This window comes from Flagellimonas sp. B-3, from assembly GCF_056857835.1.
On sequence record NZ_JBSXNW010000015.1, the window covers coordinates 57,672 to 115,342 of the forward strand.

Below are 57,671 nucleotides of genomic sequence, written 5' to 3' on the forward strand. Positions count from 1 at the left end.
TGCGGATTCAAAGCTTGCGTTGTCCAGTTCCCTATCGGTCACCTCAACAAAGTCGAGATTTCTGGCCCAAGCGGCATATTCGCTTACCCGACCTTCGTCCACATAAACCAATTTGGCTGTAGCAACGGCTTGTTTGGCTTCTTGGGTATTGGGATATTTTTGAACCACCTCTTTTAGCTTGTCCAACGCCTGATCGTTACGACTGGAGTTGTAATAAACCAATCCAGAACGCAGCAGTCCACGTGGTGCGAACCTACTTCCCGAGTATTCATCCACTATTCTATCGTAGGTTTGAAGTCCTAAACTTTCTTGGTTATTGTTGATATAGGAATTCCCCAATTCAAACAAGGCATCATCGCGCAATGATGAGCTTGGATACATGGTCAAAAATTCATTCAGACCATCAATTTTTGCTGCATTATTGCCCAAAAACCCATCACAAAGTGTTTTTTGGAACGCGGCATAATCCCGCTCGGGACCGTTCATTTTTGATGAAGTATCGTAAGCCTTCTTCGCCAATTGGTATTTGCTGGTCACAAAATAGCTGTCCCCCAAGCGCAGATATCCATCGTTCTTTCTTTGGTCGTCAATAGCATTGGAGTTGACCACATTTTTAAAATAGGATATGGCATTATTGTAATCTTTTAGTTTGAAGTATGAGTAACCCAGATTATAATCCAGTTGCTCATATTCTGGAAGCGATTTTGCCACTGGTGAGTTCTGAAATCTCACAAAATCCACCAAGGCTTCCTCAAAACGGTTCAATCTGTAGGCAGATTCGGCTTTCCAATACAGCGCACGAGCTTCAAAACTAGAGTTTTCTGCACTTTTTAAGGATTTATCCAATCTTTCCCAAGCTTCTTCGTAATCGCCATCAATAAAAAGTTCAATCCCACGGTAATAGGCTACTTTTTGGTAGGTTTCTTTGCTGGCATAGTTCTGGTTCTCCTCCAAAAGCTGCATGGCACCTTCAAAATTTCGGGAGGTAATGTAGGAGTCCACCAAAAGTTCCTGAATTTCCATTTGATGCTCATCCTTTGGATATTTTTCCAGATAGGTGGTCAACACCTGTGGAACGGGCTCGTAAGCATTACCGATTTCGTAGCTCAAACGAGCATAGTTCAACCAAGCATCTTTTTGGATTTCTGGGCTGAACTCCATTTGAGAAGCATTTCGGAACGCATTCAAGGCTTCTGATTTTTTATCCAATTTTAAATAGCACTCGGCCAAGTGATAGTATGCATTTTGGGAGACTGCATTGCTTCCGCCCACAATTTTATTGAATTGCTGGACGGCTTTTTGATAATCGCCCAGCTTGTAATGGCTGTATCCCAACAAATAGTAATCGGTGTTGTTCCATTTGCCACGTTTGCCCTTGTATTCTTCCAAATAGGGAATGGCCTCCGCATATTGCTCCAAATTGAAGTAGCTCTCGCCAATAATCTTGTTGAGTTCCGAAACTTCTTGACGATTGGATTTTGGTAATTGCTTTTTGGCCATGGCGATGGCTTCTTCAAACTTTCCCAATTTAAAATTAAGGTCGGCTTGATAATAAGACAACTTCTCATCGAGCAATTCGGGGTCCTGAATTTGGTCGAATCGAGCGCTTGCGGAACTGTAATCGTCCTGCTCATAGGCAATATACCCCAAATAATACTTGGCCTGTGAGCCATATTTTTGGGAGGTGGTGACCTTGTTCAAATAGCGTTCAGCCTCCTTTGGCCGTTTAGATGCGTACAAAGCATATCCGTTGTTAAAATTAAAACGGTCACGCTCTGAATATGGCATGGAGTTTTCGTCAACCTTTTTGTACCATTTTAGGGCATAGGGGTATTTTCCGGTCTCAAAATAGTAATCAGCCACGTCAAGAAATGCAGAGTTTCGCTTTGTGGATGTAGGGTAACGTTCCACAAAATCTTCCATCATTTTATCCGCTCCCCGCTGGTTCAGTCGAATCGCAGCATTAGCGGCATAATATGCGCTATTGGCTTCGGTTTCACCATCTTTGGTATTGGCCTTTACGGACTCAAAAATGTTTTGCGCGGCTTGGTACTGCTCATTATTATAGAGCGCCAAAGCATCTTGATAGGCTTTGTTTTCGTGGGTATAGATCTTGGTTTCCTGTGCAGAAAGCACAAAAAAGCTTCCCATTAAAATGGGAAAAAGAAAGAGGTTTTTTCGATTCATAGTGTTCTACGCTGTTCTCGATTGACTTTACTCATAACGTCAAAATTAAAGCCAAAGTATATTTAAAATGTCATTTGCCGAAATTTACGGATATCTGCTTGTACAACATCCATTTATTGTTACTTTTACCACCAAGTTGCCAGACAACCTCACTGGCCGATCGTTTCAAAACACATATTTAAATACAATCCGCCTTTTGTTCAAGGAGATGGAACCTGTTTTTGAAACAACAAATTCAAACCTCAACATTTAGAATTAAAGCATTAACCCCTTCAGCTTTGAAAAAAGGGCAATCCTAAGATTGTTCCAAGTGTTCAATGTAAATTTTTTATTATGACCTACTTAATTATTATTGTGCTGGTCTTTTTGTTGCTCTTCATATTTATATACAACAATCTGGTCAGCAAAAAGAACAAGACCGAAGAGGCCTACAGCAGCATTGATGTAATGCTCAAGAAAAGAACGGACCTGATTCCGCAGCTCGTGAATACCGTAAAAGGCTACATGAAACACGAAAAGCAGCTTTTGACGGACATTACGAAGTTAAGGCAGCAAATAGTCGATCAAAAGGTAGACGATCGCGAGAGAATACAACTCGAAGACCGGTTGGGCGATAAATTGGGAAAACTCCAAATATCCGTTGAGGCCTATCCAGATCTTAAGGCCAGTGAAAACTTCCTTTTGTTACAGAGCAGTTTAAATGAAGTGGAGGAACAACTTTCCGCGGCAAGACGGTCTTACAATGCAGCGATATATGCTTTCAACACCGCTTTGGAGATGTTTCCATCCAACATTGTTGCCAAATTTATGGGATACACCCAAAAAACCATGTTCACCATAGAGCCTTCGGATGCCGAAGTTCCTAAGGTTTCAATCTAAAACTAGCGTGTTATGGTAGACTTTAGTAGCATTAAAAAACAATTGCTCCCCTTACTGGAAAAAGCTGAACCGCTCAGAAAAAAATATCGCAGATACAAGACGGTAAGTTCCCTATTTATGCTTTTATTTTTAAGTAGCATCATAGTACTTCCGCTTTTATCGTACTTGTTCAGTTACAATTTTATCGAATGGTTCGGGGGTATGCACCAAAATGAAATATGGCTCACATCCCTGCAAATGCCAATGCTTTTGTTCATTGGTGTTTTCTACGCAGGTTATGCCATGGCCAGCTCCCAAAAAAGAAAATACCTGGCTATTGAGAAAGAAATTCTGGGGGCTCTTTTGGAAAAAATTGTTCCCACTTTCCATTTTGATGCAAACAAACAGATCAATGCCCGGGAAATCGCAAACAGCGAATTGCTGGCAAAGCACAACCCTTTTGTAAAGGACAAGTCAAGGGAACAGATCTACAATATGAACCAAGGAGTGCTTTCCGGAAAAGTGGGCAGTACTTTTGTTTCCATGGGAAACATCAAGATTATTGGGCTACAAGTCAGCCCATACCTTATGTACATTCCCTTCTTTGCGCACATATACATGACCTACACCTACCTAAAACCTTGGTTTAAAAAAGAGAAAAGTATCGACGAAATGGGCGGCAACTTTACGGGAATGTTCGCCATTATGGATTTCAACAAAAAGTTCAATGGCACCACCATTGTACTGCCCGACCAGTTCGAAAAAAGGGTGGGGTATCTGGCCAAGACCCTACAATCCATGAACCTGAACCGGGATCAATTGGTAAACATGGAAGATACCGAGTTTGAGAATGAATTTGTGGTGTACAGTACCGACCAAACAGAAGCACGTTACATCCTATCGCCCTCATTGATGCAGCGCATCACAGCTTTCAAGAAAAAAGTGGGGAATCCAGTGCTTATGTCGTTCAAAAACGACAAGCTTTACATGGCGGTACAATTACCCGATGGTTTCTTGAGCTTGCGACAAAACCAAAATTTGGTCACCTCCAACGTGCTTGAGCTTTTTTATGAAGATATTACAACGGCCATCGGCATCGTGGAAGACCTTAACCTGAATACCAAAATCTGGAAAAATTAGTGGGATACACCCAAAAAGCCATGTTCACTCTTGATGCTTCGGATGCCGAATCTCCAAAGGTATCAATCTAAAAATAACCTATCACAGTGGACTTTAACAGAATAAAAAAACAACTGCTCCCTTTGCTGGAAAAGGCCGAACCACTTAGGAAAAAGTATTATTGGTATAAAATAATAAGTTCCATCTCTTTGCCTCTTATATTCGTAGGAACAATAACCTATCCACTTTTTGGGAATCTGTTAAACGATAAATTGGCCGAATGGACTGCTAGCATGCCCAAAAGCTCTCTATGGATCATGTCCATTAAAATATTAATATTTTTCATCTGTCTTGCTTGTTACGCCGTTTTTGCAAAATCCTACTTCCAAAGAAAAAAATACCTGACCGCGGAGAAACAAATCCTGTCGAGCCTTTTGAAAAAAATTGCCCCCACGTTTCGATATAATCCAAAAAAACAGATTGGTGATCGGGAAATAGTAAACAGTGAATTGCTGGCAAAGCACAACCCTTTTGCAAAAAACCAAACACGTAAACAAACCTTAAATATGAGCCAAGGAGTGCTTTCTGGCAAAGTAGGCAGTACTTCTATTTCCATGGGGAACGTGAAAATTGCCGGGACACAAATGAATCCTTACCTTATGTACATTCCCCTCTTTTTACAGTTTTATATGGTGTATACCAATTTAAGACCCTGGTTCAAAAAAGAGAATAGTGTCGAAGAAATGGGAAGCAGTTTTGTGGGAATGTTCGCCATTATGGATTTCAACAAAAAGTTCAATGGCACTACCATTGTACTGCCCGACCAGTTCGAAAAAAGAGTGGGGTATCTGGCCAAGACCCTACAATCCATGAACCTGAACCGGGATCAATTGGTGAACATGGAGGATACCGAGTTTGAGAATGAATTTGTGGTGTACAGTACCGACCAAACGGAAGCACGTTACATCCTATCGCCCTCCTTAATGCAGCGCATCATAGCTTTCAAGAAAAAAGTGGGGAGTTCAGTGCTCATGTCGTTCAAAAACGACAAGCTTTACATGGCGGTACAATTGCCCCATGGTTTCTTGAGCTTACGGCAGAACCAAAATCTGGTCACCTCCAACGTACTTGAGCTTTTTTATGAAGATATTACAATGGCCATAGGTATTGTGGAAGACCTTAACCTGAATACTAAGATTTGGACGAAGTGATGCCTTTTATTTTTCCAAAAAATAAGCTTTAACCATAAATTTTGATGTTGATCGCTTAATTTCAAATACTTTTGTGTAGCTTTTGAATTGAAATTATGCCCGAGACCATTGTTAAATTACAGGACGTAGCCGTATTCCAAAACGAGAACTTGGTTCTCAACAATATTGACCTTGAGGTTAAAAAAGGGGAATTTGTTTATGTGATAGGGAAAACCGGTAGCGGTAAAAGTAGTTTTATGAAAACGCTTTATGCGGATCTCCCGTTGAAACAAGGTTCTGGGGAAGTTGTAGATTTTGACCTAAAAACACTCAAAGAAAAAGACATTCCCTTTTTACGCAGAAAACTGGGTATTGTTTTTCAGGATTTCAAGTTACTACCAGACCGAAACGTTAACAACAATCTCCGCTTTGTACTGAAGGCGACCGGATGGACGGATGCTTCCAAAATGGACGAAAAAATTGAGGAAGTACTGAACAAGGTAGGCATGAAAACCAAAGGTTTCAAATTCCCGCACGAACTTTCTGGCGGGGAACAACAACGTATTGCCATTGCCCGTGCCCTTTTGAACGACCCAGAACTTATTTTGGCCGATGAGCCCACCGGGAATTTAGATCCACAGACCAGTGTAGAGGTAATGAAAGTATTACAGGATATCAACCAAAACGGGCGCACCATCATCATGGCCACGCACGATTATGCCCTGATCCTAAAATACCCACACAAAACCCTGAAATGTGATGGCAGTAAAGTTTTTGAAGTCATTCAAAAAGCGATATAATCATCAAAAAACACATGTAGCTCATTGATTTTCAATTCAATTACCTGATCACCAAAAGTTTTTGTTACTTTGTTCAAACTAATATTGCTTCCTATATATGGAAATTCTTGGTATAGATATAGGCGGATCGGGCATAAAAGGTGCCTTGGTAAACGCCGAAACCGGTGAAATGTTGACCGAACGTTTTCGAATTCCAACCCCAAAATCAAAAAAACCAAAAGACATGGCCAAAGTGGTGGCCAAAATTGTGGACCACTTTAATTATAAAGGCCCTGTGGGCTGTGGTTTTCCATCCATCGTAAAAAACGGGATATGTAAATCTCCTGGAAACTTGGACCCAAGTTGGGTCGGCGTAAATATTGATGAACTTTTTACCGAATACACCGGTAATGAATTTACTGTTTTGAATGATGCAGATGCTGCCGGATATGCCTCTATGAACTATGGGGTCGGCAAAGGAAAAGATGGGTTGGTGGTTATGATCACCATCGGAACCGGACTGGGTAGTGGCGCTTTTTACAACGGCATACTTATCCCCAATTTTGAATTGGGCCAAATTCCTTACAAGAAATTTAAGAAGATTGAAAAATGGGCGGCTGCGTCTGCCAAAGAAAAAGAAGATCTCAGTTTTAAAAAATGGGGCAAACGCTTCAATAAGTTTTTAAAATTGGTGGAACTTATTGTTTGTCCAGATCTTATAATCGTTGGGGGCGGAACCTCCAAAAAATGGGAGGAATTCAGTCATCACATCAAAATTGAGACCAATGTGGTAAAGGCCGAACTTATGAACCACGCCGGAATTATTGGAGCTGCCGTATCTTGTTTACGTGAGCAGCACCACGGGCATTTGCATTAATTTTTAGGATTCGGGGCTTACGATGTCAAGATTTTCACAGTTATTCGATGCAGAGCTAATGGTTTGACACGAATTGCACGAATTTCTCCAATAATCTATTTTGTCAGGAAGATTCAATTGTTATTCTTAGATTTCTCACGTTCGTTCGAAATGACGTCGCATTTGTCATTTCGAAATGAGGAACGCAGTGACGATTGAGAAATCTATTTGTGTTTGGGATTTCTCATATTCATTCGAAATGACACAAACCACAAAAAGACAACCAAGAACTATCAAAAAAAAAGAAAAGCGAATGAAGTATGCTACTCCATCCGCTTTATTCAAATGTCAAATTGAATTATATCTAAACTACTTTGTTTCTTTTTCTGTCCACCTCTTTTAGGTATATTTTTCTAATCCTCAAGTGGTTTGGCGTTACCTCAACGTATTCATCCTTTTGGATGTATTCCAAAGCTTCTTCCAAGGAAAATTTGATAGCTGGCACAATCTTGGCCTTATCATCGGCCCCGGAAGAACGGACATTGGATAGTTTTTTGGTCTTTGTAACGTTCACTGTCATATCATCTTGACGAGAGTTCTCACCGATTACCTGACCCTCATAAATATCCTCTCCTGGATCTACAAAGAATTTACCTCTATCCTGAAGTTTATCAATGGAATATGGAATGGCTGTTCCGTTTTCCATAGACACCAAAGAACCATTCAATCGTTGTGGGATATCCCCTTTTAAGGGTTGGTACTCCAAAAACCGGTGCGCCATAATGGCCTCTCCCGCTGTTGCCGTCAGCAATTGGTTTCTAAGACCGATGATTCCTCTGGATGGAATAATGAATTCACAGACCATTCGGGAACCTCTGGCTTCCATACTGGTCATTTCTCCTTTTCTGATGGATACCATCTCAACAGCTTTTCCCGATACTTCTTCCGGCAAATCAATGGTCAAGTTTTCCACAGGCTCACATTTTACACCATCAATCTCCTTGATAATTACTTGTGGCTGTCCAATCTGAAGCTCGTAACCTTCCCTACGCATGGTCTCGATCAATACGGAAAGGTGCAATACCCCACGTCCGAACACCAAGAATTTATCGGCACTATCGGTTTCTTGAACGCGAAGTGCCAAGTTTTTCTCCAATTCTTTTTCCAAACGCTCCTTGATGTGACGGGAAGTAACAAACTTTCCATCCTTACCAAAAAACGGACTATCGTTAATGGTGAAAAGCATACTCATGGTAGGCTCATCAATGGCGATAGTCTTCAATTTCTCGGGATTTTCAATATCGGCAACGGTATCACCGATTTCAAATCCTTCCATACCAACAATCGCACAAATATCTCCTGCAGCTACTTCCTCAACTTTTAAGCGACCAAGACCTTCGAACGTATAAAGTTCTTTGATTCTGGTCTTCACAATGGAACCGTCTCTTTTTACCAAAGAAACCTGTTGTCCTTCGCGAAGGCTTCCTCTTTGCAATCTACCGATAGCTATTCGCCCCGTGAACGAAGAAAAGTCCAACGAGGTGATCAACATTTGGGTTGTACCTTCTTGTGGTTTAAATTCAGGAACATGCTCGATGACCATATCCAACAATGGCTCAATGCTTTCGGTAGGCTCTTTCCAATCCTCGCCCATCCAGTTGTTCTTGGCGGAACCATAAACAGTTGGGAAGTCCAATTGCCATTCTTCTGCACCCAATTCAAACATCAAATCGAACACTTTTTCGTGCACTTCCTCCGGGGTACAGTTTTCTTTATCTACTTTGTTGATTACCACGCAGGGCTTCAGACCAAGGTCAATCGCTTTTTGAAGCACAAAACGGGTCTGTGGCATTGGGCCTTCGAAGGCATCTACCAGCAACAAAACCCCATCGGCCATGTTCAAAACACGCTCGACCTCTCCACCAAAATCGGCGTGACCAGGGGTATCTATAATATTGATTTTAGTGTCTTTGTAAACAACGGAAACGTTCTTGGAAACGATGGTAATGCCGCGTTCCCGTTCCAGGTCGTTGTTGTCCAATATCAGGTCGCCTTTGTTCTCGTTATCTCGGAACAACTGGCAATGGTACATAATTTTATCGACCAAGGTAGTCTTACCGTGGTCTACGTGCGCAATGATAGCAATGTTTTTGATTTTGGACATAACCTAAATTTTAAGCCCGCAAAGATACTGCTATTTTTTGTTGTGCAACACACCTTAATGTTATTTTTATCTTATTGATTTAGTGGGAGTTCCGAAATTCTATCCCCTGCTCACAACCCAGCCGAGCTTTAAGGCAAGAAAAATACCGAAGTTGCTTTCAAATTCATCAAAGAAATAACCGGGGCCAACCTCGAATCGAAATTGCAGTCCTTTCTGACCTGTACGCTGTAAGCCATAAACAGCACCTATAGCTCCAAAGTAATCGGAAACATGGTCCAAATCCCCGATTATTGCCTTACCTCCTTGTATGGCGATGGTGGGAGCAATATAGTTTCCCGTATTACCGGCAATGTTTTTTCCTTTTGCCAGTCGTCTAGCAAAATTATAGTAATGCCGGTATTGTAGCCTCCCGATGGGGTATATTCCAAATCCACTTTCCAAAAAGTCTGATTCCCGGTACGCAAAACCCATGGTGGCCTCTGCCACAATAGTCGAATTTTGAGAAAGTCCTTGTTCGTAAATAATGCCTGGCAGCAGTACATTTAGGGTAAGTTGATGATTCTCAACATTCTTTCCAGATTGAGCGATTGCAGTGACTCCGATAGATAACAATAAAATTAAAGAAGAAATAGTTTTCATAAATGGTTAGTTTAAATTGTTTCTGGTTGAATCAAATACCATACCGAAACAACTCTACAAACCAACACACCAGCGTTTTTCGCTGATAATCCAACCAATACTCAGGTTCACCACGGGTTGAATGGTTCCTTTAAAGGGGCCTACGTAATAACCTGCACCCGCATCTATAGAGAAACTAAACCCCGAATCATAACTACGCTGAACCCCATAAACCAGTCCGCCGTAGCCGTGAATACCATCCACTATTTGCCCCTCCATCAAACGGTCTCCTGGAGAAAAGATGGCCGCAGTTGGTGCAATATAATTTCCCGAATTTCCATAAATGGATCTTCTGCGCCTTTCTCTACTATTTAAGTTGTGGTAATATCTGTTCTGAATGGTTATGGCGGGGAAAAAATCGAAATCTTCCAACGGTTGTGAGCTGGCAGGTTCCAAAGCCGCTTGGTACGCCACCCGAATATCCAAAGTACTGTTTACGCCCAGGGCCATTTCGTACTCGACACCAGGATTGATGGCATTGAGCTTAAACTGACGGATTTCGCAGTTTGTACCGTATTGGGCATGCATAAAAAATCCAGATGACAGGAATGCCAAAAGTAGTAAGCGACGCATTGTAGGTTAATTTGGTAATAGTATAACCCCAACTTCATCAAAATAGTATGTTTATATGGCTTAATTTAATCAAAGTATGAATCTTTTTTCTTTCTTTTGGTAGCTACCCAGCCAAAAGTAAAGTTGATTAGGGGCCCATAGCCATCGGGCACACCATCTCCTTTGTAAAATCCTGCGCCAAGTTCCAGATTAAAATTAAAGCCTTTTTTATAGGTTCGCTGAATACCGTAAACCATTCCGTAAAAACCGAGATTAAAATCGTCCGGGCCTTCTACATCCGTGGAAATTCGTAGTTGCGAAAAGAAAATGGCCTGAGCCGCGGCAATATAGTTTCCCGAATTGCCAGCGGTGTTTTTGTTGAGCCGCTCCCTCCTATCAAAATTATGGTAATACCTATAGCGGTTGTTGGATGCCAGCCCAAAAACATAACCCTCTTCGTACGTGGCGGTTGCCAAACCCAAGTTGGTGGAAATACTCTGGTTTTTAAAAAGACCTAATTCATAGGTAAATCCCGGGCTCAACAAATTCAATTTAAATTGATGGCGTTCCAAGTGTGCCAAATCAAAAGTATTGCCCCTTTCCTGCCATTGGGCATGGGAAAAAGAAGAAATAAAACATAGGATAATAAAAACGAATTTAAACTTCATGGTTGATGGTTTATGTAGATAAATCTAAAAAGGATACCATCGTTTAATATTATATTTGTGCAAACTTTAAGAAATGGACATCACCAAAATTCCACAGATAAAACACACGGACAGCGATAATTTTTTCTTGCTGGCAGGCCCCTGCGCCATTGAGGGAGAAGATATGGCCATGCAAATTGCTGAAAAAGTGGTCGGTATTACGGACAAACTGAACATTCCGTATGTTTTTAAAGGGAGTTTTAAAAAGGCGAACCGAAGCCGGATTGATTCTTTTACTGGAATTGGCGATGAAAAGGCTCTTAAGATCTTGAGAAAGGTTTCTGAAACCTTCGAAGTTCCTACGATTACAGACATCCATGAAATTTCTGATGCCACAATGGCCGCAGAATATGTGGATGTACTCCAAATCCCTGCCTTTTTGGTGAGACAAACGGATTTAGTGGTAGCTGCTGCCGAAACAGGCAAAGTGGTCAACTTGAAAAAGGGTCAGTTTATGAGCCCTGAAAGCATGCAACACGCCGTAAAAAAAGTAACGGATTCCGGCAATGAACAGGTTTGGATCACCGATCGCGGAACCATGTTCGGATACCAAGACATGATCGTGGATTTTCGTGGTGTGCCCACCATGAAACAATACGCCCCGGTGGTACTGGACGTTACACATTCCTTACAACAACCCAACCAATCTTCGGGAGTTACAGGCGGTAGACCTGCGTTGATCGGAACTATGGCACGAGCAGGAATTGCCGCTGGTGTTGACGGTATTTTTATGGAGACGCATTTTGACCCTTCAAATGCCAAAAGTGATGGCGCCAATATGTTGGATTTAAGTTTGTTGGAGAAACTTCTCACGGATTTGACCGCCATCCGAAAGACCATCAATTCACTATAACCACGCTTTAAATTGTTAAAATTTTGATTTCATAACTTTGAAAATCAACAATTTAAATCACTTACAAAAACTTTATTTATAATTAGTCTAAATATTTTTTGCTTGATTTAGCAGTGGAACATACATTTGCAGCTCAAACTTATTTAGACCAATTACAAATAAAATGAAACATATATTACTCATTCTTAGTTTCGCTGCTTTTTTCACTTCTCAAGCACAAACTGGAAACTTAAAAGGAAAAGTAACCGATCAAAGAAACAACCCACTTGGCAATGTCAATATTGCAGTGTCCAACACCAGCTTAGGTACAAATACGGACTATTCCGGGGAATACGAAATTTCAAACCTTGCCCCTGGCTCCTACACCTTAACGTTTTCGATGGTAGGTTTTGGCACACAGAACAAAACCGTAACTGTTTACGCTAATCAAACTACCAACATACAGACCATTAATTTGGTGGAAAGGCAAGAACAGCTCAATGAGGTTATAGTCGAGGGGAATCAAACCAACAAATTCTCTCGCAAAGCAAGTGTCTATGTGTCAAAAATGCCCCTCAAAGACATCGAAAACCCTCAGGTTTACAATTCCATCTCAACGGAACTGTTGCAAGACCAGGTCGTTACGAATTTTGATGACGCCCTTAAAAATGCACCTGGAATAGATAAGCTTTGGGAATCTACGGGAAGAGGAAGCGACGGCGCTGGTTATTTTTCATTGCGTGGTTTTGCGGTGCAGCCCACAATGATCAACGGCTTGCCCGGTTTAACCAACGGCAGCCCAGATCCAGCAAATATTGAATCCATCGAAGTAATTAAAGGTCCATCCGGTACTTTGTACGGAAGCAGCCTGATTTCTTACGGTGGTTTGATCAACATCAACACCAAAAAACCATATTACGGTTTTGGAGGAAATATCTCTTACACTTCAGGTAGCTACGGATTGAACCGAGTGAGTGCAGATGTAAACACCACTTTGGGCGACCAAAACAATATTGCACTACGCGTTAATACTGCTTACCATACCCAAAACAGCTATCAGGATGCCGGATTTAGAAAGTCTTTCTTTTTTGCACCATCATTGGCATTTCAAGCAAGTGACAGACTTTCGTTCAACATAAACACTGAATTTTATAATGGTAGGAGCACCAATCAAACCATGTTGTTCCTAGATCGTGGCGCACCACTTCGTGTAACCAACTTGGATGAATTGGGTTATGACTTTAAACGTTCCTATACCAGTAACGATTTGTATATCGATACACCTACCTACAGTTTACAAGGCCAGATGAACTATATTTTGAGTGATTCTTGGACCTCCCAAACCGTAATCTCTAGATCCAATGCAAAGTCAGACGGATACTACTCTTACTTGTACGAGGTAACCACAACGGCAGAAGGTCTTTCAGAAAACCCTATTTCCGATGGTATTATTTTGGCACGCTACACAAGCAACCAAAATTCCGAGACGTTGGGAACCGACATCCAACAAAACTTTATCGGAGATTTTACTATCGGAACCATGCGCAACCGTTTGGTCGTAGGATTGGATTACCTTAAAACCAGAACCATCAACAACAGTACGGGCTATGGGAACCAAGGTTTTGTCTACGTAGGAAGAAATGTAGATGAATTCCAAGCGGTGGTTCCAGCTCTTCACAATGCTTTTGGCACTCCCATGGGAACAGGTTTGTACGATTCCGGTGTGTTGACACAGGCAGGTGCCGACGCAGGGATAGCAACTTTGGCCAATCCGGGAGCACAATTTAGCGAGGCTGAACAGGAAATTTTCAGTGCCTATGCCTCCAACGTGATCAATCTATTGCCAGAATTGTCCGCAATGGCCAGTTTGCGTGTGGACCGTTTTTCCAATGACGGGTACAATCAGACCGCCTTTTCACCAAAGTTCGGATTGGTTTATCAGCCTATTTTAAACAAAGTATCCTTTTTTGCGAATTATATGAACGGGTTCAGCAACGTGGCCCCTGTTACTGAATTATCAAATGGAAATACATCCGTGAGAGCTTTGAACCCAGAGCACGCCAACCAGTTTGAGATGGGTACCAAGTTGAACTTGTTCAACGATAGGCTTTCCGCAACTTTCAGCTACTACGATATTAGCGTGAGTGATATGGCACAACGAATCGATACCGATGCCGACAACTATTTCTATACTCAAGATGGAGAACAGACCAGTAAAGGTTTTGAGGCCAGCATAACTGCCTCTCCCATTGATGGATTGAACATTGTGGCGGGATACAGCTACAACGACAGCAAATTAGTAGAGGGAGACGCCAGCTTTACCGGTTTTAGATCAGAAAGCGCAGGCCCCATGAACTTGGCCAATATTTGGGCCAGCTACCGATTTACACAAGGCACATTGGAAAACTTTGGCCTTGGATTTGGAGGTAACTACGCCAGCGAGAACAAAATCTTCAATAGATCCAATGGTACGTTCGCCATTGATGAGTACACCATTCTAAATGCATCAACCTTTTACGATGCAAGGGATTTCAGAATCACTTTGAAGTTGGACAACATAGCCAACAAGGACTATTATAAAGGTTGGTCCACCATCAGTCCGCAAAACTTGAGAAGTGTTTCTGCCAACTTCACTTATAAATTTTAAAAAAACAAGATGAAAAAACTAATCGCAACCCTATTACTCATCACTTTGCCCGTATTGTCGGCCTCCGCACATTACCTGTGGATTGAGACCAACGGCAACGGAAAACTTGGTCAAAAACAAGAAATCCGTGTACATTATGGCGAATACACCTATGGTGTGATTGAAAAAGTGAAGGGAGAAGCTTTTCCCTTGGTTTCAAAATTCACATTATGGGTCATTGCTCCGGATGGCACAAAAACTGAATTGAGCACCGAAGCTAAGGAAGACCATTACCTTGCCAGCTTTACACCATCACAAAACGGCGTGTACACCATCGCATTGAACAACAATGAGATTGATGTGATTGATTATACCGAATACGACTTCGGCATTTTCAAGACACACTATCATTCAACGGCCAAGGTTCTAGTAGGAACAGATGGTGACACAAAAACCGCAAATCCTGAAGGAATTGTAGTGAAGCAATTGGAAAATGATGGGGAGGAAATCAAGCTTCAAGTAGTGTACAAAGGAAAGCCATTGGCCAAAAACGAACTTAAGGTCTATGTTTCCGACCTTTGGTCCAAAACATTGTACACCGACGACAATGGAGAGGTTTCCTTTGCCCTGCCATGGAACACCAAATACATCGTGGAAACCACGACCAAGGAAGAAATTCCAGGCACTTATAATGGTGATGACTACGAATTTATTTGGCACTGCGCCACTTATTGTATAAAACGATAACCTATGGCCACCGGGATTAGCTTTCTCACTTTTCTAGCTTTTTATCTACTGTACTGCACATCCCAAAAAATGGCTGCCGTAGATACACTAGGTTTGGAGAAATGGACTGGCACACATAAAAGAGCATCTCAATATGCCAGTTTGGCCCTAATGATCTTATCATTGGGGCTTAGCTGTTTTTACTGGGGCATTGGTTCGGGCACGTTCACCTTTTTTATCCTTTTGATGACGGTTGCCAGTTTGGTGATACTCTTGGCACCCTTGAAGTTGTTGAATTATCGCTTTTTGGGCATCCTGTTTTTATGCTTCATACTATTCGAAACGCTATTGTTTTAAACTATGCCCGCCAATAAAAAATACCTGACTCCATCACCATGGCAACGATTTGCCAAAATATCCGCCGCCATATTTGGTGGATTTATTGTTGCGATTATGTTTCACATGGCTTTGGCCAGTTGGTTCAACCATGTAGCCGTGATCATTACCAGTACATTTTCGGCCTTTGTTTTATGGGCGGTTTTAATGGTAGTTGCCTTTATGGGCAAAAATGGCTGGAAAGTTTGGGGCATTTATCTTTTGGCCAGTATAGTACTCGGCGTCGCATGCTATTTCGGAAACCAAACCAACCCGATTATATAAAACTATGGGAAACCGTATCTACAATATATTGTTCCACACACATACCGTAAGCGGTATTGTAATCAGCGTTGCACTTTATGTAATTTTCTTTACAGGTTCTTTTTCCTTTTTTAGGGACGAGATCGCCAATTGGCAACGTGGGCACACCGTAAGCCAAGAAGATGCCTTGCCCAGTGACATCGACGGTCACCTTAATGATCTTTCCGAAGCATATAACCTGTACGGTCGTGATGTGGAACTACGCCATTATTACAACGAGAGAAGTATTTCTGTTAACCTAGGTGCATCCAAAGATTCGTTGGCTTCGGAAGATGATCGGGCTCCTGTATTCTTTTATTTGGATCCCGTTGCCAAAACCAAAACGGAAACCTATGCGGACAACTATCATTTGGGGGAATTCCTGTACCGCCTGCACTTTTTAGATCAAATCCCCTACCCCTACGGGAGATATTTGTCGGGGTTGGTGGCATTCTTCTTTCTATTTGCCATCATCACGGGAATTTTGGTACATTGGAACAAGATCGTTTCCAAATTTTACACCTTCCGACCTTGGGCCAAGCTCAAAACCATGTGGACCGATGCCCATACAGCCTTGGGAGTGATAGGGTTCCCGTTTCAGTTCGTATATGCGGTTACCGGAGCTTTCTTTTTGCTCAAAGGTATTTTGATTCTTCCGGTTGTGATGGGACTATATGATGGAGACCAGAACAAATTGTACGAAGACCTGGAATACAACCATCCAGTTTACGAATTTCAGAACGAAAAATTGGCCAACACCATCAATTTAGACCAATATGTGGATGAAATGAAGGCAGATTGGGGCGATTTTAGAGTGACGGAAACCCACATTTTTAACTACGGAGACAAAAATATGCATGCCGCCATCAGCGGATATCTTGGTTACAAAACCAAACTGAATGGTTTGGGATATCGTATTTATAAAGTAGCAGATGGCTCTATTGCCCAAGAAAAGGTACCCACCACCAACAATTCGTACTTGGATGGGGTAAAAAACATGATGTTCCGCCTACATTTTGGCGATTACGCCGGTTATGGGTTACGTGTAATGTCTTTTATTCTTGGGTTGGTATCGTGCTTTGTTATACTCTCAGGAATTATGATATGGTTAGTGGCACGGGACAAAAAGAACATCCCGGAAAAGCGTCGTAAGTTCAATAAACAAGTTGCCAATTGGTATATGGCGATATGCCTTAGCTTGCTTCCCGTTACCGCTTTGGAATTCATTATTGTAAAGTTTCCACCAGAAGTGAATATGGGTTTTCTCTACCAAACGTATTTCCCCATCTGGTTGGTGGCCACGGTGTTCTTTATCCTTAAAAAGGATATCGCCTTCACCAACAAATGGACATTGATTTCAGGAGGAATTTTGGGTTTATTGGTTCCGATCGCTAACGGAATTGCCACGGGAAATTGGTTATGGACAGCCTATCAAAATGGACATCAGCAAATTCTTTTGGTGGATCTGCTATGGTTGCTTTTAGGTATTGTTTCCCTTTGGATTGCCTTCTTTAAACTGACAACCAAAAGGTCCGAACTGGTTCCGAGCAAAAGCTAGCTCTTGTAAAATCCTTTGTGGTTAACGGATTTGGCTTCTTGTAATAGTTCAACAACAATCTTGCCGTCAATTTCGTCCATATTAAAATACCGTAGGGACTTCATTACTTTTCTGCCATCGGTCACCAATTTATCCAAATGGACGGTAAGGTGTGCCGAATTCCAAAGGCACATATCCACATAGCCTTTTTTTCGGGAGGCGTTGAAGTAACAGAAGGGTTTATCGTTCAAGTAATAGAATGGCAACCTATATTTGAAGTCCAGCCTTACCTCGGGCACTGTGGTTTCTACCAACACTTGTAATTGGATCAAAATGCTTTTGAACGGTTCGGGTTGATTAAGAATGTAATCTTCTGCTGGGTTCATATACAATTTCCGTAGCGGTATCCTATTTGCTTTTGAATAGTTTTTTTACCAATTTCATTAAAAAAACAGCTACAAAACCTATGACCAGCCCAACCAGAAAATCTTTCAATAAACTGGGGATACCAGGAAACAGATGATGAAGATAATCTATGTTGTGATTGAATATTCCCCCAGACACCAATAGCAGGGCCAGGGTACCCACAATAGAAAGGCCCTTTATGATATGGGGCAGTGCATTCACCAATACCCCGCCCACTTTGTCAGAGAAACTATCGTCACGGTCATTGAGACGAATAAGTCTGTACCCATAATCGTCCATCCGAACGATCAAGGCCACAACGCCATACACACCAACGGTGGCCAACAGTGCCACCACGGAAACGGTTGCAATTCGAATGGTCAGCGTTTCGTTGACCACGGTGCTCAATGCAATGATGACAATTTCAATGGAAAGGATAAAATCGGTAACAATGGCCTGCTTTATTTTTTTTTGCTCCAGTTCGGGCAATTCCTCTTCTGGAATATCAATAGGGTCTTCTGCATGGCCTTCCTCCTTACGATGAAAAAAGTACTCATATATTTTCTCCGCTCCTTCATACGCAAGGTACACCCCTCCTAAAATAAGTATGATTGTAATTGCTGTGGGGAGATAGGCACTCAATAAAAATGCGATGGGCAAAATAATTAACTTATTCAGAAAAGAGCCTTTGGTTATGGCCCAAAGCACCGGAATTTCCCTGTTGGACAAAAAACCAGTCGCTTTTTCGGCGTTTACCGCCAAATCATCACCCAAAATGCCTGCTGTTTTTTTTGTAGCAACTTTACTCATCGTTGCCACATCGTCCATAAGTGCAGAAATATCATCCAAAACAGCAAAAAAACCTGAAGCCATATATGTGTTTTATGGTTAAAGAAACTTCATTGATCGGAAGCAAAATAAACAAATCGAAGCATATTGGTGTATTAAAAAATCTAAAAATACTTTGATTGCCATGTTATTTAACTCCTTCCAAGGACAATAAAGTGGTAACCCAAACAATTACAGAGGAAAAGAAGATTCCTATGGTATTGGCTGCAAAGGCCTCCCGTTTTTTCATTTTGAAAAGGTACGCCGCTATACTGCCCGCATACACCCCTGTGCCAGGCAAAGGAATCATCACGAACAGGACAATACCCAAAAAACCAAACCGCTGTACCTTTTTTCCAGACCCTTTCTTGGCCCTTTGGCCCACATAAACAGCAGATTTCTTATAGAATCGCCATCTGATCAAATACCGATTGATGTGCTCCAAAAAAAACATCATAATAGGGAACACCAATACATTGGCCAAAAAACAGGCTATAAAAACCATATACTCGTTCACCCCTTGGTACATGCCATAGGGTATGCCAACTTTGGCCTCCCCAAAAGGAGATAGGCTCCACAGTATTGCTATGATCAAATCTTTATGCAAGGAATACCAATTTTTACAACCGACAAACCTAGTGAGGATTTTACTTATTTCCACTTTTGGAAACCTTAAATATTTATTAATTGTGATTTCCGAACAATACCACCAATACCAAAAAACATGTAACTACTTTACCCTCAGGTTAACAGTTTGTAAAATATACTTCTTGCGATTGAAGCATATTATATAGTTTTATAGTTTTGACAAAACCATCAACATGAAATTCCAAGCTTTTTTTGCCTTATTTCTCGTAACCTCCACTCTATTTGCACAAGAGCATTCGCACCAAAGTTCCAGAACCCTTGTTTTTCCTGATGTACCTGGATACAAAACCTTAAAGACAGACTTGCACCAGCACACTGTTTTTTCAGATGGCAATGTTTGGCCCAATATTAGGGTAATGGAAGCCCTTCGGGATAATTTGGATGTGATTTCGCTTACCGAACACCTTGAATACCAGCCCCACGCAGCAGATATTCCCCACCCCAATAGGAACAGATCGTACGAAATTGCACTTAATGAGGCCAAAGACCATGATCTGCTAATTGTTCATGGGTCCGAAATTACCCGCCAGGCACCCATGGGGCATAGCAATGCCATTTTTATAGCAGATGCCAACAAACTTTTAAAAGACGAGGCCGAAGAATCGTTTGCAGAGGCCAAAAAGCAAGATGCCTTTGTATTTTGGAACCATCCCGCATGGTATGCCCAATCGCCAAGTGGAAACCCTGTTTTAAGCGATTTTCAAAAAGAGCGGATTAAAAAGGGAGAGTTGCACGGTATTGAGGTCATCAACACCGGGGATTATGCCGAAGAATCATTAGCCCTAGCCCTTGAAAATAATTTGACCATTATGGGCACCAGCGATATACATGGCCTTATTGATTGGGATTATGTAGAAAAGGGGCACGACCGCCCCATAACCTTGGTTTTTGCCAAAGAAAGGTCTATTGAATCCTTAAAAGAAGCCTTATTTGCAGGAAGAACGGTCGCTGTTTTTAATTCGCTTTTGGTTGGAAAAGAAGAAAATCTGGTTCCTTTACTCAATGCTTCATTACAATTTGAAGAAGCCAAATACATTGACAACACTTCCATTTTAGGGATTACCTTAAAAAATGTGACCAGCAGCGATTTGATATTCGAAAACCAAATGCCTTACACCTTCTATTCCAGTTCGCCGGTTTTTACAGTACCGGCCGGGAGCACCAAAACCCTACAGATCAAAACGCTGGAAAAAAAGGCCGACCTAAAAATAAAGCTCAAAGCATTAGGGGCTTATACTGCTCCCAAAGAGCATCCGATCGTTACTTGGGATATTAGATTGGAGGAATAGTTTAAGCTACAGAGGAAAAAGAGGACCCGTTGATTACCTGGTCAAAGCCTGTCAATATTTTGCTGACGTACTCTTTTGGGGTTTTATCTGAGATAGACACCCATTTTTTGTCCACATCAACATTAAAGTGAAAACAGGAAAAGTCTGTATCAACATCCAATCGGGACAACAGGAATCGCATGATTCTAGGTCTGAGGCTGTATTCCAAATCGATACAGATTCTTTGCATTGCTGGATTGTCATCTCCAGAAAACACCCAATTGAACGTCACAGGCTTTTAAGGATTAGGACATACAATATACTAAAAAGCAATGCATTACCAACCTCTGGAAGGTATTTTTGGCTAAAAGGCTATTCTTTTCCGTCAACATAATCTTGAAGATAGGCATACCGAGGGGTGAGCTTTCCATTTTGGGTCATGCGGGCCCGATCGAGAATCCCATCCTTATCGTTGTTAAAGAAGGACGGAATTACATGCTTGGAAAATGCTTCTCCAAAACCTACGCTTGCATCTCGGGGCAATTCACAAGGCAAGTTGTCCACGGCCATTACGGCAATGGCACTTTCATTCTTAAAGTCGGTTTCCGTTTCGGATAAGGGGTCGTACCCATAAATGGGTTCTGCTATGGTAGACGGGCGAATGGTTGAAGCCACAGGACCATCGATATCGCAACTGATATCGGCCACTACTTTTATGTTAAAATCGGGGTGCTTAGCATCCTCACGAGTATATAAATAAGGGGCTCCATCCCCATAAAAATGACCTGCTATATAAAAATCGGTCACCTTGGCAAAGCGGAAAAAGTCGGATTCGTATAATTTTGGGTTTTGGAAAAAATCGGCTTTACTGCCTTTGGTTCCATCTTTACGTTTGGTGTAATGGGACACATCTATTTGGCAATAGACAGGTTCGTTGAATGTGTCGGATAAGTATTCGCCAGGAGCCACTTGCTTTACCCCCATGGCATCGAGCATTTCCTTCGCGCCATTGCCCACTCTCCCTTTACCTGTCAGCAATATTTTGATGCTGGGAAGTTCTATCTTTTTCAATTCGACGATAAGTGCCTGTTGGTCCAGAAGTGACTCGGCCTTGGGCAATTGAAACAAATCGTATTTAAGACCGTACGCCCTGAATCCATTGTAGGCACCTACGATGCCAGCATATCTGCCAAAGGCCACAAGTCTACTCCCTTTTTGGTTCGTTATCACTTCGTGATCGTACAATTCGATGTTCTTCTCCAAAATGGCTTGAAGGAGTTCGCGGTTATAGGGTTGTTTTTTAATGGTATGGGAAAAGAAAAAGTATTTTTTATGGGGAATCAATGCATCGATAGGTACTTCCTTGACACCGAGGAGTACTTCACATGTCCCCACATCCTTGACCACATTTAGGCCTTTATCGGCATATTCTTGGTCTGAAAATACCCGAATAGGTGATGATTCGACCAAAATTTGGGCTTCCGGATATGTGGAAAGGACATTTTGGCATGCTTCTGGGGATAGCACTACCCTGCGATCGGGCGGATTTTTACGTTCCCTGATGATTCCGAACTTCATATATGATTTTGGTATAATTGTTGACCAAAATAAGAGTAATAGGCAGGGTAAGCAAACTTTTTATTGTTTGATGGATATAAGTTACCTTTGCCGACCGCGTTAGGCATTTCGACTGCGCTCAATGTGACAAAGGTGGTTTACAAACCAAAATTTGCGTTAGGGATAGAGGCAGGTACCTTGTACGGCCGATAGCCCGACCGAAATGTTGCGAAGCAATGTTTTGGTAACGCCCGTATTGCGAAAAGCGTTCTTTGATAAAAAAGTGAGAGATTCCTGCCTTCGCAGGAATGACATTATGGGGCCGACCGGTTTTGACAGCAAGACCAATGGCGATGTAAGCATGTCGAGCGCTGGGATATAGCTCGTAAATCTCATGTTTCACACTTTTAATTGGCGAAAATAATTACGCTCTTGCCGCATAATCTGAATTATAGTAGGATGTGCCTCGTCCCTACAAGGTAGGGAAGCGAGATGTTCCTGAATAGCCCTTGTTGACGGCGATTCGTTTAGGAGCACCAAAAAAGTCAACACAAGGGTGTCCGTTCGCTTTGGCGACACCTCTAAAACCTAAAGAAGCTAAGTGTATATTAGGCCGTATCTGGTCAGGTATGCATCGAAAATTAAGCAGATACTAAGCATGTAGAAAGCATGGTTATTGCTTGTTTGGACGAGGGTTCGAATCCCTCCGGCTCCACTAGAACACCATCAAAACACAACAGCAAACCTGTAAAATACTGATTTACAGGTTTTTTTGTTTTATTTAGTTTCATTTGATATCAAATAATAGCATTAAAAAAGTGACTTATTCGGTGAGTATATTTTAAATCAAAAAACACTCACCGATTTCCTTGTAATCAATTGATTTTGTGTTAAATATAAAAATGGTATTTTTCTTTTTTATATCTTTATTTCTGTTAAAAAAGAGACCAAAAATGAGCCATTCTTTCTCACAGCTATTTTATCTTAAAGGAAAACATTTTGAAAAAGACGTAAAAGTCCCTATATACCTACGTTTAACGGTAAATGGACAACGAAGCGAATTAAGCGTTTCACGAAAAGTTGACCCACAAAAATGGAGTGCTAGGATGGGGAAAATGAAGGGAACGAACTTTGAAGCAAATGAATTGAACCAGTATTTGGATACTGTTAGAAGTAAAATAAATAGAATCCACCGTCAACTTGTAGAGGACAACAAACCCTTCACCTCATCAGATGTGAAAAATTTGTATTTGGGCAAAGGTGAAAAACTTAAAATGCTCTTGGAGCTCTTTGATGAGCATAACCAACAAATGAAGAAGCTGATTGATATTGAATTTGCACTAGGTACTTACAAGCGATATAATACCACAAGAAACCACGTTGCCGAATTTATCAAAACCGAATCAGGTAAATCGGATATTCCCGTCAGGGATGTTGATTTAAAATTCATAAAGGGTTTTGAATTCTTTTTGAAGACAGTTAAAAAATGTAACCATAATTCCGCTTTAAAGTACATAAACAATTTCAAGAAAATCATTCGAATGGCCGTAGCCCATGAATGGATCAATAAGGATCCCTTCTTCAACTACAAAGTACAATTCAAAACTGTGGAAAGGGAGTTCTTGTCCAAGGAAGAACTACAAGCCTTGGTTGACAAGAAAATCAGGGGCGAACGTCTTAATGTTGTACGGGATATGTTTGTCTTCTGTTGTTATACTGGACTATCCTACATTGATGTGCAAAAGCTGCATCCTGATAATATCGTTACCCATATTGATGGAACCCTATGGATTAAGTCCAAGCGTACCAAGACAAAATCCAGATTGGGTATTCCCCTACTCCCAACCGCATTGGCTATTATCAAAAAATACAAAGAACACCCTAAAGTCATGAATGAAGATTGTGTGCTTCCTGTTTTGAGCAACCAGAAGTCCAATGCCTATTTAAAAGAAATTGCTGACCTATGTGGCATAAAAAAGAATCTCACCACCCATTTGGCCAGACATACTTTTGCTACTACCGTGACCTTGTCCAATGGAGTACCCATAGAAACAGTGGGGCAAATGCTGGGACATAAAAATCTTCGCACTACTCAACATTATGCCAAGATTATTGATAGAAAGGTGAGTGAGGATATGGCAGCCTTGAAAGGAATTCTTGCAAAAGAGGGAAGTAGTATAACCAATAAACATGGCTTATCATAGTGGCAGACACATCCCGTTAAAAGTATTATAGTTGATTTTCATTTTTTTATACCGCTAACCCAGACTGGTTGACCGAACCCTGAACCGTGTTCAAATCGGCACATTCAGAGGTAAAACTTATGGGAGTTTTACACCAATAATTTAGGCATTTATTTGACAAACAAAAGTGATTGTACGATTTTTGTCATTCGTGGATTGTAATGGTGCATTCAAGTCTTCCTATAGGATTATTCCCTTAAAATTTCAAATAGGTTCACATTTAAGAACAAATTCTCCACACCTACTTTTTGGGATTTCAGAACACCAATTTTTTCCAATTCCTGCAAATATTCAGCTGCGGTCTGTCTTTTTGCTATGCCTTTGTCCACAATGAACTTTACCTTACAGTAAGGTTGCTCAAACAATAACTCGATAAGTTCTTTGGAATAGACCCGAGCAGGCAATTTTTCCTTTGCAAATGAAATGGTTTCCTGCATTAGTACATTTATGGTGTTTATTTTATCCAACGTATAAACAGCTGTTTCTTCAATCCCCTTCAACATGAACAATATCCATTCCTCCCAATCATGATTTTCGGTGACCCTTCTAAGATTTTTGTAATACTTGTTCTTATTGTCGATGATATATTTGCTCAAATATAGAATAGGCGCATCCAACAGTCCTTTTTCTACCAAGTAAAGGATGTTCAGAACACGGCCCGTCCTGCCATTCCCGTCTGGAAAAGGGTGTATAGCTTCAAACTGGTAGTGCATGACAGCCAATCTTACCAAATCATCCAATCCATCATCTGCGTGTATAAAATCCTCTAAATTTTTAAGTAAATCCCTGATTATTTTTTCGCCCTCCGGAGGAGTATAGATTGTTTTACCGTTGTTTGTAATACTGGTTCCTGTTGTTTTTCGTATACCTGCACTGTTTTCTTTAATGGTCTGTACAATTGAAATAAAAGTATTGGTCGACAGGGGACGCTTGCCCAGATTGTTATACCCTTCCCATAAGGCCTGTCTATATCTCAAAACTTCCTTTGTTTGGGCATCGGTAATATTTGTGTTGGCGGTAAAAGCCTGATATAAGTTGTCTTGGGTGGTAACTATGTTTTCAATCTCGGAACTATCCTTGGCCTCTTGTAAGGTAATAGCATTGACCAGCATTGACTGATTTGGAATTTCATTGGCCCTTCCCTTTAACTCTGCCAATACTCGTGTTGCAGAAATGCCTTGCTTCAGAACCTTTTTGGTTTCAAGCTCATTTATGGGTGGCAACAGGGGTAAATCGTTATATGCTTCTTTTGGATTGTACATGATTTCGACAAATAGATAAAACAATGTCGATGATATCGACATAATGCAAATATATGTCGATATTTTGTATTTTTATCGACATATGTTGTTTTTGTGATAAAAATCTCCAATTCCGGAAGCCTCATTTAAAAATGAACATTGGGAATTAATTGGATTAGCCGGGTAAACTGAGCCACCCACGCCGAATGAATGTGAGCAGTGTAAATCAACTAATTGGACTTGTGGATGGAACGGATGATTGAGACTACTAAAAACGGAAAAATTGAGACACCCAATATTCGGTTGTAGTGATTTGAAAGTTAAACTTTTGTATTAAATTGTGGTGTGCTCAAATTTATCCGGCGAGGGCGGTATACTATGTCTGGCATCCCACCCAAACCATATTTTTTGAATTCACCGATTTGATTAAAGGATTGACTTGAACCCTATTGAAAAAATGGGGGGCATCAGCTTTCAAATACGCCTACAGCTTCCTCAAAATCTTCCTTGATAAATTCCCAGTGCTTTCCTCGTAAACAAATTTGGTCAAAATCAAGTCCCTATCGTGACCATAGGGGTATCGTTGTTTATGTAACTCCAACATATTTCCGATTCCATAATCGGGAAGGAGCTCGTGAAGGTCCCAAAAATCCTTTTTCGTCCTTCCCGTTGGATTACGTCCAGTTTCATGGCAATGATTTCTTCAATGGTGGCCATACGAATTCCATCCTCAATCTTTACGGGCGCAATAAATGTGTCAGTGTAAAATACATCCAACTTGATGGCATGGTTCCTGTCCATGCCGATGAGATAAGATTTTCCCATTCCAGGAAACAAATCCCAAATGTCATCCACATATGCAAATTCGTTGTCCAAATAGGTATCGATAACCCCAAAATCAATGGATTCATAAGGACTATCGGTAAAAAGGTCTAGATCCACCGATTCCCGATGACCCACCTGCAGACTAAGGGAAGTTCCGCCCACCAATCGAAAATCCCCAAATTCATTTGTGCTCATCAATTTGACAAGGCTATCTTTAAGTAAATCATTTACGGTATTGTAGTACAGCATTGTAAGGCCTTAACGCTAAGGTGAAGAATGGTTTTCTTTCAAAGAGTTGGCCACGGCGGCTACTTTTTTTGGACCGTAAAATCGGGATATTTCCTTTTTCTCCTGGACATTACCACGTTCGAGAACACGACGGATGACCGCTTTGTAACGCCCTTCCCAATCGATGCTCTCGATATCCGTATCCCAGAACAAGGATTTACGCAAAATCGAGAAATCAGGCTTCCTTCCAGGCATCCCTTCCTTCTCTTTTTTAATGTCGTAAAATGCCTGTAAAAGAACCAAACTGCCTTCCTGCAATTCCAGCTTATCCTCAATCTTAAGGGCCAATGCCGTGTTCAAGTCGCGCTTTCCCCTTATAATGGCATTGAGGGTCTGCGGATGCTCCCCTAGCCCTATGGCAAAGGGACGTTGTTTAAGGGACCGTTTTTTTAGCTCCCTCTTGAGTACCCGACCCGGGTGAATTCCCTGATATTTTTCAGCATACGAGTTCATACAATAAATATAAACAAAAATGTTTACATTTTAACACGAAACATATCCTTCCACGAATCTACTTCCAAGAGAATTCGACCTTCCTGCCCCATTTAGTTCCTTACAGTTACAGGACCAGTTTTTCATTATCTCCCAAAATATATTTCGGAAATATATGCACAAACCGGTAGCTGTGGCAAGGCTTTATAGAAAAGGAGATCTTATATTTGTACAAACCGATTAATAGCCATTGTTGATAAGAAGCCTTTCTATTTGGATTTCCGTTATTCTCCATTTTGGGAGAGTTACAAAACAAAAAAAATCTGTTCAACAACCCCCAAACAGTAGGGCCCTTTTTAAATCACCAACTTTTTGTAACGAAACCTTCCATAGAAAAAATCACGCATTTGCAAAACTTTGAACGTTTGTTTATCTATCCAAAATTCGCTCCATTGTTTTTCATTGTGGTCTATTTTCAGCACCCAACAGTTGAATTTTACAGCATTGAACTCTAAAACTTCTTCTCTCACTTTTTCATATACATAGTATTGAGGTGGTGTTTTAGAACCGGGATGGTAAAAATTAAGCACAAATTTTTCCTGCTTTTTTAAAGGCAACATGCTCAGAATTTCCAGGTCTAATTCCCAATTGAAAGCTAAGCCTGTACCTTCCATGCTAAAGGCTTCAACATTATGTTTTAAAGTGTCTGCATGAGAATGTATGCTGTTTTGTTCAAAGCTGTAATAGGTCTTTTCAGGCTGACGTTTTTCAAATGAAGTTTTGATAATTTCTTCGGTTATCGGTTTAAAGTTTTGATCGACGTGAATACTATACTTGTAAACATCTTTTACACCATGTCTTGTCCAATCCAAAGTGTAGGATCCGTCAGGTTTTTGTTGAATTCTTCTATCCCAGATTTCAAAATTTTGCTTTGTAGTGCCGGATTCATTTTGAAAATAAACCGCATAGGTATTTTGTCCTAAGTAAAGTTGTTCAGACTTTAGTTTGTGGTTTTGGGTGTTGATGCTATCGGTTTGGCTGAAGGAAAAACAGCCTGTCAGCAAAATTATATATTGTACTATTTTATTCATGGCATTAACTTTTATACTAAATGATTTGTCTTACCTTGAGGAGGTACTCATTTGTTTTAAAACAGTATTGAGATAATTCAGTGTATTATTCTCGTAGGTCTTACGGCTTTGCTCCACTTTATCAGCTATTTGTTCAAAGCCTTGTTCTATATCATTTTGGTCTATTACGGCACCATTTCTGAGCACACTGTAAATGTTTGAAGTTTGGGTAATATCTTTCAAAGGGTTTTCGTTTAGAATCAATAAATCTGCATAATAACCTGGTTTTATCAATCCATATTCATCTTGTAATCCCAGAATTTCAACAGCATTAATAGTAGATGATTTGACAGCATCTAATGGATTTAGACCCAATTCTTCAACTAATAACCTAAGTTCATCATGTAATCCTGCTCCGGGTATAATTCCCGTTACTCCACAATCTGTACCTGAAATGACTGCACTATTTTCAGCAATTTTTTCTGCAAAAGACCGTAAAGGTGTGATGAGACTATCCCATTGTACGGGTTGCTCCAAAGCTTGTATAGCAAATTGAATATTCCATTGCTCTATAAGTGTTGGTGACAGGTATTTTCTATAGGTAGGTTTTTGATTTAAGGTATCATTAAGCAAGTCTATCAATTCTGATTTTGGCCTAAGCCTGTATTGATTTGTAGCTAAAAGCGTCGGTGAAAAAAAAGTTTTGCTCTGTTTGATGGCAACGAGTATATCTGTGACCTCTTTTTCATTGGCCTTTAAAGCTTGAAAGAAAACATCATGCTCTATAGACTTAATGTTTTGCTCAACAGCAAATTCAATTCCAATATTTTGATCAATATGTCCGGTAAATGGTAGGTCGTATTTAGCGCAGGCTTCAGATATGGCTTTAAATATTTCCTGTGATTTTACAGTTCTTACTTTTATAAAATCTACACCGACTTTATGTAGCGAATCCACAACAGCATACGCCTGGTTTTCCGTATCAATCGCTATTCGGTCTTCAACATAGTCAGGACCAAGGATTTGTTTGTAAAGCCCGTAAAATCGAGGAGATTCTAAAATTGGTCCTGCAGTTTTAATCTTTGGAAAACGAGTCTCTTCAGAACTATTGCCTTTGCTTCTCCAGGCTTTCAGTTCTGGCCAGTTTCCACCCATATCTCTTACACCGGTAACGCCATTTAATACAAATAGGGGTATAGATTCCTCCCCTATCATAGAAAGATGTACGTGCATGTCCCAAAGTCCAGGTAAAATATATTTACCGGAATAATCTATCAATTTTGTGGCATCATATTTTCTGTTGTTATCGTGCGGAAGGATGCTATCAATCTTATGGTTCACAATAAGAATATCCATGGCATTATTTACTTTTCCTGTTTCAACATCAATGATATTGACATTGGAAACTACAAAATCAGCTTTCATTGTTTTAGTACATCCAATCAATGCGATAAGGCCTAAAAACAGCACTAACATTTTAGAATTCATAAACTTATTTTTAATTGATTTTTTCAGTTAATGATGTTTTCTAAAGAATTCTGTAATTTCATCATTGATCTTTTTGTCTGTCCCATGACCTATGTTTTTGTATGTTTTCATAATTGCAGGAATGCCACTTTTCTCATAAATCTCAATTGAATTATGCCATCTTGTAGGCATCATTTCTTGACCAAGGACCTTATAAACTAAAGCTCTTTCTGTTATACTATACCCGTCATCATACAAAACAGCGTCATTTGTATCAAGTTCTCCCATAAACCATAATTGTGGAAGCTTTTTAAACGTATCAATACTAGGTTTTATGCCTGTAACACTATAAACATCGGCGATACCAATTGGGAATTTTAGTATATCATTTTCAATTTTATTTTTGGGCGCTATCAATAAGCCATTCAACCCACCAGCAGCAACAGCTTTCAGTTTTTCCGGATGTAACATAGAAAAACGATTTGCAAATGTGCCAGATGCAGAAAAACCAGTCATAAAAAAACGGTCATCAATATTAATTCCCATTTTAATCAGTTCCTTTCTAGCATTTTTAACCATATGTAATAGCTGTAAATCTATTCGTTCAATATTATTGTTCTTTTGATTAAATGTGTCGCTATCGAAAGCATGGGTATAAATTTTCCAGTTAGTTTTAGAACGTGGAAAAACAGGAACTAATAAAGGTGTTTTTAATTTTCTAGAAACATAGTTTCCTAGAGAACTTTTAGAGGCAGCTTGCTTAGCATTCCGTAGATGATCGAAAATTGAATCACTGGCTCCTGTATTTGAGGATTCAACTAGTAACGTATTAATATTATTAAAATCTAAACCTTTTGGAAGGTAAATGTAATAACCAAAATTAAAGCCTTCTTTTGGGTTTGCTTTGAAAAAATAGGTTGAATCTAATTTAAATTCTGGGTTTGTTTGTTTTTCATAGGCTTCGCATTTATTAATACTAACTATGAAAAGAAGTAAAGCTGTGAATATTTTTACATATTTCATTATGGAAAAGTTTATTGTTTCTATTTGATGATTTTTTCTAATCGGTTGTCATTGTGGCAGTAACAGTTACTAAAAATGAAATGGCACTGTTTTAATAAATGCAAGGATTTAGTGATAATCTGGATGTATTTGTGATGAATAGTAAACTTTTTGTTCCATTTGTAAATAATCAACTTTTCTTCGATTGAATGAATTTCATAACAACTTCTCGAAATTGCTCGGGCTGGTCCAAAAAGGACTCATGTGCCGCATTTTGAATAATTTCAAGTTTTGAATTCGCTATCAGTTTATGGGCATCTTCCATTTCATCCGGTACTGATATCGCATCATATCTGCCGGTAATCAATAAAATAGGCTTTTGGATCTTAGGTAAAATAGCCCATAGTGGTGTTTGTTTATTTTCGTCCCATAACTTTTTTTCCGCATACCAAAGTTTATCACCTACAAACTTATTGTCCTTATTGTTCAAGTACTTGATGGGGTTATAGGGCCGAGCAAAAACAGTTTTGAAAACCATACCTAAACCTATTTTACGCTTGGTCGGATCAAAAGCATAGTCAACATATGCATTCCACCTCTTGGAATCTTCTGCCGTGTGGATAGAATCCCTATCCATCATCCACTCAAATGCCTCTTCCCAATAGCTTGTATTCATATTATGGGCCATTTTTTCCAGAGCTAAATTTTTGAGATATAGTGGACGGTAGTAATTGTACCTTTTTGAAGAAAAATCTGTGGTAATGGGCGTATTAAAAGCTATACCTCCTGCGACAAAAGCACTTTCTTGGGGGTATCTACCCAATGTTTCCAGCACATGCCTACCCCCATTGCTGTGACCAAATAGATATATCCTGGCATTGAATCTTTCTTTCAAGGATTTCGCAATCGCTATGATATCCTTCAGGTTTTGAATTTGATTTATGCTAGCAGTATCTATTTTCTTTAGTGGTTTATTAAGACCTCTTTGATCAAAATATGCAATGGCAACTTGCTCTTCCAATGTTCTTTTCCATTTCGGATAATTGGAACGTCCAAAATCGATTCCATTTTCTGCATCACCCCCTTGTACATACAATAGAATGGTCTTATCATCTAAGTTTCCTCGAACAAATACCGGTAAATTTTTAGAGGAAGGTTCCACATAGTAAAACGCTTTGATGTGTTGAGCTGTAGCTACATTACAAAGCAGGAATATTAGAAATGTCACTATACGTTTCATGTTATTTAATTAGGGTTGTTAATGATCAATTTTAATTCCGTCAATTTTTCTAGGTTTCCAGTAAGGATCTTTTTCCGGTATCCCTTTTGTATTAAAATCGTGCAGCCAATAACCTGTAAATGCATTGTCTTTTAGGGTTACATACAAGTCAATGAACATTGGGGAAACTGCTATTAAGTGCACTTTATCTCCTTTAATAGTTGAAACTGTAATGGGACATGTTATCTTTTTTTTGCTTCTTTTAAATGTAAGTGAGCCAGAGATGATGGCATTGCTGTCCAACGTAAGCTGCAACATGCCCTTAGTGTCCTTATTTCGTAATGAACTTGTTTCTATTTGCCATGAACCCAATAGATTTTCTGTTTGCGTTTTCGTGAACTCCTTTTCTTCCAAAAACAATTCGGCAATACTTTGTGCCTCCCTGGCATTAAAAAAAACATGATCGCCCGTATTGGCCAGATAGGCAAAGACCAATTCTTCTTCGGGGTACATAATGAGATGGGCTACGCTTGTTGGCAAAGATCCACTATGAAAGACCACTTTACTTCCCAGCCGATTCACACCGGTTTCCCAACCCAAGCCGTAATAGGTTTTGGTTCCATTGTTAAGTTGGCATGTACTGGTCAACAGTTCTCGTGTTTCTTGGTTTACATACTTATCGCTAATTAACATATCGCCCATCTGTACTAAATCATTAGCGGTTGATAAATAGCCTCCGCCGGCATACATAAAGCTTCTATTTTCAGCGGGGGCAAGCTTTCTCTTCTTATCGTACACGTAGAATTTGGAGGTGTTATCAACGCTTTTGTCTGGATAATCAAAAGTTGTATTGCCCATTCCCAGTTCACTCCATGTATTTTCCATCAGGGTAAAGAACGATGTATCCGATGCCTTCTCCATCACTGCACTTAAAAGCACCCAACCATAACTTGAGTATAGATATTGACTGCCAGGTTCAAATAGTAAATCATCATTTTGAAAGTTTTCCAATGACGCCATTACAGTATTATAGTGCTTAGTGTTAAACTCAGGGTCACTCTCATTATAGTGCCTAATACCTGAAGTGGATGACGCTAAGTGCCTTGCCGTTATCACAAAATTTTTATCCGGGAAAGTGGGCAAATACGTTCTTATATCTTTATCCATGTCCAATTGATCTGATTCGATCAGTTTGCCCAAAGCCATAGCTGTCATCGGCTTTGAGACACTGGCCACCCTAAACTTTGTAACGGCAGTTACCTTTACCTTATTTTCCAAATCGCTTACCCCAAAACCTTCGGACCATACCAACTGACCTTCGACCATCACGGCTACTTGGCAACCAGGTATATTGGTTTGCTCTCGATGGGCTTCAATTAAAAAGCGTGCCTTATCTATTGCTTTCGTATAGTTTTGTGCTACAATGGCGTGTAGCCCCAGCAGCAATAGGCCAATGATCGTTAAGGTTGTTTTCATACTTTAAAGACTGCTTTTTATGAGGGTGTCGTTCAACAATCCAATGGTGATACTATCTTGGTCCATAAATTTGGAAGCATTCAAAAAATAGTCACAATGCGATTTGAAGAGCTCTTTGGGCGTGAATCCATTAATGGATTTCAGGGTATCCCCTATTTTTAGGGGTATGTCTTGATGTATACGATTGACCGTCCAAAGGGAATCATTGAGTATGCCCGGTATAAACTTTTTGGGTTCATCCAATGTAATGGGTGACATTGGAACCAAGGTGATCTTTTCATCAGTGTAGTTGAGGTAAACTGTAAAATGCTCAAGTACATCATTGCCTAAAAGGGCCTTGTTTAAAGAAGAAAACTCCACTGGAATTTTACTTTTACTATTTCCTAAAGTGACCTCTAAGGTTTTTAACTCCAGGGTGTCCAGATTACTGCCAAAAATCCCTGAAATGGATTTGTCCAAGAATATTTCAGACCTGGTATTATCAAAAAGTTTAGCATACTTTTTAGGTAATACCAGCCCACCATTGTAACCTACATCGAACAATACATTTTCAATAGTTTTTCCATCAATATTGATTTCAATTTCTGGTATGCCCGATAGAAAGCCCGTACTAAAGTTGATTGCGCTATTTATCCCTGCTTCTTCCCCTTCAAACGTTTCATTTGAAAAATAAAGTCGCTGTTTTTGATAATCGATTTTCCAGTTCTGGAGTTTTATAAGATTGGCACCTATAATACCATGCTCCGCCAAACAAGGACTATAAGATTCTTTGGCATAACGTAATTTTCCGGCAGCTATGTTTTGGTATGTTGTATTGGCCAATCTGATTTTATTTGCAGAAGTCATCTCTACCTTCCGTGTAATGCCCTGAGCAGTACTATTGCTCTTAGTAAAAACCGTTGGCAACTTTAAATCATTGGCCAAGTGTTTTTCAATTTTCGTGTAAAACGCTCCTGTATCAAAAATGAATTGATGCGGCTCTTGGTTATCCTCCAAAGAAGCATCGACCACAATGATTTTTTTCTTGTATGTAAAACTTATACTATCCACATGGTTGCTTATCACATCGGATTTTGCGTTCATGTTTATTTGGGTTACCGTGTTGCAGCTAAGACAAAAAGCAACAAGTAATACGAAAAGGATTCTGACTTGATGTTTCATTCTTTATCAGGGTTACTTTATGCTATTGAAATGTTTTCGTTCTATTTTCCTTTGCCAAAAAATCAACATGGGAACACCGATCAGGGATGGCAGTGCAAAGGCCAGGAAGGGATTCATGACATCGTACCGGGTAACAACCGTGGATAAAAAGGCCGTGAGGGTGGCAATATAGCCCCCCATCATGTTTCCAATATGGGATAAATACCAATGATAAGCCTTCTTTGGCTTTATAATGAATGGGTGCAGGTTAACATAGGAAATCAATAGCCCGCCAATTCCAAAACCCATGGATAGCAGGGCACCACCCGAAAAGGGACCGTTCTTTGATAGATAATAAATACCCAAGCCAACAAAAACAAGGTTTGCAATCGTATTTACAATCCCTGCAAACCAATCGAACCATTTTGGTCTTTGGCCTTTGTGGAGCTTTTTTAACCGAAGTATACGTACCCCACAAAAAACACTGTAGTAGCTTAGAAATGCGATTAAAAACAGAAATCTATTGAATTTATAACTCGCTACCGCGATACCGGTCACAAAAACCATCGTCATTGCCAGAACATAAATCCTTCCCGATTTTAGGTGAACGGATTTTCCCTTTTCACTTGCAATGGCAACTCCGCCAGTGACCAAAGCAATGGCACCAACAGTAATGTGTAAATACAAAACAAAATCCATCAGGGGCGCTATCATAAATTTGCAGATTTTACGCAAATATGACATCCAAGTTTAAGAATGGTGCAATGGTTTTAGGGGTATGGTAAGGTTGGGAAGTATATGTTATGAATGGGAAGGTAATTTTCCTATTGAACCAAAAATGATTCAAGCGCTTTAATTTTTGTTCGAGATACATTAATGGTTTCATCACTGTTTGCAAGCTCTAAACTTAAACCTCTCGCATTACCATTTATGTTGGTGATGAAACTTTTATTAACGATAAATCTGTTGTGACATCTAAAAAAGTTTTCCTTGGGCAAAGAGGTCTCAATATTTTTTATCCTTTGCCGTATTACTTTTTTAGCAACATTATGTTTATTCTGATAGTGGACTTCGATATAATTCCCTTCAGATTTGATAAACATGATATCCTCGAATTTTAGCTGTAGTTCGATATCGTTATTGTCCGATCTGAACAAGATTTTTTCTTCGCCTTTTGATTTCCCCTTTTTAATGATAGAGATTTCCTTTTTTAATTTTTCGGACAGTTGGTTTGCTTTAAGGAATTGTCTCTTTTGATAATTTTTTTGCTCTATAAGAATAGAAACAACTATAGGAATAATGCAAATCCCAAAGGTTATTTTCGCTGTTCTAAAGAACACGTTCAGAAATATTTTAGAGGGGTTTATACTATCGTATTGATACATCACTACGGCAATAAAGACGCATGATATGGTCAAAATGATCACTGATAGTACAAAAACATACAATAGGAACTCTTTGCCTATGGTCCAGGTGTCTTCGCTCATATGGCTTGGCAACAGTTTTTTTAGGCCGATGATACCAAAATGAATTGAACCGGCTATAATTACGGATATCACCAGAGCAATGACAACCCTTTCAAGAAAGTCAATCGTTGAGAATCCCAAAGGGGCCAAAAAAATAATTAATATAAATGTGATGATGGAAGGAACCCAAACACTATAGCGATTAAATATAAAGGGGTATGGCTTTTTTAAAAACTCAGGTATCATAATGATTCAAAATTATCAATATAATTTTTATCGTTTCATCATTTACCTTTTCAGCTTTCTGAATTGTTCCCACCTGTATCGATCCCAACTTTATAGGTTTACGTTTTCCCTTCAATCACTCCATCCTGAGTAGTTATCCGGGATTTCCGGACATGCAACCTTTCATCGGGTTCACCTTCTTTAAAAATGGTTACCCCATTTGCCCATGTGTTAACCATACGGTATCTCGCTCAAATTGAACAGTAATTTGAGTGGAACCATCAATAGCTTGGTAAATCTCTATATGCTTATCCGTAAACATATAGTTTTTAAAGGATACAATCAGCTTTAAATATTTTTTTTAAACACTATCAGTAGTAAGTTATCGTTTATTTGAACTTTTGTTGGACATCTTTCTAATCACACTCTCCCATGGTGTAATCACCTATGTTATTACATAGCACAGTTGAAGGATTAGGGGTAAGTTACCCCATTACATCCACAAACCGGATTGAGCTGCAGTTTTCTTTTCCAAGTTCTTCACAGTCTTCTTTACCGCACCCAAAAGTCGAGATTACAAACAGAAAAAGAATTGTAATTGTTTTATGTAGTTTAAAGATTTTCATTTATAATCTTTAAGTGTATTCTAATTCATAAATTGGTCTTCATCAATGTCCATCGAACCCTTATAAGCTATAATCAATCCATCTATTTACTGTTACTTGGAAGGGTCTATTGACATGAGCCAGCTAGTTTTCAATGAGATTAATTCGTGTGAACTCAAAAAACTGAGCGCATATGTTCTCGGTTTCAAAGGTCTCGAAAGCATAGCCATCAAACACAACCCTGTTTCCATCTTTTTTCAATTTCTCGGGGAAGTTACAGGCCCACAAAAGCCCGATGGTCAAACCCTCAATCTCACCATCATACGCTATAACATATATAGAGTTACAAGCCAAGGGCTTGCCCGAATCGGGAGCTATTACAGTGCCAGTACTATTGGAAACGGTCGTTGTCACCCTTCTGTCTTCCTCTTGAAAACACGTTGGTCGTATATCATCATCACTGGAACATGCATAAAAACCGCCAAAAATAAATACAACCAAAAAGACCAGTCGTATAGTAAACATAGCTCAAGAATTTATCTAATTGTAAGCATTTAACAAGATTATGGGTCAATCGCCAAAATAGTCCCCGAAAAAAAATCCATCAAGAAAAGAAACGGTTTTTCCATACCCTGTTTCCATTCAAATTTCTGTCCACACCGGTATTCCATTTACCTTGTATCGATGCAATTCCACTAGACGAGTAATCTTCTTCTATAAAACTATAAGCCCAATCTTACTCCTGATAAAGGATGGTTAAAAAACTCGCTTAATGGAAACAATTTTAATGTAATTCGAGTTAAAATCAAAATTTTTTTATTGTTGTTATATCAGTTTCATTGACTGTACCTCGCTATGAATTCGGTCAAAGTTCGACTTTAATTCTTGAGGTGTTTTTGGCATCGGTTCAGGTAGGCTTTGTACCATCCTAGGCTTTTTAAAGCATACTTTTTTATCCTTGCCATCAAAAAACACCACAAATTCCCCCTGCCTCAATCCATAGAAAGCATCTGCTCGTGTCTTGGCCACTTCCCGTTCACTTTGCGTCACCCGGGTATCGAAATTAAGGTTATAGCCTTTGTTCACGCTCTTGGACTGCTTTTTTACGATTTCAAAGAAGCGTTCATAGTATTTAGCGGTATCCGGGTCATTGGCCTTGCCAAAAAATTGGTAGGACAGATTGCTCAATATGGCCTTACTGGCCTTGTCCCCGTATAGCATATCATTTTGGATCTTGTCCTGGAGCACATAGACCGTTGCTATATCATAGCTCCGCAGTGTGGCCGGTATCCGATGCATATTTAATAGACGTATAGTGGAAGCCTCTTCGATAATAAAAAAAGAGGTCAATCGGTTCCGCTCGCTCATCTGTTTGGAAATAGTATGAATGACTGTGGCTATCACGGGAGACAGGGAGGTTTCTGTTTTTGGGTTGTTCACTATGGAAATGACCGAGGGGTTTTGGGGATTATTGATATCCAGAGGGACCTCATCCGCAGAGAGCGCCATAAATATTTTCCGGGTACTGATTTTTTTAAAGGCATTGGCCAGGGTACTTTTCACCCCTGCGGTCTGCCTATCGGAATCGACCCCGCTTATAAAGGCGTCGGCCATGGCCTTGGAAGTCAGGTCGGCACTTAAGAAACGTATCAACTGCTCCGTATCGAGGTGTTGGTAGAGTGCAATCATATGGGGAATGGTACAATAGTCCTCAAAGTCCTCCTTCAAGCGCCAGATCAACCCTCCTATCAATCCCTCCACCGCATCCTGAAAGAATTTGGAAGTACCGCTGCTACCACTTTCCTTGAGCTCCAGAAGGTTTTCCAGAAGGACGCGGGAGATTTCATGGACACTTTCCTCATCGGGCAAATAACGGGGCGCAATGGGATTGACCCGATGGTAAATGGGGTCAAAGGAAACGATATGGAATTTCCGATCGGTGCCCTTAAACAACGGATAGGCCATCTCGGTAATCTCAAAATTCTTGTAATCGTGCATCACTCCACAAAAGCGATGGGCCGCAAAATGTTGAAAGAGGTTGTGGACGATGCTTTCGGTCTTTCCGCTGCCCGCTGCCCCGATAATGGAAATACCCCTTCGGATATTGGACAGTACCAACTTGGTTCCCTTCGTCTGCAACACCAATCGATATTTTTTATCAAGGGTATTGGCTTCCTTGTTTGGGATGAAAACATAACATAGCAAATTGATAAACGCCCAAGGCAACAATAGGTAGAGCATTACCCTTAGGAAAACGTTCATTTCCAATAGAAAGAAAAGAGCTGTCACCACTCCAAGGACCAACAGCCAAGACCCGATAAACCCATAACGGAAGTACTTGACCAAAAGAAAAGAGATCAAGCTTCCCAATGGAAGCACCAGCAAAACCATATGTATAATGGAAGCAGTCAACATCCTCTTAGATTTCAATGCCCCCTGATCGGATGGCCCGTTCGACACCTTGTTTGAGCTTCATCAGGGTCTTATAGGCCAACTGCACCTTGTTGGTTGGGATGTTGGGGATGGTTACTCCCCCTTTGCGCAATAGTTTTAGGGCCAGTTCCTTTTCGTTGTTGGGCAATCCCATCAAAAGGGTCACAAACTTTTTGGGATCCTGTCGGTATAGCTTTTTCGTACCATATTTTTCCATGAAGTTTCGGTCATAGGCGAACATGCGGTCAAAGGTCTTTTCCGCAGCTTGGTAGAATTGATCACGGTGGAAGCCCTGTTTGACCTTTTTGCCGTGGAGGATGGTTTCGGAGGCCTTGAACTTGCTCCCCGGGGACAGGCTGTAGGTATTGGTCACATCCTTTCGGCTGACGATGATATGGATATGGGACTGTGCCCCTTCCTTTTTCATCCCTTCTACAATCATTTGGCCGTTGATCTTATGGGGAGCCTCTTGGGTCAAGCGATGGATTTCCTGTTGAATGGTCTTTGGGTTGCCTTGTAGTGCACCCCGTTCCACCTTGGCCAGGTCATTACGAAGTTTGGCGATCTGTTTGCGGTACGGGGCATTTTCCTGCACCTGTTTTTCAAAGCCCCGAAAGCTGCGTTCGTGTTCGATTTTCGCGTAATATTTGATGTCATCGACAGTGACCGTTCTATCCCGATAAAAGGAAGCGGCATAATCCTTCATGATTTCCCGGGTGTATTTTCGCAGCGCTTTTGCATCATTGCTGATCTGTTTGAGTTCCCGTTGGCTTGGACTTACCACAAGGGAATAGAACTTGGGTTCGTGCTTCTTGAGTTTGGCGGTATTGCCATCGATTTCCGATATGACCTTTTCTGGTGGTATAGCATTTTCGGTTTGGTCAAAAAAGGTCTCCTGCGCCCCTGGTTCCACCTCTAGGTTTTCTTTCTCCAAATAGGCCACATAGTCCTTTACGCTACCGTGATAGGTCTCAAAGCCTTTTCCGATTTTCTGTGCCGTGATAGTGATGTACATGGTCATAGATTTTTAAGGGTTCGTTTATAGTTTTCCAGTTCCCCTTCGGTGATGTCCAAACGGAGATAGGGTTTTCCAAAAGCGGGTTTTATTAGGGTTGTGTTTTCGATGAGATACTGGCTTTCCCTTTGGAGCATTTTCAATTTGTCCTGGAGGTGCTCGTAGCGGATTTTGGGAACGCTTATCTCAATTGGGGTTTCCTGTTTAGAGGAAGGTGGTTCCACCCGTGGTTTTTCCTGCTTGACCTTTTGTTCGAGCAGGGCTTCCAGAATGGCATTGGTGGGCTTGGTCTGTGTGATCTCGATATCCCGGATAATGGCGATGGATGCCTCGGTACGTTTGATGGAAGTCTCTGTAAGTTTTTGGTTTTTGATGATTTCCTGCAAGACACTTTGATCCATGCGGTCCGTAGGAACAAAGCCATGCCACTCAAAAAAGTCCATGACAGCTATAAGCGTTTCCGTGTGGGATTTTGCCGTTTTTTTAGAGAAACTGCGGAACCTTGTGGCCACCGCACTTTTAATATTGATGGCCGAAAATCGATATGTTTTTCTGTTCCGTTTCATGTTTTACAGCAACTTTTTTCAATCTTTTCAAGGGTTTCAAGAGGGTTTACAGCAAACAAGGGATGTCGAATACATCATCCCATCCTTGAATCCTCCAGTATCTATGGGCTTTGCGGAGCAAATGGGACTTGTAGCACCGCCTTGGCGTGCTACCCTCTCGCTATTCCGTTTCCCCGCGCGCTCGGGGAAATCGCCCTACCTATCCCAAGGTATAGGCCTTGACAGCTAAGGAAACACCAATACGGAATTTTAAGAGGTTGAAGAGGCTGGTTTTGGAAAAAATTCAAGGAAAGCGTCCAAGGGCTGTATATTTTCAATGAAAAAGGGAACCTATGTAGTTCCCTTTGCTAAAATAGTGGTGCGGCTCTTTTAGCTACAACAGCCCTTGATCGGCAAAACTGAAGTAGTCCCCATTGGGGGCGATGATGATATGATCGAGGACCTTGACATCGAAGAGCTGGGCGGCTTTTTGAATCTTTTGGGTAATGTCCCGATCCGGTTGGCTGGCCTGCAGTTTCCCACTGGGGTGGTTATGGGCCAGCAGGATTCCTACGGAAAGGGTCTTGAGCACTACGGCAAAGAGGATCCGCAGATCCACCAAAGTTCCCGTGATCCCGCCCTGTGAGATTTGGTAGATGCCCTTGACCTTGTTGCTATTGTTGAGCAGGACGATCTTAAAGGATTCGTGTACGGCGATTGTATCGGTATTCCATGTTTGGTAAAGCAGTTCCGCAGCATCCTTGGAGGATTTTATCTGTTTCCAAAAGGGGGCGGGGATGCGTTCTTTGTATCGGATATGGATTTCATTGACTTGTGTTCCCATGATGATGGTATTAGGGTGATAAAAAAAGAGGGCGGAACTGGGTTGATTGCCCCACCCTCTTAAGGCATCGACCTGACCGCATTAGGCGGTCTTGGCCGTTTTGGAGCTCTTGGCCTTGGCAGGCGTTTTAGGCGTATTTCCCTTTTGGGGAGTTGGCTCGGCTTCTTGGGATTCCTTGCCTCCCAAGAGCAGGATCTCGGTGGCCACGATCTCGGTCACATAGACCTTGACATCCATCTCATTGGTATAGCTTCGGGAGACCAATTTCCCCTCGATGGCAATTTCCTTCCCTTTGTGGGCGTACTGTTCGATGACCTCCGCCCTTTTGTCCCAGGCCACCACGTTGTGCCACTGGGTGGATTGTACCTTTTCCCCTTGGGCGTTCTTGTAATACTCGTTGGTGGCCATGGCAAAGCGTACGGTCTTGCTACCGCTTTCCAGTACGGCCACTTTGGGATCGTTTCCGATGTTCCCGATCAATTGGACTTTGTTTCTCAATGTACTCATGATTAAAAAATTTAAAGATTAGAATTATATGAAGCCCTATCCGTCAGGGCGTTGAAAACTGATTTACTTATTATATCCAGAGCGTTTTCCTTTTTGTTCGTTTTTAACTTTTGAAGTGCTCCCGTTTTATTGTTTTCGTATGATTTCATCGTTCTTGGTTTAAATGATTTACTTCCCATAGGGCCGTCACGTATCCTTTTTGTTGCTGATCGTGGTACAACCTCCAGGCTTGTACAAGGGCGTATAAAAAGCGAAGCGGCTTTATGCCGCCCGCAAGGCTGGATGTTGTTGTTTTGCCGTCAAAAAGGAAGCACGGACGGCTTGGGCAAGGGAATCAAGAACGGGAAATGCGAAAGGAATGGGAGCCACGGAAAAAACAATGGAAATACACGGAATTTAATGCTTATTCCCAACAACAAACACAGCGAAGATTTGATAGAAATGAGACCTATTGGGATGTATGTACCCCAAACACCCTTTAGCCATTAAGTAGGGTATCAAGTGGGCATTGGGCTAAGGAGTGTGGAATATGAGGGTAGATTTTCAATAGCACGAACCTAAAAATGTACTACTCTAGCATCTGTAATGGTAATAAAAGCCATCAAAGTCAAATTTGGACAACCTTTATCTGAGCAGAACGATTTAGAAAAAGGTATCCTTCCTTTTAAAGTTTTTAGATGCATTTCACGATTTAAAAACCCTCCCTTTTCATATTATCATATCGCGTTGGAAATAGATCAATATGATTCAGGAAAGATCGAAAAAATGGTATTACATACGGAAGCTACCTTTGATTATTTGGTTTACAGACCATTTTTTCAGCTACCGATACCGAGCCTCAGTTTAATTCGAGGGAGCACTTTAATTATTAATGATACAATGAACATGATATGAGAAAAAGATAAGGCAGTCTAAGCCGTAAGGTAATTATATGAAGACTTCGAAAGTAAAAAATATTCTTTTACCATTTATGTTGCCCAACCATACTCGGACAATTAATATTTGGTCCCGTTCTGATAAGTTCAAATCGTTTCTAATCCAATTCATTTTTAAAAGATCGCGAAACCGGAATACTGGTTTTCTCCATAAGCGTCAATGAATTGTAACTTCTTTGTTTAATAAAATTTATATTCACAAGATAGGATCTGTGGCATTGTATAAAATTTGGGGGCAGCTCTTCCTTAATTTGGTGAAGTTTCCCCCTCACATAATGGTTTTTACCATCACTGGTAAAGATATTTAAGTAGTGGTCATCGGCTTTGATATACATCAAGTCACTTATATATACTCTAGCCTTATCCTTGAGGACAATATGATTTTTAATGACTATTCTTTTTAATTCATCAATCTTTTTTGAGGACTCTCTTTGGTCTATTTCAAGGTTCTTGAAGCGGACACCCAAAATGGCAGCAAAAACTACGGCTTCCAATAAGGCACCTACATACAAAAAGAAGGATGCATGAAGGCCAAATCGGTCCTCAAAACCATCGAAGCCATAAAAAATCTGAGCCAAGTAGGACAAATTAGCGAAACAGAAGAATAATAGGGAACCAAAAACAAATAGGGTAGCCACCTTTGTTTTCAACCTCAAAAACTTGACATAACTGACTAGAGCAAAAACTGAAAAAAGAGGGGATAATAACATGAATGCATGTTTTTGCGCACCATGTCCCCAAATACCCAACAGGAAAACCAGAATAAAGATTCCTAAAACTAAAATATTCCTAGCCCAAACCAATACCTTATCCCATTGCGGTATCTTTTTAGGGGTATCAAGCAGTGCCCGCGCAAAGGATATATAAAAAATATAGGTGGCCAGATGAACACTGGGGCTGCTCATGATATGTATGTTCCTGTACGGACCAGGCAAAAGGCCTTGACCCAAAAAAAAGAGAAATAAGAAAAAAAAATAAAGGGAATAATATAAAAATTGCTGGTTCCTATTAATCAGGAAGATAATTAAATGGTAAAAACTAAGGATAAAAATTGATCCTCTGAGGTAGTTATAAAAATTCGAGTAAATATCCCCTAGCATCCTTACAAATCAGAAATTTTGTTCCTTAAAATTCCACAGATATACTATTGCTTGAAAAGTTACCGTTTTTATCATAGGCGATAACCTTGAAATAATACATGGTATTTGGTTCAATAGCTGTAGTGGCGGATGTTTGGTCGGTTTCTGAGATTAATTCATCAGGTGGGTCATTTAGTGAAAAGAACACGTTATAGTAATTAATGTCATTATCCAAATCCGTGCTCTGCCAAGAAAGTGTAACAGTATTGTCTCCATTGTTATTTACTCCCAAGTTGGGTGGAAACGGAACATGGTTCTCTTCGGACAACCCTTCAGTATAAAAGGTGAATTCCTCACTGGTTTTGGAATTGCCGAACCCATCGGCTACAGTTATCTTCCACCGATATAATGTTCCAGGCTCTAAATCTAAGATAGTCGAAGACGCCCCTGTCAATTCTGTAAATTGTGTCCCTGCTACAACATCCTCATATTCCAATAAAAATGAGTTTACACCTTCCACATCTTCCCAGTCTAGTTGCACACTTATCAGCCCCGAAGCCAATTCTGTACCCAAACATTGGGAGTTGTTTTCCGGTAAAAGCAGGGTAACTGCTTGCAAATCTACATTGGTTTCGAACTTTCCTTCACAACCTGTCAAAAGGATGAAGAATAAACTAACGATGATAGTATTCCTATAATATGAACCCATGAATTTATTCTTTAACAATTTTAAACGACTTTATAGCATCCAAGCTATTTGATTGGATTAAGTAAACACCACTTGGTAGGGTTGACAGGTCGATGGACGCCTTTCCTGAAATTATCTCCAACTCAACTTGTTTGACCATTTGACCACTCAGCGAGTAGATATTTAGTCTCCCTTTTTCATCTGAAGTAAACCCTTGGAAATTCAGTATGTCAACCACTGGATTTGGATAAATAGAAATATCTCCTATCTGGATTATTTCTGCATAAATCCCTTGACAATCGGAAGAACCCGATATACTAATTTCATTTTTACCTTTCTCCACCGGCACCGTTAGAATTTCTTTCCCAGTGCTTTCCATACTGAAACTATATTGTTTTTGGTTTACATAAACTTCATATTCCTTACTTCCATCTACTATAAATCGGGCCTTCAGGTTCCTTGAATCTATACCTTGGGTCGTGGCCGATATACGATCGTATGTTTTAATCTCAACTCCAAAGCAACGTTCAAAATCTGGGAGTTCACCAGTTGTAATACACACTTGATAACTTCCTTGGGCCAAATTGGTCGCGACATAGTCATTGCTAAAATTCGCTGTGCCCACTGGATTACCATCCAAACTTACTTCGAATGTATACTGCTCGTTATCGACGCTTACTTCAAAACTACCATTGCTCCTGTCAGGACAAGTTTCACTCAGTACCAAAACGGAAATATCTTCCAGCCCAATGTCCAATCCAGTTTCTGGACAACCATTTTCATTCGATATACCTGCCTCAAGTGGGCAATTATCCATACTGTCGGGAACACCATCATTATCATCATCCAAATCAGCATTATTTCCTGTTCCATCGCCATCGGTATCCGTGTCCTCACTGTCATCCCTAGGAAAAGCATCCTCCGTGTCTGGTATGCCATCACCATCATCATCCGTATCACAGAGATCTCCAATACCGTCACCATCCAAATCAGCTTGGTCAGCATTTGCCGTGTTAGGACAGTTATCTACTACGTCAAGAACGCCATCGTTATCAGAATCCGAACCATTTGCAGCGTTATTATCGATTATCTGCCCCTTTACTTGTGACACCGGAATAGTAATATCCGATTCGTTGGTTGTTATTTCAACAATAAAGGTCTCAACTTCTTCCTCAACAGTGTCGTCTATAATCTCAATCTCAAAAGTTGCCGATGATTGTCCAGGTTCAATAAATACGGTATTGCCGATTTGGTTTTTTAGCCCATTTATAAAATCAGTTCCCAATTCCGCAGATGTCCCACTTGCACTTTCAGACAAAGACACATCAAACCCAAGACTATTTTGTGTGCCATTAGTTGCACTATTTCCATTATCATCTCCCAAGCCCAAAGCGAATATGGCATCTTGAAGACCTTCTGCCCCATCTTGGATTTTCGTCAAGATAATATGGTTGTCATTATCGGCTATCCCCAATTGGGCACTCGGCAGTAACCCATTTATGTCCACAAAATAGCCATCCCCTTCTTGTATTTCCAATCCAACCGATTCCAGACCTTCAAAAATCATGTCATCTATTGCACTGATTGAAATTTCCGTGGAAGACTGCCCATTGGGAATAATCCTATTTCCACTTAGGCTGAAATCGGTTCCTTGCTGAGCTGTACCGATGTCCAACCAATTCAATTGGATGTCCTGCCCGCTAGTATTGGTCAAGGCATTCCCATTCCCGTCAGTGAGCGAAATGGTAAAAACTGAAGGAATGCCATTTTCATCGATGTTGTTTCCAGCGGCTACCTCAATTCGGAAATCATCTTCAATAACATTGTAAGTGTAAGTGAAGGACAAATCCCCTGGAACTAATGGGAGTTCAGTAGAATTCGATGTCACTTCCAACACAATGGATTCATTTCCTTCTATTTCGGTGTCGGCTAATATAACCAGACCCGGAACAGGAATTGGATTGTTGCCATCATAGGTTTGTGCAGGTATTTGAATGGTAAGTGGTTGCCCATTATTAAATTCATAGTCTGAACCTGCAACGGCAGGATTACTGAAAGAAGCATTGCTGGTCACATCCGTAATTTGAATAGTTGTTGGAATGGTCACGGTACCATTTAGTACCAATTGTGGATTTGGAAAAGCAAGGTCTTCGAGCATCGACTCACTTGAAACCAAAAATGCTACACTAACTTGGTTGGGGGCAGCAGAACAATCTTCCAAAAATTGTGTCCCCGCATCATACTGCCAAGTTGATGAGACATTGCCCACGGTGGCCCCATCAACTTCAACGCATGATAAATCCGGGAAATTGCCCGTAATGATAACATCACTGATGTTTCCATTATTTCCATTTTTTAAATTTAATGAGGTTAATGGTACACCTCCGTTCGTACCATTGTATGCCAAAAATATTCTGTCAATATTTGGACAAGCGGAAAAATCCAACGAAGTAATCCCTGTGTTCTCGCCCTCATATGTAGATAGACTACTGGATGTTCCACCGTCTTGCAAACTTGTAAGGTCTAAGGTAGTAAGGTTGGGGTTATTTCTAACGCTCAGCGTTTCTAAGGTTGTAAGATTCGTGATGTCCAGACTTGTCAAATCATTGTCCACTACGGAAAGCCGTTCCAAGTCTCTTAAAAAAACAGACAAGGGCAAATTTTGCAAGTTGGGATTCCCTTCGATCTCAACATTGACCAAAGCCCTATTGTTCAACTGTAAACCATTAAAGGTACCAAGTGACGTCCCTGCGACTCTCAGGGTTTTGAGAAGAATATTTTCATCCAATTGAAAACTGGTAAGTTTTGGTAAATTCTCTACAATCAAATCAGTTGCCCTGATATCAAAAATCGTCAAATCTTCAAGGTTGGACCTATTTTCCACGGCAAAAATAGTTAGGTCCTCCCCTGCCACTTCCATGGAGGTCAGTGGAGAATCATCTGCCGGTAATACCAGGTTCGAAATAGTATTGAATCTAAGGGAAAGGTTTTCTAAAAAATCATTGGTCGATAGGTCCAAAGAAGTCAATTGGGTTCCCTCAATTGCCAGAAACCTGATACCGGTATCAGAAACATTGAGACTGCTCAAGTCAGGATGGTTCAAAAGGAACAATGATGCCAGAGGATTTGAACTCACATCCACGCGTTGAAGCCTTGTATTGAACTCCAAGTTTAAATCAACAATACCATTTCCAAAGACCTCCAGTACCTCCAATGCCACATTGTTGACCAGATTTAATGCATTTAGACTACAGGCATTGGCGTATAGTTCCCTGAGTTGAAGGTTTTGGCTCAAATCTATGGTGCCCAGATTGATTTGGTTAACGTTCAGAACCTCCAAATCGACAAAATCCTGAATTCCCTCCATGGAATTGATGAACAAGCGCTCCACATTGACATTGGTCACCCCAACTAGGGCCGAAGTGAGCACCCTGCCATCGTTCGGGGTGGCATCAATCCCTTGATCGACCAGATACTGTTCAAAAACAGTATCCGGAATCAAGGTGTACTCGGATGTACAATTGGCTTGGTACGAGGCCATATTATCTTTCACCCAACCCGTGGGCGATGTTCCAACTATTGAAGCATCGACCTGTATACAACTCAAATTGGGGTTGTTCTCCAGTTGAAGGCTTGTTATCGAGCCATTGAAGCCATTTTGAACATTGGCCTCTGTTAATGCACCATTATAACTGTTGTACGCGCTTAGCCTTGTCATATTTGGATTATTGGAAATATCAATTGTTGTTAAACCAGACCCATAGGTTTCCAATATCTCTAGAGCAGTTAAACTGCTCACATCGATATTCGAGAGCGATTCATTCAGTTGCACCCCTAAATAAGTTAAATTAGGCACGCTGCTTAAATCCAAATTGGAGATACCGGAATCGGCCAAAAGCAAGGATGTCACATTTTGTTTTCCCGTAAGGTCTAAGGAAGTAAATTGGGTTCCCCTTGGTACCAGGGTTATATCCTCTAAAAGATTATTAGTACTTATGTCCACCCCACTCAATTGGGGAGCATTTATAATGGATAGACGTACCAGGTTTGGATTTCCCGAAAAATTGATTTGTGGCAAGGAGGCCGCTTGATCGTTAATTAAGCTGAAATCTTCCAGTGCCGTAAAGTCCTGTATTCCTGCAAAACTGGATATATTGTAATCAGAGATATCCAATGTCGTTACTGTATTGATGGATGCCGTAGGTACCCTACCGTCAATGGTAGGGTTTGTGTCAATTCCTTGATCGATTAGGTATTGCTCAAATATAGGATTTGGAATTTCAGTATATTCAGTAATGGATGTATCCACGAATATCTCTGAGGACAAGGAAACCCTATTTCCGTTTTCAATGCCCGTACCACTAACCAATAGTTTTGAAGAATCAACTAATTGAACCGAGTTGAGCTCTACATCATTGAGTCCAAAGCTTTGCTCCAAAATACCGTTGTTGGCAAATGAGGCGTCCATTGTTCCTGTATCATCAAATACAGCAACAAAACCATTGGTGCCGCTTGTACCTACGACGGCGAATTTATTTCCTGCCAAATATTGAATTTCATAGGCGCTCAAGTTTGCATTGGCAAGCCCCAGATAGAGGTATGAGTTGGTGCCAAAGGAATTGTCCGGTGTGCCATCTGAATTGTATTTTCTCACCTTTACCCTATTGCCCGATATATTCTCATTACCCAAAACCAAAAAACTACCGTCATCGTAAATGATGAAATCCATTGCATTGTTGGAACTTGCGGTATAGATATCCGATGCCAAAAAATTGGTATCTTCAACACCATTGGGATTAAACTTTTTGAGAGCAAAAGTTCTGGATGTACCATTGATCAATTCACCACTCACATAGATGTTCCCATCATTTCCCGTTTTAATTTTTGAGGGAACAAAGCGCCCACCGGAAATAGTTGGCCTTACTATGCCATTAGTGCCAAAACCAGTATCCAGAAGCCCTGCATTTGTTCCCTGTCCCAAATAACGGGCGATAACAAATTCCGAATCACTGGTTCCTGCCACCACTAATTTTGTTTGGCCATTATCTTCCATGGCCGTAACGGATGAGGCAATATCATTGCTTCCATTGTTGATATCAGTCTGGACGATATCATTTATTGACCCACCAAAATCTATACGTGTGAATGCCCCGTTTATGTTTTCCGTAAGTCGGGCCAACATAAAATCATTGTCACCATTGGTGTTGATCACGCCGACACCTATTAAATGTTCATCAGAAGATGCACTACCAGAGTTATCTTGGTAATATGCACCATGGTTCAGCTCCAAATCGACCAGGGTGGTCGCGATTTCGCCTATGTTCCCAATTCCACCTACACTAGGATTTACTGCTTGGATGTATTTATATCCGGTCAACGGTTGCTCACTCACTGCTATTACAGGAAATGGGTATGGAGTACTTCCTCCGGATCTCTTGGTCAGAATACTTTTGATAATCTTATGTTTAGGTTCCAGTATATATCTTCCAGAACGGTTGCCAAAATTTGGATCGGGCTGGGTATTGGATTGCAACCTGATCATAGTCAATGTGAACGTATACCCACTTGTGGAGTCATAAAAGTCAGCTGTACTACTGTAACCTACCCCAAGCACTTCGGCATTATCCATTTTGAATCCCTTGACCAAAAAATCTTGGTGGCCTAAAAAATCAAAAGGCTCTGATACGCCATCAGGGCTAAAGGTATTGACCAACCCACCATTAGGCCCTACTTTTCGAAAATGAAAATCATTCCATCTGTTATCAGAACCATAGTATAAAATTTCTCCGTTGGCATAATCCAGAAAATTGTCTTGAATACTGTTAATGGAACTTCTGAAAATAGAAAAACCGGAGTTAAATCTCCCAAAATCGCCATAGCTCATATCATAATCTCCAAGATTTGTATTGTACCGTCTTAAAGTCCCGCCATAACCGACCATGATACCATTTGGGCTATAAATCGCTGCTCGTTCACCAATATCAAAAGGACCGGAAAATAAATCGCCTGTATGTTCAATTATTGATAATTTCCAATTTCTTATACCAGATGGTTTATGCACAACTGCGTAGCCACCTACTCCGTTAAAAGTTTGCTTGTCAACTGAGCTTATAGATCCTACTAATTGGTCGGTAAGGCCATCATCCGAAAAGGTAGGGTCAAACTCACCATTTGCAGTCAGCTTTAAAAGATAGCTGCCACCTCCGCCTCTTCTATTTAGCGGAACAACAATCTTATAATTTGTAGGAAAGGCAATGGGACTCAGAGCCAATCGGACGTCCTCGGCCAAATCTATTGTAGTCGTACCATTTACCCCAAAGGAAGTATCCAACTTGCCTTGTGGGTTATATTTTACAATTTGTGGGTTGTTCGCCTGATCTTGTATTCCAACCACAAAAGAGCCATCGGGAAAAGCATCGAGATATTGTGCTGTAAGTCCATTGGCGATATCGACGTCATTAACCACAACCATACCATTGATTCCGAAATTTTGATCTAAGGTACCGTTATTATTAAATCTTAAAACAACTTCAAGGTCTCTGTTGAAATCATTAAATTGACCAAGCACGGTTATCATATAATTTTCATAGGCAGCATCATAGGTGGTGAACCTAATTTCTTTTAAAAATTTGGTGACCACTCCATTAGCACCATAATTGGGGTTCAGTTCCCCAGGGGTCTGGCTGCTTCCTGTGTAGGAAACAAAAATCAATAGGATAAATAGTAGTTGTTTTTTCATTTCGACTTGATTTATTGACTACAGTCAGTATCTCCTTGGTTAAAGTCAGTTCTTACAACGGTCCCCGTTGTTCTTAGGTTCCATACCTCTTGGGGCAAACATTTCAAAACATTGTTTCCAGAAAGGTTTAAAAGTGAAAGATTATTCAGGCTTGCGTATTCAGAGGGTACACTTCCAAAGAAATTGACTTGTAAGGCCAGCGTCCCCAATTTTTGTAAATTTCCAATTCCTACTGGAAGCGTCTCCAATTCATTAAAAGGTATAGTTAGAAATTCGAGGTTTTGTAAGAGGCCGATACTTTCAGGAATAGTGGTGAGTTCATTTTTTTCAAGTGTTAACCATTGTAAAGAACTTAGGTTTCCGATGGTTTGTGGAAGCTTAAGCAAATTGTTGGAATTAAGATCCAAATATTCCAAACGGGCCAAATTGCCAATGGATTGAGGAAGTTCAGTTAGTAGATTGTTTTGAAGGGTAAGTCGAGTAAGGTTTTCCCAGTTGCCAATGTCGGCAGGTATGTCAACAAGTTGGTTCTCAGTTGAACTGAACTCTTCAATTAAGGTCCAATTACCAATACTTTCCGGTAAACTGGATAAGTTATTTCTATCCAAATAAGCTGTTTTAATTTTTGTTAGCTTTCCTATTTCATCAGAAATGTATGTTAACTGATTGTCGGCTAAGTCCAATAACTCCACTTCAGTAAGAACTCCTATGGATGAGGGAATGATGGACAAATCTTTAAAAGACAGATCAAGAACTACAACTCTATATGCTGTTATGTCTGCGCCTGAACCACTTGCGGTTGCTCCAACGGATATTAAAAATTGAAATATTGAAGAATCTATGTTATCCCACCTCGGATCGGAAACATATAGGTTATTGGCTTCATAAATTGCCTTTAATGCTTGAACATCTTCAAATAGCCCTGCATTTTCAGAGGGTGGTGAATCATCATTTGCAGTATCACAAGAGATAGCTATTAATAAAAGGACAAAAAATAGTTGTATTTTTTTCATAGTTTAGTTTTTTAATCAATTCTTATCAACCCTTCAGCATTACCTATGAAGAATTCCAAATCATTGGCGTTCAATTTGAAAACACGCCCGGAAAATTCGAACACGGTCGCATTCTCGCTAACATTAACAGTACCTTCTTTGAAATAGGCGTCTTCGTTAATGCTCAATAGGTCCGCATGGAAAAAAGAAATATCCACATACTCACATTCCCCATTTACAATACTATAACGGTCATCCTGTAAGTTTTCATTGTCCGATGCAATTTCCAATTTCATTGAATTTTCTCCATCAAAACCATTGTAGTTAAAACCAACAGTGCTGAAATATCTGAAACAATCTGTGTCGAAAGTGGATTCATAAGACTGGAACAGGTCATCAAACTCGAGAATCTGGGAAGTTGCTGTGATTTCAATATAGTTGACAAGGTCTACTTCGGTGCTTTCTGTACAAAGCGATAGAAAGAAAGTAGTGGATAAAATGGCTATAGATGAGAGTTTCATGAATGTGATTGTTATTGTTTGCAATTGCCGCTTGTCAGTTCTTCAAAAGTTGGATTGTATAGATTATTAGTAATTATTGAATTATTACTTAGGTTTGTGAAATCAGTTTTTAAATCACAGTAATCATTGAGCAGTGGATTACGATACAACAGTAATGTTGTTAAATTTAGATTGCTCATTCCATCTCCTAGTCCTTTTAAGGAGGTAAGATTAGAATTGTCGTTTAGAGCTAAATATTCAATGTTCCTAATGGAATTTAGTCCCTCTAGATTAACAACCTTTCCGCAATTGGCTAGTCTAAATATTTCTAATTCTGACAGGTTTGATAGTGCTCCTAAATCATTAAAACTTTCACAATTTTGAACGCTAATAATATTAGGGCTCAGATTACCAATACCTACTAGATTTTTGATTTTTGAGCAATCACGGATAGATAAACTACCCAAATCAGATATACGGTCTAAGCCATCAATTGTTTCAAGTTCAGTACTGTTAATAATAACAAGTGAATTTAGGTTCGAAAGACTATTGAAAAATGAAATGTTGAGATCCCTTTGTTGTATTTCGACTAAACTTATACTTTCCAGAGAAGTAATTGAGTTGGAATTTAATATAGAGTTAATTCCATTAAAAGCTTCGTAATTAGGAGAATCAAGGCGTAATGAGTTAAATGACGCTTTGTTATTGAAAAGTAGGTTTTCTAAATTTCCTTCAACCCAAAAAGAATCGAAGTTAATAGTGTTGTTTGTATTAATAAATAGTTTGTTCACATTGGCCAGTCTGATTCGATCTATACTTTCTATGCCACTTAAAAAATTAATATTTAAATCAGAAATATGGTTTTCTATCCATACTGAGGTTAATTTAAAATTTGTTAGTTCTCCATAAACAGAAATATCCTCTAAAACTGGATTTTCAGTAACGTGTATAGATGATTCTGAGACTATGGAATTATTATATGCTGTTTTTAGAATACTAATGTTATTGAGACTATTGAAAATTTTTAATTTAGGATTATTGTGAAGGTTAAGGCTTCCAACAGCTATTGCCGGATAGTTTTCTAAGGAATTGAAAGCATTGAAAATTTCTAAATTAGGTTGATTTTCGATTTTGAAACTTATAAATGGGGTAGATGCGTTGTTAGCGTTATTTGAAGAAGTTTCAAAACTCATAAATGTTTTTATCTCTTTGACATTGTTGAATGAATTGATTTCAACGATTTTAGGATTATGGCTTCCATATAAAAAGCCATCTATAACTTCTCCTCCTGGCAGGTCACCAATAATTCTCTTAAGATTTTCATTATTATCAATTAATACTATCCCTTTGAATTCTTCAAGTGAATATAAATTTTCAAAATTTAAGACCCCTCCATTATACCCTGATACAATGATTTCATCTAATTGCTCAAGACTTGCCAATGCACTTGTTGGAGTCCAATTTGAAGGCAAATAATTTTGAATTTTTAGTGAACCTATTTCCTTAATTGAGTTTAATGGCGTAAGGTCTACATTTTCTGTACTGGTAAAGGCTAATAACAAATTGCCAACCTTATTAATAGAGCTACAAGACAAGTCAGTAATATTCTCGTTGGTCACAATTAGGTTTTGGATTATTCCTTCTGTTATTTCGAATTCACCTAATTCACTCTCAGCATATAAGTCATCACTGTCATTATCATTTGTCTTAACCTTCCAATAATATTTTTTCCCTACTTCTACTGGTGTGTTATTGACAAAGGTGATTTCATCTGGATTATCAGAATAATTGTATTCAATTGAAGCATCCATCTTCATTTCCTCAGGACTCTCTCCTATAAATAATTCATAAACTATTATGTCCTCATTTTCGGAATCGGAATCTATGCTTTTTCCAATTTGAAATTCAATTTGACAGATTGTTGGATTGATTGATAAAAGGCCATTGGTTATGCCATCATTTATATTCGGACTTATTAAAGTTGCTGCACTGGGCGCCACAGGCTCATAGAACCCAGTAGAGGTAAACTCACCCACGGCATATTGATCCGTCTCTTCATTGCTGTTTTCCTTGTGGTAAACCTTAAGGTAATGGTTGTTGTCTCCTCTTTTTGGGGTCTCATAATTCAATAAATAAATGCTATTGGCGTAATTTTCAATTTCGGTTTGTATCAACCCAAAGTTTTCATTGACACTTCCAATAGTTTCAGATGGGAAATAGAAGTACTCACCAAAAAGATTTTTGATATTGTCTTCATCCAAATCTGCACTACTTAAACCTACGACATAAGCGTTTTTATCGATAAGTGCTTCTTTGGCTGCTGTGAAGGTATTGCTCGCCTGGGTATCATCCCCATCGGTGAATATGATTAGATTACCAACAGTCACTTCATTCTCAACAAAACCATTAGTGAAGGAATTTGCAGCGGTCACCACAGCTCCATAAAAATCGGTGGAACCAGTTCCCAATTGTAGATTGTCAATAGTACCTTTCAGCTGTTCCTTATCTGTTGAATAATCCTGTACCAGCTCGGTTGTGGAGGAGAAAGTATAAATGGCTATTTCCTGGAAAGGCAAAGCCCCATCAATTAAAGTCTTAAGTTCTTCTTTTAGCGTTACAAAGTCAGTTTGTATGGAATTTGAAACATCTATCAAGAGTGCCGTTCTCATTTCTAATTCAAAGGAATTTCTATCGAACAAGGTCGCCTTGGATTCATCGATCGGACTTTCTTCATCATTTTCGGTAATACGCAAATCTTCAATCATTAAATTGGGCACACCTCTGAACATACTATCAGAAACTTGAAATAGCACGTTCACATCAAAAGGGTCAGCAGTAGAAGTTTGATAGGTTGTGAACCGATAAAAATCCGTAGGAGCAACTTCTTCACCCGAGTCACTGTTATTGCCTGAATCATCTGGGTTATCTATTACTGTTTCTTCGTCATCATCCAATACATTTTCATCAATAGGGGTTTCTGTTGTAGAACATCCTATTATTAAAAACAATGTCAAAAACGGTATCAATTTGTGCAATGGGGCGCAGTAATTTTTTTTCATAATTATTTTCTTTTGTAATGTAGAGGCGCCTTAAACCCCATATAAAAATTCGCTGTTTGGGTACTTGTTGTCAATACGTTTCCTAGAATACTTCCTGAACCTAATATCAAGGGGCCGAGTTTTACCCCAACGCCCATACTGTACTTGCCCAAAGTGCTATAGCCAATGGGCAAATAAAATCCCAGTTTTCTTCGTTCAAAACGTGGTGTTAGGGAGATTAGGTTTAATCTATTGTTATTAAAGAATTTGTCTTTGTTGACCAAAGTTTGGTTTACATCCAAATTCAAATACAGGTCCGAGGTGAATTTATAGTCAATGTTCACATTGAGGGATGTGGGCAATGCCGTGGTAACATCTCCTGAATCGCGTATTTCCGGAAAGTTGTCCTCAATGGCCAAGATGATGTCATCTTCGGCAGCTGCTACATCAATTGCACCATTCAAAACGTAACGTTCTAGCACAATATCTCTATAGGTAATCGCGCCAAAATCCAAAAGGGAAACTCCTAACTTAAACCTGTAGTTGTTTACGGCATCTGGATTTTCCCGGCCATTGAAGGATTGGGAAGAGCGTGTCCTAAATTCATATACAAACCCAATATCAAAACCAATGCCTGGAGCCAAATTTCTAAAGAGGTCATGATTCTCCAGCGTATCTTCAACATTGGAAGTATTTGAAAAATCACCGTTAAGCTCAACGGTTTGATTGTCCATATTAAGACTTCCTGATAATTGTGTAGAGTATACTTGTGAAAAACCAAAACCTGCCAAGAATTTTACGGTTATTCCACCTTTTAAAAAATTCCTGTTGCGGTCATCAAACAAAATTCTCCCATAACTCACACCGATTTCGGCCCAAACGTGTGAAGTACCATCAAAATCATTTTGTTGGAAATCGAATTCGGTATCCGGAAACCCATCAAGCAAGGCTTCAAAAAATTCTCCATTGAAATTAAGATAGTTGTTTATGGCCCTTACTCTTGTGATCAAACCAATGCTTTGGTTTTGTTTGAACTTGAACATAAAGGAGGGTCCCAAAACCTCTAAGTTCGCCAGGAGGTTGTTGCTGTCGGAAGGATTTTTATCCAGCCCCAAGAAATCACTGCCCTCCACGAACTCGCTGATGTTGTCCAAGGATAGGCTTACATAATCATTGGCCCCGAGGACACTCAGTGAAAATAAATTGATGTCGGCCCTGATTCTTGCATCTGCAATGTTCCCGGGATTGCTCAGAACCCCGTGAAGGCCACTATAATTGTCGGTATTGAAACCTAAATACGATTGGCCATATGTTGCAAGACTTATGCCACCTATCAAGAAAAATAGTTTCATCCTAAGGACCGCTGTATTCATTTGTTTGGTATGAGGTTACGGAAACCAAACTAACTGAATATCAATGTGTTTTTATGAAAAATGTCGTGAATGACAGGTTTTTTATCGTG

49 protein-coding genes and 1 other RNA gene (1 of these 50 only partly in view) are annotated in these 57,671 nt (G+C 40.1%); 15 read left to right on the top strand and 35 right to left on the bottom strand.

Translation table 11 applies throughout. The features are described 5' to 3' along the window. Positions 1–2,187, bottom strand: the 5' portion of a protein-coding gene (locus AC13CS_RS02950) for a tetratricopeptide repeat protein (RefSeq protein WP_482888388.1). 837 nt of this gene lie to the left of the window's left edge; the window shows 2,187 of its 3,024 coding nt (coding positions 1–2,187); the start codon lies at positions 2,185–2,187; its stop codon lies off the left edge, out of view. A gap of 333 nt (positions 2,188–2,520) precedes the next feature. Here AC13CS_RS02950 and AC13CS_RS02955 point away from each other — a divergent pair, with 333 nt between their 5' ends. From AC13CS_RS02955 to ppgK, 5 genes are all read left to right on the top strand, one after another. Beyond that, complete coding sequence (locus AC13CS_RS02955) at positions 2,521–3,066, top strand: LemA family protein (RefSeq protein WP_293169011.1); 546 nt, start codon at positions 2,521–2,523, stop codon at positions 3,064–3,066. Between the two features lie 12 nt (positions 3,067–3,078). Then, entirely contained in the window at positions 3,079–4,185 is a 1,107-nt protein-coding gene (locus AC13CS_RS02960) for a DUF3137 domain-containing protein (protein WP_482888389.1), read from the top strand. Positions 4,186–4,730: 545 nt separating this feature from the next. Further along, positions 4,731–5,375 (top strand): DUF3137 domain-containing protein, encoded by a 645-nt coding sequence (locus AC13CS_RS02965; RefSeq protein ID WP_482888390.1) that lies wholly within the window; start codon positions 4,731–4,733, stop codon positions 5,373–5,375. 95 nt (positions 5,376–5,470) lie between these two features. After that, complete coding sequence (locus tag AC13CS_RS02970; RefSeq protein WP_293169017.1) at positions 5,471–6,154, top strand: ATP-binding cassette domain-containing protein; 684 nt, start codon at positions 5,471–5,473, stop codon at positions 6,152–6,154. A 97-nt stretch (positions 6,155–6,251) separates the two neighbouring features. Further along, positions 6,252–7,010: a polyphosphate--glucose phosphotransferase gene (ppgK, locus tag AC13CS_RS02975; RefSeq protein WP_293169018.1), complete on the top strand. Its 759-nt coding sequence runs from the start codon at positions 6,252–6,254 to the stop codon at positions 7,008–7,010. A gap of 343 nt (positions 7,011–7,353) precedes the next feature. Here the strand turns inward: ppgK and typA are convergent, their stop codons facing one another. From typA to AC13CS_RS02995, 4 genes are all read right to left on the bottom strand, one after another. Beyond that, the gene (typA, locus tag AC13CS_RS02980) at positions 7,354–9,153 is read right to left on the bottom strand and encodes a translational GTPase TypA (RefSeq protein ID WP_293169019.1); all 1,800 of its coding nucleotides are present in this window, start codon (positions 9,151–9,153) and stop codon (positions 7,354–7,356) included. A 99-nt stretch (positions 9,154–9,252) separates the two neighbouring features. Further along, positions 9,253–9,792 carry a hypothetical protein gene (locus AC13CS_RS02985; RefSeq protein WP_293169020.1) on the bottom strand — a complete coding sequence of 180 codons (540 nt, stop codon included), beginning with the start codon at positions 9,790–9,792 and terminating at the stop codon, positions 9,253–9,255. A 54-nt stretch (positions 9,793–9,846) separates the two neighbouring features. Continuing rightward, positions 9,847–10,404, bottom strand: coding sequence for a hypothetical protein (locus AC13CS_RS02990; RefSeq protein WP_482888391.1), 558 nt, complete (start codon positions 10,402–10,404; stop codon positions 9,847–9,849). A gap of 65 nt (positions 10,405–10,469) precedes the next feature. Next, positions 10,470–11,051 (bottom strand): hypothetical protein, encoded by a 582-nt coding sequence (locus AC13CS_RS02995; RefSeq protein ID WP_482888392.1) that lies wholly within the window; start codon positions 11,049–11,051, stop codon positions 10,470–10,472. A gap of 73 nt (positions 11,052–11,124) precedes the next feature. Here AC13CS_RS02995 and kdsA point away from each other — a divergent pair, with 73 nt between their 5' ends. The 6 genes from kdsA (at position 11,125) to AC13CS_RS03025 (ending at position 17,510) form a co-directional block, all read left to right on the top strand. Beyond that, positions 11,125–11,943 carry a 3-deoxy-8-phosphooctulonate synthase gene (kdsA, locus tag AC13CS_RS03000; RefSeq protein WP_482888393.1) on the top strand — a complete coding sequence of 273 codons (819 nt, stop codon included), beginning with the start codon at positions 11,125–11,127 and terminating at the stop codon, positions 11,941–11,943. Between the two features lie 163 nt (positions 11,944–12,106). Beyond that, entirely contained in the window at positions 12,107–14,569 is a 2,463-nt protein-coding gene (locus AC13CS_RS03005; protein ID WP_482888394.1) for a TonB-dependent receptor domain-containing protein, read from the top strand. Between the two features lie 9 nt (positions 14,570–14,578). Continuing rightward, positions 14,579–15,295: a DUF4198 domain-containing protein gene (locus AC13CS_RS03010; RefSeq protein WP_293169030.1), complete on the top strand. Its 717-nt coding sequence runs from the start codon at positions 14,579–14,581 to the stop codon at positions 15,293–15,295. 69 nt (positions 15,296–15,364) lie between these two features. Continuing rightward, positions 15,365–15,631, top strand: a complete 267-nt coding sequence (locus AC13CS_RS03015) for a hypothetical protein (RefSeq protein WP_293169032.1) — start codon at positions 15,365–15,367, stop codon at positions 15,629–15,631. A gap of 3 nt (positions 15,632–15,634) precedes the next feature. Continuing rightward, positions 15,635–15,934, top strand: a complete 300-nt coding sequence (locus AC13CS_RS03020) for a hypothetical protein (RefSeq protein WP_293169034.1) — start codon at positions 15,635–15,637, stop codon at positions 15,932–15,934. A 4-nt stretch (positions 15,935–15,938) separates the two neighbouring features. Next, positions 15,939–17,510 carry a PepSY-associated TM helix domain-containing protein gene (locus tag AC13CS_RS03025; RefSeq protein ID WP_293169036.1) on the top strand — a complete coding sequence of 524 codons (1,572 nt, stop codon included), beginning with the start codon at positions 15,939–15,941 and terminating at the stop codon, positions 17,508–17,510. Here AC13CS_RS03025 and AC13CS_RS03030 read toward each other — a convergent pair. The 3 genes from AC13CS_RS03030 to AC13CS_RS03040 form a co-directional block, all read right to left on the bottom strand. Beyond that, complete coding sequence (locus tag AC13CS_RS03030; protein WP_293169038.1) at positions 17,507–17,875, bottom strand: DUF1801 domain-containing protein; 369 nt, start codon at positions 17,873–17,875, stop codon at positions 17,507–17,509. The two genes, AC13CS_RS03025 and AC13CS_RS03030, sit on opposite strands and share 4 nt — an antisense overlap. A 22-nt stretch (positions 17,876–17,897) precedes the next feature. Next, positions 17,898–18,767, bottom strand: a complete 870-nt coding sequence (locus AC13CS_RS03035) for a DUF808 domain-containing protein (protein ID WP_293169040.1) — start codon at positions 18,765–18,767, stop codon at positions 17,898–17,900. A 103-nt stretch (positions 18,768–18,870) separates the two neighbouring features. Beyond that, positions 18,871–19,329, bottom strand: a complete 459-nt coding sequence (locus tag AC13CS_RS03040) for a COG2426 family protein (protein ID WP_163626030.1) — start codon at positions 19,327–19,329, stop codon at positions 18,871–18,873. 214 nt (positions 19,330–19,543) lie between these two features. On the opposite strand from AC13CS_RS03040, the gene AC13CS_RS03045 reads away from it, so the two are divergent. Beyond that, a complete protein-coding gene (locus AC13CS_RS03045) occupies positions 19,544–20,659 on the top strand; it encodes an Sb-PDE family phosphodiesterase (RefSeq protein ID WP_293169043.1) in 1,116 nt (371 codons plus the stop codon). Position 20,660: 1 nt separating this feature from the next. On the opposite strand, the gene AC13CS_RS03050 is transcribed toward AC13CS_RS03045, so the two are convergent. Beyond that, complete coding sequence (locus tag AC13CS_RS03050; protein ID WP_293169045.1) at positions 20,661–20,930, bottom strand: hypothetical protein; 270 nt, start codon at positions 20,928–20,930, stop codon at positions 20,661–20,663. Positions 20,931–21,010: 80 nt separating this feature from the next. Further along, positions 21,011–22,216, bottom strand: a complete 1,206-nt coding sequence (locus AC13CS_RS03055) for an NAD(P)-dependent oxidoreductase (protein WP_293169047.1) — start codon at positions 22,214–22,216, stop codon at positions 21,011–21,013. 297 nt (positions 22,217–22,513) lie between these two features. On the opposite strand from AC13CS_RS03055, the gene ssrA reads away from it, so the two are divergent. Both ssrA and AC13CS_RS03065 read left to right on the top strand, forming a co-directional pair. Further along, positions 22,514–22,913: a transfer-messenger RNA gene (gene ssrA / locus AC13CS_RS03060) on the top strand. Positions 22,914–23,148: 235 nt separating this feature from the next. After that, the gene (locus AC13CS_RS03065; protein ID WP_482888395.1) at positions 23,149–24,399 is read left to right on the top strand and encodes a site-specific integrase; all 1,251 of its coding nucleotides are present in this window, start codon (positions 23,149–23,151) and stop codon (positions 24,397–24,399) included. 227 nt (positions 24,400–24,626) lie between these two features. Here AC13CS_RS03065 and AC13CS_RS03070 read toward each other — a convergent pair whose 3' ends face one another. From AC13CS_RS03070 to AC13CS_RS03155, 18 genes are all read right to left on the bottom strand, one after another. Beyond that, positions 24,627–25,742 carry a Fic family protein gene (locus tag AC13CS_RS03070; RefSeq protein ID WP_293169051.1) on the bottom strand — a complete coding sequence of 372 codons (1,116 nt, stop codon included), beginning with the start codon at positions 25,740–25,742 and terminating at the stop codon, positions 24,627–24,629. 489 nt (positions 25,743–26,231) lie between these two features. Next, positions 26,232–26,699 (bottom strand): nucleotidyl transferase AbiEii/AbiGii toxin family protein, encoded by a 468-nt coding sequence (locus AC13CS_RS03075; RefSeq protein ID WP_293169053.1) that lies wholly within the window; start codon positions 26,697–26,699, stop codon positions 26,232–26,234. A gap of 69 nt (positions 26,700–26,768) precedes the next feature. Further along, entirely contained in the window at positions 26,769–27,245 is a 477-nt protein-coding gene (locus AC13CS_RS03080; protein ID WP_293169055.1) for a DUF6922 domain-containing protein, read from the bottom strand. A gap of 335 nt (positions 27,246–27,580) precedes the next feature. Continuing rightward, positions 27,581–28,315, bottom strand: a complete 735-nt coding sequence (locus AC13CS_RS03085; protein ID WP_293169057.1) for a DUF3108 domain-containing protein — start codon at positions 28,313–28,315, stop codon at positions 27,581–27,583. A gap of 30 nt (positions 28,316–28,345) precedes the next feature. Continuing rightward, positions 28,346–29,782 carry an amidohydrolase family protein gene (locus tag AC13CS_RS03090; protein WP_293169059.1) on the bottom strand — a complete coding sequence of 479 codons (1,437 nt, stop codon included), beginning with the start codon at positions 29,780–29,782 and terminating at the stop codon, positions 28,346–28,348. Positions 29,783–29,809: 27 nt separating this feature from the next. Next, the gene (locus tag AC13CS_RS03095; RefSeq protein ID WP_293169061.1) at positions 29,810–30,784 is read right to left on the bottom strand and encodes a hypothetical protein; all 975 of its coding nucleotides are present in this window, start codon (positions 30,782–30,784) and stop codon (positions 29,810–29,812) included. 169 nt (positions 30,785–30,953) lie between these two features. Beyond that, positions 30,954–32,003, bottom strand: coding sequence for an alpha/beta fold hydrolase (locus AC13CS_RS03100; RefSeq protein WP_293169063.1), 1,050 nt, complete (start codon positions 32,001–32,003; stop codon positions 30,954–30,956). Positions 32,004–32,021: 18 nt separating this feature from the next. Beyond that, positions 32,022–33,458, bottom strand: coding sequence for a serine hydrolase domain-containing protein (locus AC13CS_RS03105; RefSeq protein WP_293169065.1), 1,437 nt, complete (start codon positions 33,456–33,458; stop codon positions 32,022–32,024). Between the two features lie 3 nt (positions 33,459–33,461). Then, positions 33,462–34,541, bottom strand: coding sequence for an aspartyl protease family protein (locus AC13CS_RS03110; protein WP_293169067.1), 1,080 nt, complete (start codon positions 34,539–34,541; stop codon positions 33,462–33,464). Positions 34,542–34,631: 90 nt separating this feature from the next. Beyond that, positions 34,632–35,312 (bottom strand): hypothetical protein, encoded by a 681-nt coding sequence (locus AC13CS_RS03115; RefSeq protein WP_293169069.1) that lies wholly within the window; start codon positions 35,310–35,312, stop codon positions 34,632–34,634. 110 nt (positions 35,313–35,422) lie between these two features. Continuing rightward, positions 35,423–35,938, bottom strand: coding sequence for a LytTR family DNA-binding domain-containing protein (locus AC13CS_RS03120; RefSeq protein WP_293169071.1), 516 nt, complete (start codon positions 35,936–35,938; stop codon positions 35,423–35,425). 1,100 nt (positions 35,939–37,038) lie between these two features. After that, the gene (locus tag AC13CS_RS03125) at positions 37,039–37,419 is read right to left on the bottom strand and encodes a hypothetical protein (protein ID WP_293169073.1); all 381 of its coding nucleotides are present in this window, start codon (positions 37,417–37,419) and stop codon (positions 37,039–37,041) included. Positions 37,420–37,719: 300 nt separating this feature from the next. Continuing rightward, positions 37,720–39,309, bottom strand: coding sequence for a type IV secretion system DNA-binding domain-containing protein (locus AC13CS_RS03130; protein ID WP_293169133.1), 1,590 nt, complete (start codon positions 39,307–39,309; stop codon positions 37,720–37,722). 4 nt (positions 39,310–39,313) lie between these two features. Continuing rightward, complete coding sequence (gene mobB, locus AC13CS_RS03135; RefSeq protein WP_293169075.1) at positions 39,314–40,342, bottom strand: MobB family relaxase; 1,029 nt, start codon at positions 40,340–40,342, stop codon at positions 39,314–39,316. A 2-nt stretch (positions 40,343–40,344) separates the two neighbouring features. Next, complete coding sequence (locus AC13CS_RS03140) at positions 40,345–40,908, bottom strand: BfmA/BtgA family mobilization protein (RefSeq protein WP_293169077.1); 564 nt, start codon at positions 40,906–40,908, stop codon at positions 40,345–40,347. Positions 40,909–41,281: 373 nt separating this feature from the next. Then, positions 41,282–41,731 (bottom strand): JAB domain-containing protein, encoded by a 450-nt coding sequence (locus AC13CS_RS03145; protein ID WP_293169079.1) that lies wholly within the window; start codon positions 41,729–41,731, stop codon positions 41,282–41,284. 81 nt (positions 41,732–41,812) lie between these two features. Further along, the gene (locus tag AC13CS_RS03150; RefSeq protein ID WP_293169081.1) at positions 41,813–42,238 is read right to left on the bottom strand and encodes a single-stranded DNA-binding protein; all 426 of its coding nucleotides are present in this window, start codon (positions 42,236–42,238) and stop codon (positions 41,813–41,815) included. Between the two features lie 11 nt (positions 42,239–42,249). After that, positions 42,250–42,387, bottom strand: a complete 138-nt coding sequence (locus AC13CS_RS03155; protein WP_293169083.1) for a hypothetical protein — start codon at positions 42,385–42,387, stop codon at positions 42,250–42,252. Between the two features lie 198 nt (positions 42,388–42,585). Here AC13CS_RS03155 and AC13CS_RS03160 point away from each other — a divergent pair, with 198 nt between their 5' ends. Further along, entirely contained in the window at positions 42,586–42,720 is a 135-nt protein-coding gene (locus AC13CS_RS03160) for a hypothetical protein (protein WP_482888396.1), read from the top strand. A 551-nt stretch (positions 42,721–43,271) separates the two neighbouring features. Here AC13CS_RS03160 and AC13CS_RS03165 read toward each other — a convergent pair. The 7 genes from AC13CS_RS03165 to AC13CS_RS03195 are packed head-to-tail and all read right to left on the bottom strand — an operon-like array spanning position 43,272 to position 57,582. After that, positions 43,272–44,273 carry a LytTR family transcriptional regulator DNA-binding domain-containing protein gene (locus AC13CS_RS03165; protein WP_293169085.1) on the bottom strand — a complete coding sequence of 334 codons (1,002 nt, stop codon included), beginning with the start codon at positions 44,271–44,273 and terminating at the stop codon, positions 43,272–43,274. Between the two features lie 25 nt (positions 44,274–44,298). After that, the gene (locus AC13CS_RS03170) at positions 44,299–44,961 is read right to left on the bottom strand and encodes a fibronectin type III domain-containing protein (protein ID WP_293169087.1); all 663 of its coding nucleotides are present in this window, start codon (positions 44,959–44,961) and stop codon (positions 44,299–44,301) included. A 4-nt stretch (positions 44,962–44,965) separates the two neighbouring features. Next, a complete protein-coding gene (locus AC13CS_RS03175; RefSeq protein WP_293169089.1) occupies positions 44,966–51,679 on the bottom strand; it encodes a thrombospondin type 3 repeat-containing protein in 6,714 nt (2,237 codons plus the stop codon). Positions 51,680–51,690: 11 nt separating this feature from the next. Continuing rightward, positions 51,691–52,692, bottom strand: a complete 1,002-nt coding sequence (locus AC13CS_RS03180; RefSeq protein WP_293169091.1) for a leucine-rich repeat domain-containing protein — start codon at positions 52,690–52,692, stop codon at positions 51,691–51,693. Positions 52,693–52,703: 11 nt separating this feature from the next. Continuing rightward, the gene (locus AC13CS_RS03185) at positions 52,704–53,192 is read right to left on the bottom strand and encodes a hypothetical protein (protein ID WP_293169093.1); all 489 of its coding nucleotides are present in this window, start codon (positions 53,190–53,192) and stop codon (positions 52,704–52,706) included. 11 nt (positions 53,193–53,203) lie between these two features. Beyond that, positions 53,204–56,230: a VWA domain-containing protein gene (locus AC13CS_RS03190; protein WP_293169095.1), complete on the bottom strand. Its 3,027-nt coding sequence runs from the start codon at positions 56,228–56,230 to the stop codon at positions 53,204–53,206. 2 nt (positions 56,231–56,232) lie between these two features. After that, entirely contained in the window at positions 56,233–57,582 is a 1,350-nt protein-coding gene (locus AC13CS_RS03195; RefSeq protein ID WP_293169097.1) for a DUF5723 family protein, read from the bottom strand. Positions 57,583–57,671: the final 89 nt, after the last annotated feature.

Bases quoted from the DNA above. Each gene is read 5' to 3' on its own strand.
- AC13CS_RS02955 (WP_293169011.1), top strand. From the start codon at position 2,521: ATGACCTACTTAATTATTATTGTGCTGGTCTTTTTGTTGCTCTTCATA.
- AC13CS_RS02960 (WP_482888389.1), top strand. From the start codon at position 3,079: ATGGTAGACTTTAGTAGCATTAAAAAACAATTGCTCCCCTTACTGGAA.
- AC13CS_RS02965 (WP_482888390.1), top strand. From the start codon at position 4,731: ATGAGCCAAGGAGTGCTTTCTGGCAAAGTAGGCAGTACTTCTATTTCC.
- AC13CS_RS02970 (WP_293169017.1), top strand. From the start codon at position 5,471: ATGCCCGAGACCATTGTTAAATTACAGGACGTAGCCGTATTCCAAAAC.
- ppgK (WP_293169018.1), top strand. From the start codon at position 6,252: ATGGAAATTCTTGGTATAGATATAGGCGGATCGGGCATAAAAGGTGCC.
- typA (WP_293169019.1), bottom strand. From the start codon at position 9,153: ATGTCCAAAATCAAAAACATTGCTATCATTGCGCACGTAGACCACGGT.
- AC13CS_RS02985 (WP_293169020.1), bottom strand. From the start codon at position 9,792: ATGAAAACTATTTCTTCTTTAATTTTATTGTTATCTATCGGAGTCACT.
- AC13CS_RS02990 (WP_482888391.1), bottom strand. From the start codon at position 10,404: ATGCGTCGCTTACTACTTTTGGCATTCCTGTCATCTGGATTTTTTATG.
- AC13CS_RS02995 (WP_482888392.1), bottom strand. From the start codon at position 11,051: ATGAAGTTTAAATTCGTTTTTATTATCCTATGTTTTATTTCTTCTTTT.
- kdsA (WP_482888393.1), top strand. From the start codon at position 11,125: ATGGACATCACCAAAATTCCACAGATAAAACACACGGACAGCGATAAT.
- AC13CS_RS03005 (WP_482888394.1), top strand. From the start codon at position 12,107: ATGAAACATATATTACTCATTCTTAGTTTCGCTGCTTTTTTCACTTCT.
- AC13CS_RS03010 (WP_293169030.1), top strand. From the start codon at position 14,579: ATGAAAAAACTAATCGCAACCCTATTACTCATCACTTTGCCCGTATTG.
- AC13CS_RS03015 (WP_293169032.1), top strand. From the start codon at position 15,365: ATGGCTGCCGTAGATACACTAGGTTTGGAGAAATGGACTGGCACACAT.
- AC13CS_RS03020 (WP_293169034.1), top strand. From the start codon at position 15,635: ATGCCCGCCAATAAAAAATACCTGACTCCATCACCATGGCAACGATTT.
- AC13CS_RS03025 (WP_293169036.1), top strand. From the start codon at position 15,939: ATGGGAAACCGTATCTACAATATATTGTTCCACACACATACCGTAAGC.
- AC13CS_RS03030 (WP_293169038.1), bottom strand. From the start codon at position 17,875: ATGAACCCAGCAGAAGATTACATTCTTAATCAACCCGAACCGTTCAAA.
- AC13CS_RS03035 (WP_293169040.1), bottom strand. From the start codon at position 18,767: ATGGCTTCAGGTTTTTTTGCTGTTTTGGATGATATTTCTGCACTTATG.
- AC13CS_RS03045 (WP_293169043.1), top strand. From the start codon at position 19,544: ATGAAATTCCAAGCTTTTTTTGCCTTATTTCTCGTAACCTCCACTCTA.
- AC13CS_RS03055 (WP_293169047.1), bottom strand. From the start codon at position 22,216: ATGAAGTTCGGAATCATCAGGGAACGTAAAAATCCGCCCGATCGCAGG.
- AC13CS_RS03065 (WP_482888395.1), top strand. From the start codon at position 23,149: ATGAGCCATTCTTTCTCACAGCTATTTTATCTTAAAGGAAAACATTTT.
- AC13CS_RS03070 (WP_293169051.1), bottom strand. From the start codon at position 25,742: ATGTCGATATCATCGACATTGTTTTATCTATTTGTCGAAATCATGTAC.
- AC13CS_RS03075 (WP_293169053.1), bottom strand. From the start codon at position 26,699: ATGAGCACAAATGAATTTGGGGATTTTCGATTGGTGGGCGGAACTTCC.
- AC13CS_RS03080 (WP_293169055.1), bottom strand. From the start codon at position 27,245: ATGAACTCGTATGCTGAAAAATATCAGGGAATTCACCCGGGTCGGGTA.
- AC13CS_RS03085 (WP_293169057.1), bottom strand. From the start codon at position 28,315: ATGAATAAAATAGTACAATATATAATTTTGCTGACAGGCTGTTTTTCC.
- AC13CS_RS03090 (WP_293169059.1), bottom strand. From the start codon at position 29,782: ATGAATTCTAAAATGTTAGTGCTGTTTTTAGGCCTTATCGCATTGATT.
- AC13CS_RS03095 (WP_293169061.1), bottom strand. From the start codon at position 30,784: ATGAAATATGTAAAAATATTCACAGCTTTACTTCTTTTCATAGTTAGT.
- AC13CS_RS03100 (WP_293169063.1), bottom strand. From the start codon at position 32,003: ATGAAACGTATAGTGACATTTCTAATATTCCTGCTTTGTAATGTAGCT.
- AC13CS_RS03105 (WP_293169065.1), bottom strand. From the start codon at position 33,458: ATGAAAACAACCTTAACGATCATTGGCCTATTGCTGCTGGGGCTACAC.
- AC13CS_RS03110 (WP_293169067.1), bottom strand. From the start codon at position 34,541: ATGAACGCAAAATCCGATGTGATAAGCAACCATGTGGATAGTATAAGT.
- AC13CS_RS03115 (WP_293169069.1), bottom strand. From the start codon at position 35,312: ATGATAGCGCCCCTGATGGATTTTGTTTTGTATTTACACATTACTGTT.
- AC13CS_RS03125 (WP_293169073.1), bottom strand. From the start codon at position 37,419: ATGTTTACTATACGACTGGTCTTTTTGGTTGTATTTATTTTTGGCGGT.
- AC13CS_RS03130 (WP_293169133.1), bottom strand. From the start codon at position 39,309: ATGTTGACTGCTTCCATTATACATATGGTTTTGCTGGTGCTTCCATTG.
- mobB (WP_293169075.1), bottom strand. From the start codon at position 40,342: ATGTACATCACTATCACGGCACAGAAAATCGGAAAAGGCTTTGAGACC.
- AC13CS_RS03140 (WP_293169077.1), bottom strand. From the start codon at position 40,908: ATGAAACGGAACAGAAAAACATATCGATTTTCGGCCATCAATATTAAA.
- AC13CS_RS03145 (WP_293169079.1), bottom strand. From the start codon at position 41,731: ATGGGAACACAAGTCAATGAAATCCATATCCGATACAAAGAACGCATC.
- AC13CS_RS03150 (WP_293169081.1), bottom strand. From the start codon at position 42,238: ATGAGTACATTGAGAAACAAAGTCCAATTGATCGGGAACATCGGAAAC.
- AC13CS_RS03155 (WP_293169083.1), bottom strand. From the start codon at position 42,387: ATGAAATCATACGAAAACAATAAAACGGGAGCACTTCAAAAGTTAAAA.
- AC13CS_RS03160 (WP_482888396.1), top strand. From the start codon at position 42,586: ATGCGAAAGGAATGGGAGCCACGGAAAAAACAATGGAAATACACGGAA.
- AC13CS_RS03165 (WP_293169085.1), bottom strand. From the start codon at position 44,273: ATGCTAGGGGATATTTACTCGAATTTTTATAACTACCTCAGAGGATCA.
- AC13CS_RS03170 (WP_293169087.1), bottom strand. From the start codon at position 44,961: ATGGGTTCATATTATAGGAATACTATCATCGTTAGTTTATTCTTCATC.
- AC13CS_RS03175 (WP_293169089.1), bottom strand. From the start codon at position 51,679: ATGAAAAAACAACTACTATTTATCCTATTGATTTTTGTTTCCTACACA.
- AC13CS_RS03180 (WP_293169091.1), bottom strand. From the start codon at position 52,692: ATGAAAAAAATACAACTATTTTTTGTCCTTTTATTAATAGCTATCTCT.
- AC13CS_RS03185 (WP_293169093.1), bottom strand. From the start codon at position 53,192: ATGAAACTCTCATCTATAGCCATTTTATCCACTACTTTCTTTCTATCG.
- AC13CS_RS03190 (WP_293169095.1), bottom strand. From the start codon at position 56,230: ATGAAAAAAAATTACTGCGCCCCATTGCACAAATTGATACCGTTTTTG.
- AC13CS_RS03195 (WP_293169097.1), bottom strand. From the start codon at position 57,582: ATGAATACAGCGGTCCTTAGGATGAAACTATTTTTCTTGATAGGTGGC.